The organism is Paenibacillus methanolicus (genome assembly GCF_008124765.1).
Taxonomy (GTDB): domain Bacteria; phylum Bacillota; class Bacilli; order Paenibacillales; family Paenibacillaceae; genus Paenibacillus_Z; species Paenibacillus_Z methanolicus.
The window spans coordinates 1-57,671 of sequence record NZ_VNHS01000018.1; the positions used below are offsets into that span (position 1 = coordinate 1).

The window sequence follows — 57,671 nt, forward strand, 5'->3', positions numbered from 1 at the left end:
CCGGTATTAGCATTCGTTTCCGAATGTTATCCCGGTCTTACAGGCAGGTTACCTACGTGTTACTCACCCGTCCGCCGCTAACCTTACCCCGAAGGATAAGATCCGCTCGACTTGCATGTATTAGGCACGCCGCCAGCGTTCGTCCTGAGCCAGGATCAAACTCTCCATAAAAGAAGTGCTTGTATAGCTCATTTCTTACGTTGACATATATCGCTCATTGTTCAGTTTTCAAGGAACAAGTTTGTTTGTTTTTCGTACCGCATCTCTCAGCGGCGACTTTTATAATATATCACAGCCGCCCATCTCAACGCAAGCACTTTTTTATTTTCTTTTTTTGCCGTGTCGCTTCGAAGCAGATTTGCTCGAGGCGATAGTGAGTAATTTATCACACGCACATACCTGCGTCAAGTGAATTCGACAAAAAAAGAACGCATCTTCTGCGTTCTTCGTCGGATCATATCACATTGCGGTAACATAGCTCTATGGCATCCGCATCTCCGGAAACCGGTATTACGGCAACTTCGTCTATATATCCGCGCTTGACGAGCTTCTGAATGAGGAGCGATAAATCAAGTTGAAGCCCCTCTAAGCTTGGGTGCAGCTGTAGCTCCATCATGCTCCACGGTTCCTCCCGCTCGGCCATGACGTCGAAGAGCATTTTGCAGCAAGACTTCATGAGACTCATAATCGAGAATTCGCACGCAAGCAGCACCAACTGAATACGTTGTTCCATCGTCTCGTTGCTGCTGGTTAATTGCTCGTAAAGTTTATAAATACCCGGGTTAAACCTCCGGGTCTGCTTCCACACCGTCAGCTCGGGATGAATCCCCGCTTCGATCAAGACGATATGCGCCCAATGATGGAGCGCGGCCAGCACGTTGCTGTACGAATCCATCAGATTGTCGTCCTGCAGCTCCTGCTTGGCTTGATAGTACTTGCGCATAAAGCAGCCGAACTCGACGATTTGCTTGCTTTCCCTCATCTCTACCGGAAACGCGAGCACCCGCTGCCTAATATGAAGCAAATAGTTGTCTCGGTCCATCAGGATTTCCCCCCGAACGAGCCATTGTATCATGCTGCGGGTTTCCCCGCCGGCGATCCATTGCTCTAGTGTTGACGGACTAATGCGCCGAATTAGAATATGCTTGTCATCCATGCGCACATGTTCCGTTTGGCGATGAAGGTCGCATTGTGACGAAACAACGAGCATCATGACATCCAATCCGTCGATTAACGGACTGTATGGATAAGGATTTTCAACGACAGCGACGGCCACTACGCCTTCTTCTTCTTCGAACTTCTGTTGAAAATACGCTCTCAGGTCCACAACAACAATCCCCCGTATAGCTTCAGAGTGCAGTTTAAGCTATAATGATTTCGCAGTGTACTAAATGTTCGACAATGTCCGCCCGGTTTCCTGCCTAGAATCGCAAGAAATCGATTCGGGACCGTCAGAAAGGACACCTTTATGTTTTTTAAATCCAGTAAAATCAACGAGTTCCGGCTTTGGGGATTGCTGTTCACGCTATTCGGCATGGGTCTTATGATTCTCGGTACTTCCGGCATCGTATTCTGGGGACAAGCCGGCAAATGGTTCGCCGGCGTCTTCATGGTCATCGGCATGATCGCCATGCTGCTCAGCGTCGGAGTCTACTTCTGGGCAGGCATGCTCTCGACGAGCGCCGTAATCCTGATTTGCCCGGAATGCAACCGCCACACGAAAATTCTAGGAAAAACCGACCGTTGTATGTACTGCAAAACAAAGCTGACGCTTGATCCGAACGAAGCTACCGACCTGGACGAAGGGATTACGGAGAAAGCCTAACTACATAGCTATACCAGGTGAAACGGCCTCGCGGTCATTGATGGCGGGGCGCGTTTCATTCCGGATAAGCGGATTGGTTTGCGTTCAGCAATCGAGAAATCCAAGTTGTTTTATTAAGCGTGAAACTGATAAATTCTTGTATTTTGAATAAAACGCCTCTCCAACGGGTATTACCCGCGGAGAGGCGTTTTGAATTAGGTATTAGGGCTTTTGTTGCAATGCTTGATCGATAACTCCCCAAATCTGCTCATTCTGGAACGAACGCTGCCAGGTGGCCACGCCAGCCAAACCGTATTTGCGCACAAGCGCGACTCGCGATTGTATGGATACTTCGTCTTCGATCCAAATCCGTTTCTTAGCACCGTCTTCGGTATATTCGACATAATTCTGCCCAGCCCGCGCATCGAACACCGGTGTAAGCTTGCGTTCGGCGATCAGCTTGTCGATCGCCTGCATTCCGAGCGCTTTCGAGCTTACCTTTGTCTTGCCGCCCGCCTGATTGGCTTCCGTCCATACTCGGGCATAAAGCGGCATACCGAGAATTAGTTTACTCGGCGGAACCCGGTCCTCTTCCAACAAGCGTAAAACCGACTTCTCCGTCCACGGGAGCGATGCGACCGATCCGGCTTTGGGACTCGAAGCCCAATGCTCATCGTACGCCATCAGCATCATGAAATCCACGCTTTCGGCCAGAGCCGGGCGATCCAGGAACGCGGACCACATTTCGCTGTTCGACTTCGGCGTCACGTCGATGGACACCACAAGCCCCTGCTCATGAAGAATCGGCGTCAGCTCGCGCACAAATTGAACGAGGTTCGCTTTATCCGCCGTCTCGACATTCTCGAAATCGATATTGATTCCCTGCAGACGATAAATTTGCGCATAAGCGACCAGTTGCCGGATCATATTAAATCTGGTCTGCGCGGTAGCCAGCGCCTGGGTAGTCCTTTTCGGCTCGAAACCGTTGCTGAACAGCGCCCAAACCTGGGTTTTCCGTTTGGCCGCCCAATCGACGTAGGCTTTGTCCGCTTTGCTGCGAATTTTGCCGGTTCCGTCAATAAGCTCGAACCAGGTGGGACTGACGACGTTCACGCCATTCAACGAGCCGATCGCCGACACATCGGTCTTCTTCGCGTAAACGCCTTCCCAGGTCATGTTGATTTTGCTGCCCATCACCTTCCATGCGATAAAAGGCGATTCCACGGCCGGCTGCTTCACTTGCTCGATCTCGGTCAAGCTTAGCTTGTCCTTGGGCAAATAGCCGATCGTCCCGCTCTGCGCCTGAACCGTATACCATTCGGGATTCGTCGCTTCCTCCCAAATCCGCACTTCGGCGTCGGACGGCAGCTTCTCGTAAATCGTAGCCCGGATCGTCGGCGACGACCGAAGGGCCGTATCCGCCGTCGTCTTCGCGCGCTGAACAGACTCCCCGGTAGGAATGATCGTCACGATCCCCGTACCATTCCCCGTCTCGACGTGGATGCCGTACAATTCCGCAAGCGGCGTCGAAGGCAAATACACCTCTCCATCTATGACTTCCGCGGCTTCTCTTAATTCATAGGGCTTGCTGTTCAACGTAGCCGTCAATAAATCCGTCTTCAGCCGAAGCACTTGATGCGCGCTCGTGAGGACGATGGAACCGGTCGCTTCTTCGTACCAAATTTCGTTCTCGAGCCCCGCCGATTCCTTCAATACCGCCAAGGGAAGTTTGATCGTCTCTCCTTCGATGACGGCGCCTCCGCTTGCTATTGTGCCAGCCACCATAATTGGATGCGTCGCTCCATATTGCGGCTTCTCCATCTTCGTATTCGGGATAAATAACCAATAGAGGCCAAACAAAACGACCCCGAGCAAGAAAAAGAAGACCAACCGCAACAGCGTTCGAACTAAACCGCCGGGCTTCCTTCGCCTCGGCCTGACTTGAACCGTCTGCATATCCAAACCTTTCCGCTCCTCTTATCCGTATGCTTGTCCCGCTCGCAACAAAATAAAAAACGCGCAGAAGTTAAGGCGCTTGCCTTGTACCCCCTGCACGCTTCCATCGCGAGCCTATTCTCTTGCCGTTCCTTACGAATGCGGCTTCGCGCAGTCTCCGCAAAGACCGTAAATCTCCATACGATGTCCTTCCACCTTAAATCCGGTTTCCTTGGATGCCGTCTTCTCGACATCCGTCAGCGATGGATAATCAAAATCGACGATCGTGCCGCACTGGCGGCAAATCGCATGATAATGGTCGGACAAATCAGCGTCAAAACGGCTTGAATCGTCGCCATACGTGAGCTCTCGGACAAGACCTGCTTCGACGAACAGCCTTAAATTGTTATAAATAGTCGCCACGCTCATGCTTGGGAAAGCCGGGGACAACGCTTTGTAAATTTCATCTGCTGTCGGATGTATCATCGAATCCATCAAGAAGCTCAGAATAGCATGACGCTGAGGAGTCATTCGTACGCCGGTGCTTTTCAATTGTTCAAGTGCTTGTTCTACGGTCGCACCCATGCCCTTCACGCCTTTCTGCTTCGATAGAACCATTGTACGTGCAGACTTTTCGTTTTGTCAATGAACGGACGCGTCAATTCGATGGAAGATAACGGTTGATGGCGATGCTGCTGTTCGCGTCGATATCAATGCGGTATAGGTCGTCGCCGACGGAACCTCGGACCGTCTTCTTCCCGATCTCCAGCGGCAGATCGGTCGTAATCGTCCCGAACGTCACTGATCCGTTGACGGAGAATCCGCCGGTCTCCGGAACGTAGAGACGGATGTCGCCGATCGAGCTGTCGATGTTCCAGTCCCCGCCCACCACGCTGCTGCGAATGTCGATCTCGCCGTTCAACGTGTCGACCCTAAGGCCGGAAGCGGCTTCGGCGACCGTGATTTGACCGTTCTTGGTCTCCACTTCCGCCTCGCCCCGGATATCCTCCAGCCTGATGCTTCCGCTCGACGTCGTCACATCCGCTTTGCCTTCCATTTGTCTCGCCGAGATATCGCCGTTCGCGACCTCCAGGTTCGCGTCTCCCGCAATCTGATCGACCGTGATGGCGCCGTTCTTCGTCTTAATGTCGACGCTCCCCACGATTCGGGAAACCTGGATTTCGCCGTTGGTTCCCTGGATGGCGAGGCCGCCCGGGAGGAAAAGTCCTTCTGCCCGTATCGCTCCGTTGCCTGCCGTAATGGTCAATTTGGCTTGAGGCTGTTCGGGTGCTTCGTCCTTCGCGTCATTCGCATCGGTAAGCGTGGCCGGGCTGTCGGCAGGGGAACCGTTCGCCTCGTCGTCGCTCCGTGCGTCTTCATTCGCGCCTATTGCTTCTGACGAATCGGCCGGAGGTAAAGTTTCACTTTCTTCCGCCCCGGCAATCTCGTTGTCGACGACCGGGATTTTGGAAAAGTGCGAATCCGCCGGGACGGTGACGGTCACGTTCATCCGCGGCAAACGGCTGCCGTCCGCGCCGTACGCTTTCCCCTTCGCTTCGATGGCGATCTTCTTCTCGCCGCCGATCTCCACGACGGATGCTGCCGCCGCCTCATCGGCTTCTTGTTTATTCGCGGCATCGATCCATACGATCGTTTCGATCGTCATATTCGCCGCCTCTCCCTTAAGGACGGTGACGGAACCGTTCGGGTTATTGATCGAAATCGACTCCATGTCGGCACCTAGCGGAATCTCCAGCTTCTCCTTGTCGTATTTGAAGCCGTTCTCCTCCGACAGGCTCGCGGCCCCCGGCATGTTGACGTTCCATTGATCGAGCCACTTGAACGGCATGGCCGCATATTGCGTGACCGAAAAAGCGGTAACCGCGATGACGGCCGCCATGAAGCTCCCTCCGAGATCAAAGGGCAACCGTTCCTCCTTCTTGCGATATGCGAGACTATACACGATCACCTCGACTCCAAGCAGCACAAAGGCGGCCGGCCACCAACGGCCAAGCAGCGCAATGTCGTTGCGCCCCGCCATTTGATCCGATAAAAGCAGTCCGCCGACCGTCAGAATAAGCAGCGCAGCCGTGATTCGTCCCGTCCGCAGCATCGTCCCCCTCCTCCTAAACGCATAGTTGAGCGCGATAATGATCAACCCGATTCCCGTCAGATCATTGCCGTTATCCTCCAGCAACTCGGCAAGCCATTTCGGCGGCGCCAGAAATACGAGCATGACCGCGCCGAGCAGCGCGATCGCGGCCCCCTGAAGCACCAAGGCCAAGGTTCCGGACCGAACGGACGAAACATCGGCGGCGTGGTTCTGCCTGGACGCCTCCTGAAGGGTACCGAAAACGCTATAAAACCAAAATGCGGGCACCGCCAATCCCAAGTAGACGAGCAGCAGCGCGAAGCGTCCGCCCGCCAAGTCGGCGAAATGAATCATGGCCAGGATATCGGCCAACGTTCCGGCCAGCAGGAGCAAGCCATTCATATGCAGCCCGAGCAGCAGATGACCGGCTCCCGGGCAAACAAACGCCGCGAGCACGGCCAGCGCCGCCTTGCGTCTCGAGATCCGTTCCATCTGCGTTCCCCCTCCGACAACGTGCGCTCATCGCCATGATGAATTGACTCCAAAGTTGCTTACGCCCAAGGCGAACCGGCTATCGCCGTCTTTCGCGGCGAGACGCGTTGCGTACCGGATAAGCGGATTGGTTTGCGTTCGCAATCCGAGGATTGTGAATGCAGCATTCGGCGATCGAGAAATACAAGATCAGTTATAGGCGTGAAATATATAAACGCTTGTATTAACAAAGTTGTCCTTATTGTACCACACCAAAATCGAAATCGCGGCAGGTAGAAGCGCTCGGTATACGAGACTTCCTTACCACCCGGGCAATGCCTTCAATCGACGGCATGCCGCCGATTCCAAGTAACGCGAGCAGTTCATAAGCGGCTTGGCCGCGGTGTACGACTTGGTCGTTGCTAATGCGGCTGATCTTAAAAACGAAGGAGGCTCATGCCGGTGCTCTGGGAAAGGTAAAGGGCAATCGGCTTTAGACATCCAGGTTTGTAGGAAATTGAACGTCTCGCGCTTGGGTTCCGGCCTGCAGGCTAGAGTGGATTGGAGTCTTTGATCGGCTGCTCGGTTTCGGTACTCTATACGACAAAAAGGAATCTCCCGTTCCGCCCGATGGCGGTGAACGGAAGATTCCTTATCTGGTCGTACTCGGCCGGTTATTGGCTCAGACGTTCCAGCAGCAGTTTGTTCGCCAGCGCGGGATTCGCCTTGCCCTTGGACGCCTTCATGACTTGGCCGACCAGGAAGCCGATCGCCTTGTCTTTACCCGCCTTGAAGTCGGCGACCGATTGCGGATTCGCTCCTACGATCTCGTCGACGATCGCCTTGACCGCGCCCTCGTCGCTGATTTGGACAAGTCCTTGCTCTTCGACGATCTGCTGCGGCAGCTTGCCGGACTCGAGCATCGACTTGAACACCGTCTTGGCGATCTTGCCGTTGATCGTCCCCTTCTCCAGCAGCCCGATCATCTCGCCGAGCCCTTGACCGGTGATTTTGACATCATCCAGCTCCAGGTTGTTCGCGTTCAGGTAACCGAGCAGCTCGCCCATGATCCAGTTCGATACCTGCTTGGCATCCTTCGTGTACTGAAGGCTCTCTTCGAAGAAATCGGCCAGCTTCTTGGACGTCGTAATGACTTCCGCATCGTAGGCCGGCAAGCCGTAATCGCTCGTATACCGGGCTTTGCGCGCACCCGGCAGCTCGGGAATCGACGCGCGTACGCGCTCTTTCCACTCGGCGTCGATGTGCATGACGACCAGATCCGGGTCCGGGAAATAACGGTAATCGTGCGCTTCTTCTTTGCCGCGCATCGAGAACGTCTTGCCTTGGGTATCGTCAAAGCGGCGCGTCTCCTGCACGACTACGCCGCCGCCGTCCAAAATGTCGGCTTGGCGCATCTGCTCGTACTCTAGGCCGCGCACGACGCCGCGGAACGAGTTCATGTTCTTCAGCTCGGCGCGGATGCCGAATTTCTCCTGCCCGTACGGACGCAATGAAATGTTGGCGTCGCAGCGCATGGACCCTTCTTCCATCTTCACGTCGGACACGTCGCAATACAGCATGATCGCGCGCAGCTTCTCGAGGTAAGCTTTCGCTTCCTCCGGCGTGCGGATGTCCGGCTCGGATACGATCTCGACGAGCGGCGTGCCGACGCGGTTAAAGTCTACGAGGGAGGCGTAACCGCCGTCGACATGCGACAGCTTGCCCGCGTCTTCCTCCAGATGCAGCCGCGTAATGCCGATGCGCTTCGTCTGGCCGTTGACTTCGATATCGATGTAGCCGTTCTCGCCAATCGGCTGGTCATATTGGGAGATCTGGTACGCCTTCGGCGAATCCGGATAAAAATAGTTCTTGCGATCGAATTTGCTGACGTCGGCAACGGTACAGTTGAGCGCCATTGCCGCTTTCATCGCGTATTCGACGGCCTGTTTGTTCAGCACGGGCAGGACGCCCGGATGGCCCAAACAAATCGGACATGTATGGGTATTCGGCGGGGCGCCGAAGGACGTGGAACAGCCGCAGAAGATTTTGCTCTTCGTATGGAGTTCAACGTGGACTTCAAGCCCGACTACCGTTTCGTATTTGTTCGCTTCAAACATGCTAATAGCCCTCCGCTTCCTTCAAGCTCGGCTTCGAAAAACCCGAATTCCGTTCGCGGCACGCTCGGCCGGTCGGCACGCATGAGCTGCGCGGGCGAACGGGTTCGTCGAAGCTGACAGGTCATCCCGCGCCTACAGCTGCGGGCGTTGTTGATGGTGATCGGTATACTGCTCGTAGGCGTGGGCCGCGCGGAGCACGGTCCGCTCGTCGAACGCCTTGCCGATGATTTGCAGACCGATCGGCAGACCGTCCGCGAAACCGCATGGCACGCTGATCGCCGGCACGCCCGCCAGGCTGACCGGAATCGTCACGATATCGTTCAAATACATCGTGAGCGGGTCGCCGACTTGTTCGCCGATCCGGAAGGCCGGCGTCGGCGCGGTCGGGCCGATGATGAGGTCGAACTTCTCGAACACCTGGTCGAAGTCTTGCTTGATGAGCGTCCGAACCTTCTGCGCCTTCAAATAATAGGCGTCGTAATAACCGGAGCTGAGCGCGTACGTCCCAAGCATGATCCGACGCTTCACTTCCGCGCCGAAGCCCTGGCTGCGGGATTTGCGGTACATATCGATCAGATTGTCCGGATTGTCCGCGCGCACGCCGTAACGCACGCCGTCAAAACGGGCCAGGTTCGAGGAAGCTTCGGAGGACGCCAGGATGTAGTAAGCGGCCACCGCGTACTCCGTATGCGGCAGCGACACTTCTTCCCAAGTCGCGCCAAGGCTCTCGTATACTTTTAGCGCGGCGAGTACCGCTTCTTTCACTTTCGGATCGACGCCTTGGCCGATGTATTCCTTCGGCACGCCGATGCGAAGTCCTTTCACGTCTCCTGTAAGGGCCGACGTGTAATCGGGAATCTCCACGTTCGCCGAGGTCGAGTCCATATGATCATATCCGGCAATCGCTTGCAGTACGTAGGCGGAATCTTCGACGTTCTTCGTGATCGGACCGATCTGGTCGAGCGACGACGCGAACGCCACGAGACCGAAGCGCGATACGAGGCCGTACGTCGGCTTGAGACCGACAACGCCACAGTACGCGGCAGGCTGGCGAATCGAACCGCCGGTGTCGGAACCGAGCGAGAAATAAACTTGTCCCGCCGCTACCGCCGCGGCCGAACCGCCGCTGGAGCCGCCAGGCACATAGTCGGTATTCCACGGGTTACGCGTCGGATAATAGCTGGAGTTCTCGTTCGAGCCGCCCATCGCGAACTCGTCCATGTTCAATTTGCCAATAAGGACGGACTGCGCGGCCTTGAGTTTCTTGACCGCCGTTCCGTCGTAAATCGGGTCATAGTTGCGCAAGAATTGGCTCGCGCACGTCGTCAGGAGCCCTTCCGTCACCATGTTGTCCTTCAAGCCCGCGGGCAAGCCGAACAACAAGCCGCGCTCGCCGCCGGCTGCCAGTTGCTTGTCCAACTCGACCGCGGAAGCGCGCGCTCCTTCTTCATTTAAAGTGAGAAATGCCCGGACCGCCTCGTCCGTCTGCCCGATCCGGTTGAACGAAGCGTCCACCAAATCCGCTACGGTCAGCTCTTTGCCGACCAGCTTGTTATGTACTTCCTGCAGGCGCATATCGAATAAAGCCAACAGTCGTTCCTCCCTTCAGCAATCGCCGCATGCCGCACTAGCCGCACGCCGCGTCTTCTTCCGCATCTTGATGCCGTGCTATTCCAATACGGCCGGTACTTTGAACTGCCCGTCCTCTTCGTCCGGCGCGTTCTTCAGCGCGGTCTCGTTCGACACGGATTCGCGATTCTCGTCTTCGCGCATGACGTTCGTCACCGGAAGCACGTGGCTCGTCGGTTCGATGCCTTCCGTATCCAGCTGGTTCAGCTTCTCCGCATATTTCAAAATCGCGTTCAACTGACCGGTGAACTGCTCTTTCTCCTGCTCCGTCAGCTCCAGCCGCGCTAATTTGGCAACATGCTCAACGTCTTTCAGCGTAATGCTCATGGGCTAATGCCCCTCCCTTTCCAGCCTTTATGCTCGCATTCTTCATATTATAGCGTAATGGTCCGTGCAAACTCAACGAATTTAGGGTCGTTAAAGCGTCATCAAGCCCGAGATTAACGTCCACATTCCGGAGCAGGTCAAGAATAGGAGGACAAGCCGTTTGAACGCGGATTCCGCAACTTTGCCCGCTAGCGATATGCCGATTACGACGCCCGCGAGCATCCCCGGTATGCCGGCGAGGCAGCCGCGAAGCACTTCGACCGTCAGCAGGCCTTGGCCGAAGTAAACCGCCACCGTGACGATGTTGAGGGCTAGCGCGAAGAACGTCAGATTCGCCCGGAAACGCATTTTGTCCATGCCGCTGGCGGATAGAAACAGCGCGACCGGCGGGCCGCTGAGCGAAATGCTCCCGTTCAGCACGCCGCTGAGCGCGCCCGTCAGCGGATAGGACAGCCTGGTGCCGCGGATCGGAAATGAAGCGCCGCGCAGCTGAATGATCGCGAAGGCGCAGACGAGCAAGCCCGCGGCCAGCTTCAAAACGGCGGCAGGCGCGACGGCAAGCAACCAAGCGCCGAGCGGCACGGCGGCAAAGCTCGAGCCGATGAGCAGCCACATGCCGCCTAATTGCACATGCCGGCGGACCGGCGCTAAAATCGCAATATTCGTGAGCAAGCTTAAAATCACGACGACGACGACCGCGGACTTCATGCCGAGCGAAGCGCCCAGCAGGGGCATCGCTATGAGCGCAAACCCGAAGCCCGTCAACCCTTGCGCGATGCCAGCCGCGGCCGTAATCAGAAACGTGATCAATAGCCAGTACAACGAAGCTTCCATGATGAACGATTCTCCTTTAGATTGACGAGGTCATACAATAATATAAAAATCTTAAACCGGTTAACTAGTCTCTTCAATCTTGAATTCAAGCATGCCGGGTATAAAAATAAGGTTGTTCTTCCGAGGATGACGAATAAATAAAGGAGCCTGGCTTGAAAGCCAAACTCCTATCTACGCTCCTATGCGATTCCATACAGAAAACGTTACAGATGGGTACCTCCGCTCGCATCGATGCATTGGCCGGTAATCCATCTGCTGTCCGGCGAAGCCAAAAATGCCGCGATGTCCGCGATATCAGCCGGTTCGCCCCATCTGCCGAAAATCGAATAATTCGCCCCTGCCGCTCTGCCATCCGGGTCATTCAGCATCGACGCGTTCATGTCGGTCGCGACGAAGCCGGGCTGAATCGCGTTAATCGTAATGCCGCGCGCCGCAAGCTGGGTCGCGAGCGAGAGCGTCAGCGCGTTGATCGCGCCTTTCGTCATGCTGTACGCCGGAATAACCGGTAGCGAGATTCGCGTGACGGCAGAGGACAGGTTAATGATTCGGCCGTTATTCCGGAGTCTGGGCAGCGCTTGCTGAACGAGAAAGAACGGCGCTTTCACATTCAAGCCGACCACCTCGTCGAATTGACGCTCCGTCGTGTCCTCGATGTTCGCTACTAATCCCACGCCGGCGTTATTAACGAGGATATCCAACTTCGCGTCCCCCGTTCCGGCGCGCAACGCGTCATCCAACTGCTCGTATAGCCGCCCGACGCCATCCAATGCGCCGAGCTCGGCCCCCACCGCGAAAGCCGTCCCGCCTTCCCGGGTTATTTCGCGAACGACCTCCTCGGCCGCATCGCTTCCCCGTCCGTAATGAACCGCTACGAGCGCGCCTTCCTTCGCCAGCCGTATCGCGATGGCACGCCCGATTCCCCGGCTTGCGCCCGTCACGAGCGCCGTCTTCCCTTGCAAATTTTTCATCCGCCTTCATCTCCTCTTCTTGTTCTCATCTCCAGTTGTACCATGAGACGGATTTCGAAAAGTTGCTCTCCCATTCGGGGAGCACGGCGGTGCTCATGAGCAAAAAGAAGCGCGGTTATGATTGTACGTGAAGGCAGCCAAGGCAAGGGGTCGAAGCGGGCCATCCCTTAGATGAGGGAAAAGACGCGGCTTTTGGGGGACAAGCATGGATGATTCGGCCGGTAAACGAGTCTATCGCTATTCAGCAAACGCTCAGCTAACATTCACCTTTCCCTTAGGTTGCGTTCACTTTGACTTAAGGTTAGGCGGCCATAATGAGTCTTGTAAGGACGAGCAACACGAACAACGCCGACGATGACGATAACAAAAACCAGACTGCCTAGGAGGAATTCAATATGAACAAGTACATGAAAACCGTAGGTATGACCGCCGCTCTCGCCGTGATGATCCCGCTCAGCGCCTATGCCGCTACAAGCACGACAACGACGACGTCGACCGACGCGAAAACGAGCGTATCCGGCACGACGGCTGCCACGGCCGCGAAGCCTGGCCATGAAGGACGCGGCGGCAAAGGCGGTTTCGGCGGGGCGAAATTCGTCTCCGACGAGGTGCTCGCGCTGCTTAAGCTTGACCGCGCGGCGCTGCAGGAAAAGCTCGCCGCAGGCAGCACGCTTGCCGAAATCGCGACTGCTCAGGGCGTCACCGAAGAACAGCTGAAAGCGGCGCTTACTTCCGCATTCGAAGCGCGTCAAGCGGAAGAGAAGTCGAACTTCACGTCGAACCTCGATACGTACATCTCGAGCAAGCAGACGATGCCAGAAGGCGGTAAAGCGTTCGGCCACGGCTTCGGCGGCAACCAGCTCGCCACGGTGGCAACGGCGCTCGGCCTGACCGAGGATGCGCTGAAAGAACAGCTCGCAGCCGGCAAAACGATCGCGGCGCTCGCGACCGAGAAAGGCGTCGACGCTGCGACGATCATTACGAAAGTCCAGGCGGCCATCGACGCGCAAATCGACCAAGCCGTGACGGACGGCAAGTTGACGAGCGAGCAAGCGACTGGGCAAAAGGCCAAATCCGCCGAAATGGCGACAAGCATCGTGAACGGCGAATTCGCGGGCAAAGGCTTCGGCGGCGGACGCGGCCACGGCGGGCCTCGCGGAGACAAAGGCCAAGCGCCATCGGGAACGACCAGCGGCCAAAGCGGCACGACGACTTCGACGACCGGCACATCGGCTTAAGCGCTTTTGGCCTAAACACGACAGCATAAACAAACAAGAAGCCCTGCCAAATTGGCGGGGCTCTACGCGGTTGTTCCGGCACGCTCAAAAATAAAAAAGACGCCCGAAATCTATCGGACGCCCTCCCTATCACTCGTCTAAATCCACGCCTTCAAATGAATCTGACGAATAAAATCTTCCTTCGTCTGCACTTCGTTGTCGCCAACGGCCGCTTCTTCCGGCTGCTCTCCGCCGTTCATGATCCGCCGGAACAGCTCCTCGTTATGGGTCGCCAGCGCAAAGTCGATCAACGCTTCGCGCTCGATCCGCTCGGCCTCCAGCGTCAGCAGCACTTCCTCGAGCTCCACGTCCTCGGCCGGCACGTAGAAATTGCGGTTCAACTTCGGCACCCGGACGACGTAATCGAAAGCATTGTCCGCGTTGCGGTCGAAAGCGATAATATATCCATACTCCCCGATCGGGAGGTTCTGTTCAAACGTATCGGAAACAACGACGATCTTCTGCCCCAATTTGAGCATATCCGCACCCCTGCCTCTACTAGCTCGTTTCTATTCTTCTATCCTACTAGAAAATAGCAGGGAAGTCCAACTCCGATGGGAATTTGCAGAAATGCGCGGCGAGAGGCGGAAGGCGGTATCGCCATCAGGTAAAACGACCGAATTTGACAGCTGCCGCCAGCGAGACGAATAGGAGCGAAATGGCAGCGATGAGCGGCGCCCAGCCATAGGCGGGCCAGCCTTCTCCGGCTAATACGCGCGATGCCAAACCCGGGAGCGCGCCTGGACTCCAATGCAGCTCGTCCGGAAAGGCGCCCGTCAATAATACGACGACCACGGCAGCCGCCAGCGAGACGAATGCAGCCGCCGCGCCGCTGCCCAGAAACGCGCTCAAAGCCAACGTCATCGTAATCAAGACGCACGTCCAAATCATGAATATAATCAGCGCGAGCAGCGCATCCTTCCATGACACGGAGCCGAAAAGCGCGGACGTATAATACAACGCCGCCCCATATCCGGCTGCGACCGCGATGGAGGTCAACGAAAGCAGCGCCGCCCATTTGCTGGTCACGTACGCTGTAGGCGAGACGGGTTTGACCAGCGTCATGATCGCGGTCCCGGCAATCCGCTCCCCGGAGACGGCGCCCATTCCGGCCAGGGCGAGCACGAGGAGACCGAGAAGACCGAATTGCTGCAGCGTCTGCGCCAGCACTTCAAAGGCTTGCGGAGTCGGTATCTCGATGAGCGCGCCAGCCGGCATACCGCCCGAGCGCGCGATGATCTCCGGCATGAAGTACATCGCCACCGGCTGCGAACCGCCTAATAGGAGGAACACGGCCGGCACCCATAACAGTTTGTAACTCCGCAGCAGCTCTCGCCATTCCTTCCGTACCAGCACCCACCAAACCGTCATTCCGCCACCGCCTTCATAAAGATATCTTCCAGCGACATTTGCCCTATATCCAGCCGCGTGATTCGCACGCCCGCTCGGGCGATGTCCAGCAGAAGCGCCTCCCGCGCCGCTTCCAAGTCCCGCACGACCAGACGCATGCCGCGTTCGACCCGATCGGCGTTCAAGACGTCCGCCTTCGTCCCTTGCAGCCAACGTTCCATCCAACCGCGGGACGCTTCATCGTTCTCCGTCTCCACGACAATAACCGGTTGTCTGTTCCGATCGCGCACTTCGGATAACGGCCCGGATTCGACCAGTTCGCCTTGACGTAAAATGAGGATGTCGTCGCACAGCGCCTCGGCATCGTGCAACACATGCGTGGAATAAAGCACGGTCGTCTCGCGTTTGATATCCCGGAGCAGCGCCATGACTTCACGCCTGCCAATCGGGTCCAGCGCGGACATCGGCTCGTCCAGAATGAGCAGCTTGGGACGATGAATGAGCGCCTGCGCAATCCCTAGCCGCTGCTTCATGCCGCCGGAATAGCCCCCGATCCGCTCCCGGGCGGCATCGGCCAACCCGACGCGAGCAAGCAATTCCTCCGCCGCTCCGGACGCGGCTTTGCGCGTCAGCCCGCAAAGGCGGCCGGCATAGATCATATATTCGCGACCGCTCATCCACGCATAGAAGGCCGGATGCTGCGGCAAATAACCGATCGAGCGCCGCGGATCCGAATCGCTCGCATCGCCAAGCAGACGAATCTGTCCGGATGAAGGCCGAAGCAAGCCCGCGAGCATTTGAATCGTCGTTGTTTTGCCCGCGCCGTTCGGACCGAGCAGCGCCGTGCACCTCATTTTACTGAGCGTAAAATTTACGGATTCAACCACCGTTTTAGCGTCATAACGCTTCGTCAGCGCCGTTACGTTCAACACATCCCCGCCTCTCATCATCGGCTTGAACGCCTTCCTGCCGCGAAAAACAAGACAGGTCCGAGCACGTTCCCGAATACGATGATCAGCATCCATACCCACTTCGGCCCGCGCGTCTCCACAGCTCTCGCGCAACCGATTAACGCCGTTACGATGAGAATTAGCTGCAGCCCCAACAAGGGGGCAATGATCGCCCACAATCGCGAATCCAACATCTCGTTCATAGCCACACGCTCCTTCGCTTATTTGTGATTTAAGGTGATTAGCGTACTGCATCGTCTCTTATTCGCGATGGCGCCTAGGTCTCGGCCAGCCTTTACGCACGACGATCCAATAAATAATAAACGGCATCGGGATTTGGATCAGTCCCCACAATCCCCAAAACCACGGAAACCGGCTCCGCCGCTTCGCGTCGATGAACAGCCACGTCGATTGACACAGCGCCGCGGCGCCGATCAGCACCAGCAGCCAGACCGGAACGCCCCCGAGTTTCTCTAAGTCCTCCATTCGCCCGCCTCCTCCTTCGACCGCACGCCGGTCGCGACGAACGCGATAGCCGCCACGAATACCGTCGCTTGCAAGATGACGAACCCGATTATGCTGCTCTCGACCACCAGGACCATCAACGAGAGAATGAGCGCCGCCACGGCCCAGAAGGCAAACAAATCGCGCCATAAACGATTGCGGCTGCGCGCGCGTTGCTCCCCGACGAGCTGCTCGAATGCGGCCATCGGCGGAAGCGGCGGCTCGATGCGGGCATCCCACCGCTCCAGCGCGGCGGTTAGTTCTTGTTCCATCCCTTCCCATTGCGCCTCGGCCGGGGTCGTCGTTTCGACTAACCGACTATTGTCATCGTGTACGGATCCATTCGAGCCGGTCTTACGCGGCTTCTCGGCCTGAACGTCCTTATCCTTGCGCTCCTTCGTCATCGTCCCAGCTCCTTTCGCAATTGTTTCAGGCCGTTATGCAGCCTCGATTTGACCGTGCCGAGCGGAATGTCGAGCAGCGTCGCGATCTCGTCGTATGCATAACCGTAATAGTATTTCAGCAAGACCGGTACCCGAATATCGTAACTGAGCGTGCCGAGCGCCTCGAGCATCTCCGGCCATTCCTCCTGCCGCAGCGCCGTCTCGAAGCGAATCGCCTGCAGCGCCTGCTCGCCGGTCTGCCACTTGCGCTCCCGCTGCTTCTTGCGCATTTCGTCCATATAGAGCCGAGTGCCGATCGTGATCAGCCACGTGGAAAATTTGGATTTGCGCTGGAACGTGCCGATCCGCTCGATCGCCTTCACCATCGTCTCCTGTACCAAATCCTCCGTCATCGCCTTGTGCATCGTCACTTTGAGGAGATAGCGGTAGAGCAGCGCGTAGTTGTCCCGCAGCAGCCTGGCCAGCGCCTGTTCGTCGCCGCGGACCGCAAGTTTCACCGCCGTCTCTTCGTCCATCGTCCCCGCGATTGCATCCATGCGCGCCTCCCCTTTCTCTCTGTCTGGCCATGTGACGCTTAGGTGTTCGAAAATGTTCACGACCCCGGCGAAATTATTTTCGAGTTTCTTTCGTCGTCCTTCAGTATAACGGATGATACCTACTTTGCCTTGCCTGCGTTCGTCCGCTGTTCATTAGTCTTGCCCTCCAACAGAAAAAGAGCGGCCCCGGGGCCGCTCGCGCGTCGCTGCTTTCCTATCAATTGTCGAATAACGCTTCCGCCTTCTCGCGGTGATGATCTTTGACGTTCGATCCGAGCGCCTTCACCGCTGCCGCGATGATGGCCAGGTCATCCGTCAACCCGAGGCCCACCAGGACGTCGGGAATGGAATCGACCGGCAAAATGAAATACGCCAGCGCCGAGAAGGCAATCCCTTTGGCGTACAAGGGCGTCTTGCTGTCGATCGCCGTATAATACATCGCCACGGCGTCTTTGGCGAACGGGACTTTGCCGGCGAAGCGTTTCATTTTCCGAAAGAAGCCCTTCCGGACGTACTGTTCCTGCTTCGGATCGTAAGGCGACGGAATGTCCGGCACTCCCGTTCCTTCCGTCGCCCGAGATTCGGCCTGCGCGGCCGGCTCGATTGCGTGCTGCGTACTCATCGGCTTCCCCTCCCGTGCTATTGATGCGAATCGTATATGAGCTATAACGTTACTTACCTCATATACGAAGCGGCTCAATCGCAGGTTCCCTGGAAGGTGGAGGGAAGATGGGCGTGCCCGCTAAATCGTCATCGCGCCGAACCCGCCGTCCACGCGAATCAGCGAGCCTGTGACGAAGCTGGACGCCGCTTCGGCGGCAAGCCAGACGACGGCCCCCTGCAGCTCCTTCGGGTCGCCAAACCGGTTCATCGGCGTATGGCGCATGATGCTCTCGACGCGCTCGGGCGAGAGAATCGCGCGATTCTGTTCGGCCGGGAAAAAGCCCGGTATGATCGCGTTGACGCGAATGCCGTGCGGCGCGAACTCCCGGGCGAGAAATTGCGTCATCCCGTTAACGGCATGCTTGGAGGCGGAATACGTAAAGACGCGGGAGAGCGGCGGCGCCGACGACACCGAGCTGACCGTGATGATGCTCCCTCCGCGCCCGGCTTCGATCATGACCTGACCGAACGCTTGGCAGGCTAGCATGACGCTCTTGGCGTTCACGTCCATGATACGATCCCATTCGTCTTCGCCGATCTCGAAAAACGGCGTCGCGCTATTCGCCCCGGCCACGTGCAGCACGATGTCCGGCGTCCCTCGCCACGCCTTGATTTCGTCCACGGCCCGCAGCAGGTCCGCCTTGCTCGTGACGTCCGCCTGAAACAGCCGGCCGCGTTCTTCCAACAAGTGTCGGATGAATGGTTCCGCCTTCGCCGGATCGCGGGCGACGAGCGCCAAGTCCGCGCCGTGATCGCTCAGCGCCTCCGCCATGACGCGGCCGAGCGTGCTGCCCGCGCCCAGTATTACGGCCGTGCGGCCGGTCAAATCGAATAGCTGGCTTGCCGCCATGCTTCGTGCCTCCTTAAGTATCGGTCCAAGGGCGAAAGAAAAACCGGTGCCGCGCTAACAATCGGCAGCGGCGATGCGGATGCGTTACGCCTCCCGGCTTGCGGAGAGACCGCCGCGCATCGCCATGCCTTTGCGGTATTGCTCCGGCGACTGGCCTTCCGCCGCTTTGAACAGCCTGCTGAAATGCGCCAAATGCCGAAACCCCACCGTGCGGCAGACGTCCGAGACGCTCCGGTGCGGCTCGAGCCGGAACAGCATTTTGGCCTGGTTCAGCCGACGGTTATAAAGATATTTGAAGACGGTCGTGCCCGTCACTTCCTTGAACAGGTGAGATAAATACGGCTTCGTCAGATGCAGCGCGCCCGCGATCATATCCAGCGTAAGCTCCCTGGCGTAGTTCTCTTCAATATAAGAAACGACCGACTGTACATGGCGTTCTTTGAGCGAGTCGTGCTCATGCTGGCCTGTCGGACCGTCGCACCATTCCCGAATGAGCGCCAGCACGTCGAGAAAACGGAAGGTGAACCGGTCGGCTCCCGCTCCCGCGCCTTCCGTCTTGCGCGCCCGATACAGGACGTGAAGCTGAGCGAGCAGCGCTTCGTACTCGTCCTGTTGCGCCGCGCTGAGCGATAACCGGATATTGCGCAGCTCCTCGAAAGGCTGCAGCATATGCGCCGCCGCTTCGGGACGCAGCAGCTTACCGATCATCGCCGGCTCGAAGTGGAGGATCGACCGGACGTACGGCTGGTGCGGCGACGGGTTGGAGCAGTGCAGCGTCATGCCGTGCATGAGAATCAAGTCGCCGGGCTTGAGCGCGATCAGCTTGTCGCCGATCAAATAATTACACTCGCCGCCTTGAAAATAGTAGATCTCGTAGTACGGATGCGAATGAAACTGCGCACCCGCCATCGGGGCGTCGTTCCGGTATAGCATCTCGACGGGCGACAGCCATTGGGATTGATGGACCGGTGCCGGCACGCAGGCTTCCTCCAGTTCGGACGGCGCTTGCACGTTGAATGCCGCCGCCTCGTTTTCTCCCATTTTACCATGATCGCCAAAGGGGGGAACAGCATGGAATTGGGCCGGAACGGAAGCCAGAGCCGGTTCGGGCGCTGCGGCGCTAACGGACTTGGAGCGCCTGCTGCTGCGCCCGCACGCACAATTCGCCCGCCTTGAACGCGTGCGCCTGCGTCATCGCCTGCTCGGTGCGGTTCAGGCAATCGAGAATCAACTCGCCGAAGAACGGATAGCCGACTTGACCGCCCACCTGAAAATGATGCTCGCCCTCATGATTAACGAGGTAGACGTGATCCCCCCGTTTGTCGCGGGCAATGTCGATGTATTTGCGCAGCTCGATGTACCCGTCCGTGCCGAGAATGACGGTTCTTCCGTCTCCCCAGGTGCCCAGACCATCCGGCGTCAGCCAGTCGACGCGGAAATAGTTCGTCGCCCCGTTGTCGCCGACCAGCGTCGCATCGCCGAAATCCTCGAGCTCCGGGAAATCCGGGTTGCGGTAATTGCCCACCTTGCTGTGCAGCACCTTCGCGTCTTGGCAGCCGGCATAGTAGAGGAATTGCTCGATTTGGTGACTGCCGATATCGCATAGGATCCCGCCGTATTGCGCCTTGCGGAAAAACCAGTCCGGCCGCGAAGAGGCGTTCAGCCGATGCGGACCCGTCCCGAGCACTTGCACCACTTGGCCGATCGCGCCCTCCCGCACAAGCTTACCCGCGTAGACGGCGCTCTCCACGTGAAGACGTTCGCTGTAATAGACCATATATTTGCGTCCCGTCGCGCTCGCTTGCGCTCTAGAGGCCTCGACCTGCTCCAGCGTCGTGAACGGCGTCTTATCGGTAAAATAATCCTTCTCGTGCGCCATGACTTTCATGCCGAGCGCCGCCCGCTCGGACGGCACTGCCGCCGCGGCGACCATGCGGACGGACGGATCTTCCAATATCGCCTCCGGCGACGATGCGGCCTGCACGTTCGGGTAGGTCTTCAGAAAAGCGGCCACTTTGGCCGGATCGGGGTCATACACCCACTTCAACGTACCGCCAGCCTCCAGCAGGCCGTTGCACTGGCCGTAAATATGCCCGTGGTCGAGCGCCATCGCGGCGAACGTGAATTCGCCCGGACCGCATACCGACTCCGGCTTCTTCACCGATACGGGAGCGTAATTCATACCGTCTCCGCGTTCAAAGGATGCAGCCATTCGCCCTCGCTCCTCTCGTCGGGATCGCCGGGCTCGCGCCCGGCTTCCGCTTATGCGCCAAGATCGACGCGTCTCATCTCGTGGGAATCGTTGTAACCGGTTGCTTAATACGTGCCCGTCAAATCCGCCGGCTTCCCGGCCGTCTCCGCTTTGCGGACCGAGGACGCCTCGATGCGCTTATTCAGCTCCGCCTCATGGAGCGCTTCGTCGAACGGCAGGTCGACCCAGCCGTCGGTCCATGTGGACAGATGCATCGCGTTCGAGATCGATAGTCCGTGAATGCCTTCCTCGCCCGGCGCGATCAGCGGCGTGCCATGCAGGATGGCATCGGCGAAATTTTGAATAATACCCGGGTGGCCGGAAGAGGTGCCGTGAATCGGAATGTCCACTTTCCAGCATTCCGGCGTCGCGAACGATTCCGTATTGCGCGCATTGAAGTCCGGCTCCGGCTCGCGCAGCCGCCAGAACGTCATCTCGTCGTTCTCGATGACGATTTTGCCCCGCGTGCCCGCGACCTCGAACCGGTTCGTGCCCGGCGCTTCGCCCGTCGTCGTAATGAACACGCCCGTCGCGCCGTTCTCGTACTCGGCATAAGCCGTCACGTCGTCCTCCACCTCGATGCTGCGGTGCTTGCCGAAATGACAAAACGCGCGAATGCGCGTCGGCATCATGCCGATCGTCCACTGCCACAGGTCGAGCTGATGCGGGCATTGATTGATGAGCACGCCGCCGCCCTCGCCGCTCCACGTCGCGCGCCACGAGCCCGAATCGTAATAAGCTTGCGAACGGTACCAGTTCGTAATGATCCAGTTGGTGCGGCGGATCTCGCCGAGCTCGCCGGCGGCGATGAGATCGCGCAGCTTCCGGTATAGCGGATTCGTCCGCTGATTGTACACGATGCCGAATTTCAAGCCTTCCTTCGCGGCGACCGATGCCGCCTCGTTCATCTCCCGCACCTGCTTCGCGTACACGCCGGCCGGCTTCTCGATCAGCACGTGCACGCCTTTGGCGAAAGCCCGAATCGCTTCCTGCGGATGGTCGTAATGCGGAGTTGCCACGATAACCGCATCCACCAGACCCGATTCGAGCATCTGCTCCGCGTTCTCGTAGACCGCGACGCCCGCCAATTGCTCGCGCGCCCAATCCCGCTTCGCGGGCATGCCGTCGCACACCGCCGTCAGTTTCGCGCCTTTGATTTTGCCCTCGATCAGACTGCGGGCATGCCCCGCCCCCATATTGCCGATGCCGATAATGCCGTAACGAACCTCCGTCATGCTTGCAGCTCCTCCGTCCATGCGCGCATTTGCTTGGCGTAGACGCCCAGCATCGTCCTCGTATCGTATGCTTGGCTGAAATCCTCCACGCCGAACCAGCCTTGGTATCCGACTGCCTTCAGATCGGCCAGCACTTGCTTCCACGGCACGATGCCGCTGGCAAGCGGTCGCCAGGAACATGCGAACGGCAGCGTGTTCAGCGGTTCGGCCTCCGGCACGCCGCTCTTGGCCGCGCTCGGCGCGTTCGGGTGATCGGCCGCGGGCAGCCAGACCGCGTTCTTGACGTGAACGTGCGCCAAATAAGGGCCGAGCAGCTCCATCCCCATCCGGTAATTCTCGAACCCTTCATGCACCATATTGCCCGGGTCATAAAGCACGCCAACGTGATCCGGGTTGAACCGGCTAACAAGCCGGTAGGCCAAGGACGCGCTCGGGGCGATCGTGGCGTGATGCGTCTCGACGACGGCCTTGACGCCGTAATCCTTGGCAAGCGGCTCCACCTCGGTTAAATAGCGAATCTCCTGCTCGAACAAATCGTTGTAGTTCGCCGTCCGGTTATAACCCGGCACGCCGACGCGCACCATCGATGCGCCAAGCCGCTTCGCAAGACGGAATACCTGCTCGGTCGCCTCCAAGTCGCCGGCCGAGATATACGGCGTCAGCGCGATCGCTTGCCGGCCATGACGACGCGCCGCCTCATCGAACGGTTTGATATCGTCCTCGCCCGCGCTCGGGGCGATCGTGCACAAGTTGTTGCCCCAGAACGACGCCTGCTGCGCGCGGACCGCCTCGTCCGTCTCCTTGCAGCGCCACTCGATGCCTTCGATGCCGCTGGCGGCAGCCGCTTCGCACAGCTGATCCGGCGTCAAGTCCGGCGCGGCTACCGTGAATATCGACAGTTTGATTCCATCGCTCACGCCCGTCATCCTCTCGTTCTCGTTTTGTCCAGCGTCTCCCAAATGCCGTTCAAATAGGTCGCCCCGAGCGCGCGGTCATACAGCCCGTAGCCCGGACGGCCCTGCTCGCCCCAAATCATGCGCCCGTGATCCGGCCGAAGCGGACCGTCGAAACCAGTCTCCCACAGCGCTTCCAGCACACGCACCATGTCGACCGAGCCGTCGCTGGACCGGTGCGACGATTCTTGGAACGAGCGCGGTCCGGTGCGCAGGATATTGCGGGTATGGGCGAAATGGATTTTGCCTTGGCCGCCGAATTCGCGGATGATCGCCAGCAGATCGTTGTCCGCATCCGCCCCAAGCGAGCCGGAGCAGAAGGTCAGCCCGTTCGCCGGACTGTCGACGTGATGGAGCAGCCGCTCGATCTGCTCCCGGTTGCTCACGATGCGCGGCAAGCCGAAAATCGGCCACGGCGGATCGTCCGGATGGATCGCCATGCGGACGCCCGCTTCTTCCGCGACCGGGATGATCCGTTCCAGGAAATACGCGAGGTTCTGCCATAGATCCTCCGCGGTAACGCCGTTGTAGCTGTCGATCAGCTGCTGCATTTGATCTTTCGTATAGCTCTCGTCCCAGCCGGGCAGCGACAGATCGCCCTTCACCGGATCCATCAGGGCGATCGTCTCGTCCTCGAAAGTCAGCGTCGTCGAGCCGTCCGGCAGCCGGTACGCAAGCTGGGAACGCGTCCAGTCGAAGACGGGCATGAAGTTATAGCAGACGACCGGCACGCCTTCCGCGCCGAGTCTGCGGATCGTTTGACTGTAATTATCGATGAGACGGTCTCGGGACGGACGCCCGAGCTTGATGTCTTCGTGGACGGGAACGCTTTCAATGACGGCGAGCGCAAAGCCGTGCGACTCGACCGTGATCTTCAGGTTGCGGATCGCGTCGAGCGGCCAGGCTTCGCCGACGGGCACGTCGTACAGCGCGGTCACGATGCCGTGCATGCCCGGAATTTGGCGGATGGCGCCGAGCGTTACGGGGTCGGATTCGCCGAACCACCGGAAAGTCATTTTCATCGGGTTCTCTCCTTACAATAGGCGATATGGACGCTTGCATGGTGCAGGTCGTCACGTTCTATCCCGATTGTAGCACCCGTTGCCCGCTAGCGGACGGCCGAGGAGTAAGATGATTAACCACAGTCAAATGAATGGCTGGATTGGATGCTGAGAGTTAAGCTGGTTGAGGGGGCTCCGTCTTTCGTGAGAAGCGTTCGATCGAAGAAGGAGAAAAATTCGTGAAGTCGATGATTATAGATCGCGGATTGGGTCAAGTGGATTGAGCTCGCTACTGCAGCTCAAATCCGCTTGCGCGACGCTGGCCCTATTGGATTAAATTCGACAACAGTAGACAAAGAATAACAAAATGTCCCCAACACCGATTTACGAGCTTCTAGACTCGTGTTATGATCTATTTAATTAAGACTATGTACTCAGCCAATGTGCTGAAAAAAGGCAAACCCGTACGAAAGTCGGGGACGCAAAGCCACGGGTCTACTCCTGTTGAACAGGAATGACAGCCGGGCTGCTCGACGCCGTTGGCTTTTCTTATCCAATGCGTCGCGCTCCTCACACTCAATCATGACCAAGGGAGAATTAGCGCGATGAAAACGAAATTCATGCTTACCGTCTTCGCATGTTGCTTACTGTTTCAGACCTTATTCGTTCAAACGGCCGCCCACGCTTCCGCCGATCGCGCATCCAACTGGGCCGCGCTCAATTACGCGCCCTATACCAAGGGGCTCGAAGTTAACCCGCTTAAAGGTTTTGTCCCCTACGACGCCGCAAATTCTTCCTTCCCGCACAGCATGGAGTGGTTCAGCCTTCCGCTGAGCAGCCTTCAAACCGGCATGCAGACCTTCAACTGGACTCCGCTTGAGAAAAAGCTCGACGAAGCCGCAAGCCGTGGCCATCAAGCCGTCTTCCGTATTTATCTCGACTATCCCGGCGAGGCTATCGGCGTTCCCCGGTTTCTGATCGACGCCGGCGTTCCCATGCGCAGCTATAGCGCATTCGATAATGAGACAAGCATGGCGCCGGACTGGAATAACGAATTGCTGCTGACCGCCATGACCAATTTTATCGGAGCCTTCGGCAAGAAATACGACCGCGACCCTCGCATCGGTTATATTACGGCCGGCTTGTACGGCTTTTGGGGCGAATGGCATGTCTATCCTTACGATAGCGGTACCGGAACTGCGAATTGGTCCATGAGCTCCGCTAATCAAGTCCGCCTGCTTGAAGCTTACCGCGATGCATTCTCGCATACGCAGATCCTTCTGCGCAACACAACCGAAGGAGCCGCGTCGACTTCGCTGCTCCAGCAATTCGGCTTTCATGACGATTCCTTCGCCTATAGTACAATCGGTCCCGAAACTTGGCAGTTCGCTCCTTCCTTGCAGCTTGCGGGGCTCTCTAATCAATGGAGAACCCATGCCGTGGGCGGCGAGCTTAGGCCCGAGTTGCAGTCCAGCATCTTCGCCGGCGGCGATCAAGGTCAAGGATTCCAAGCTTCCGTCGATGCTACCCATATTTCATGGATGATCAACAACCACGTGTTTGATCACGAGGTCGCCGGTTCGGAACTAACGCAATCGCTTAACGCCCATAATTCGTTAGGGTATCAACTGCATATCCCCGCCGTTAATATTCCGCGAACTATCGCTAACGGCGCGGTTCAGGTCGGCGTACAAATTCAAAACAAAGGCAACGCGCCGTTCTATTATCCTTGGCAAACCGAAATCGGACTGCTGGGTTCGAACGGCTCGATCGTTCGCGCTGCGGGCGGCATAAATCTGAATCTGCCGGAGATTCAACCAGGGGCTGAAGCCGTGACGCGCTTCTTGGACATCGACATGAGCGGCCTTCCTCAAGGCACCTACAAAATCGCGCTCCGCGTTGTCAATCCGCTCCCCAACGGGTCGCCGGTACGGTTTGCCACCGAGGGACAAGATCAAGATGCGGAAGGCTGGATGACGCTAGGCTCAACCGCGATCGTACCCGAAGCGCCGTCCGCTCCGTCTACCGGCCTGCCGACGACTGCGCCATCTGCTCCGGTTGATCCGGCGGCCAGCATGATGCTGGATAACTTCAACGAAGCGGATCAATGGTCGCGAACCAATGATTTGGGATTGTGGACCGGCGCCAACTCCTTTGACAACGGCGGAGGCAGTATCGATAACGGAGCGCTAATGCTGAACTACCGGGGCGATGGATATTTCGGCAGCGATTTGAAGAACATCAATCTGAGCGGCTACAAGAAGATGATCATTCGCGTTAAGGGCAGCGCCGGCGGCGAAGAAAACCATGTTAAACTGCAGCTTGGCGGCGTAAACAAGTTCCTCTCCAAATGGTCCTCCTCGGTCATCGCCACCGAGTATGCCGACATCGTGATCGACTTGAAAGCAAGCGGCGTTAATCTGGCTTCCCCAAAAGCGCTGAAGATGACGTTTTGGCACGGGTATACAGGCACGATCTGGATTGACGAGATCCGATTTGAAGCCTAATCGCAAAAACGAAAAACGAAACGGCCTTCTCCCTCGTAACCGGGAGCAAGGCCGTTTTAGCGTGCGTATTCATCTAACCCTCAAGCTACACTTATTGGATGACCTCCAGCTCTCCGATCTTATATCTGCCGTCCGTCGTTCTGCCTTCATTCGCGAAATCGATCCCGGGCTGACCCGTGACGGGATCTACGATTGCAGCGGATAGCTCATACGTTCCCGGAGCAAGCCCTCGCGCTATGGGCAAATGAACGATCGCCTCATTCGTGCCCGGCAGCCACTTTCGGATATCGGCCCCGCTTCGAATGGAGCTCACGACCTTCCCGGATGCATCCGCCAACGTAAGTTCCAACGGCCACCGGAAGTAGAACGGGGCAATGCCCTTATTCTTCGCCAGCAGGCGGATATGCAGCGTATCCCCGGGCTTTCGTATTTCTTCATAGACCGTTTTGTACAGAACGAAACGATAGCCGATCGTCTTCAAGAACCGGTCGATATTCGCCTGCAGCGGTCCGCCCGCTTCTGCTCTGACCGGCGAATTCGGCCCCATCCACGAAACATGCGTTAATTGGGCTTGATAAAGCGTCTCCTTGATTTGCGCATCGCTGAAGTAATTCAGCACGTTAGCGCTAAATTCCCCGCCGCTTGGAGCATTCTTCCAAAAGTCGGGCATCGCCGGCTCCTTCTTTTGGGTTAACCAGGAGACGTAGCCATTCTTATACCAATCGTAAAATCCGTCGACCGTCGCATCTCTTTTGCCGAACGCATCATTATAAAGCCCCATTTTATGGTTGAGCGCGATCTCGTGCGGCCTGCGCATCAGCAGCGGTTTATTCGTAAAATACCGAACGTAATGACCTGCGTATTGGTCGGTTACCCGCTGCCCGGGAAAGTCGATCGGATTTTCGCCTTCATCCATCGTATGCCATTCTCCCCAGTGCCCGATGCTGCCAAGCTGTACAAAGGCAATTAGAGGATCCGCGTTGTAACGTCGCGCAACTTCGGCAATAAGCCGTTCGTGATAGCGGATTAAAATCGTATTCGCGTAATCGGGGCTAAACCCTTGACCGTATTCGTCGTCATACCAAACGCCGGCTTCGTCTATTTCCTCGTACAGCCAATCCGGTATATCCATATGGGATACATCGGACGGGTAATCCAGCACGATTCTAAGATTGATTTTAACCCCTTGCGCCCGCCATTCCTCAAAATGGAACGTCTGCTCGATTTCTTCGAAGGCGAATCGTCCCTTTTCAGGTTCCAAGTCTCGCCACGTCAAATTGGCATGAACCAATTGGACAGGTTGAACTACATCCAAAGTCCTGCTATCCCCGACAAAACCCATGTAAGGATTGTGCAGCACCTCGCTCGTTTCAACGGGGAAAGAGACGGTTTTCCCATCAGTTCCCGCGTTCATGGGGGTCGCCACAAATAGTATACTTACAATACCTAGGAATATCAAAATACCTTTTTCGACATTTTTCGGCACTTTTCTCCCTGCTTTTCTCCTGGATTTGCCCGAACGTTTCTTTCGTGTCAGTCATGCAAATCTTTGCACGATCATACCAAGGTTCTATAACCATTTGTTAGCAAGCAACCGATAACATTACTTTAGCATCCTTTAATTATGCCCCTAAAACATAGATTGGAGCTGTTCCTACCTCATGAAAGTATTAATAACGGGCGGATACGGATTTATTGGATCGTTTGTTGCCGAGCGGTTTCACAAAGAAGGCTACGACGTTTATATTATCGACAACCTATCGACAGGAAGCAAGAACAATGTCGAATTTAAACACAAATCTTATCTCCTCGCCGTAGAAGACCGAAAATGCGAGGAAATTTTTCGCAGCAACGGCTTCGATATCGTCGTCCACCTGGCGGCCCAAGTGGATGTGGTCACTTCGATGGAAAACCCGAGGCTGGACACCAAGTCCAACATACTCGGCTTATCGAATATGCTTAACCTTTCTGCCAAATACGGCGTCAAAAAGTTTATTTTCGCTTCCTCCGCCGCCGTGTACGGCTTGAACGATTCGCTGCCTATTCCCGAACATGCGGCCTTGAATCCGATTTCCCCATACGGGATGAACAAAATGCTCGGCGAAACTTATTGCGCCAAATGGAAGGAAATTTACGGTCTCGATACGTTATGCTTCCGCTTCTCCAACGTCTACGGACCTCGTCAAGGCCGCGGGGGCGAAGGCGGCGTCGTTTCGATTTTCATGGAGCACGCGATAACCGGCAAATCGTTGACCGTCTTCGGCGATGGCGGGCAAACCCGCGATTTCATTTATGTCGAGGATGTGGCCGATGCCATCTATCGCTCCTCTTATTCCATGCTCGGCGGCGTATACAACCTTTCGACGAATCAAGAAAGCAGCGTTAATCGCCTGATCGAGACGCTGCGCGACTTGCACGGCGACATTCAAGTGCTGCGCAAAGAGTCCCGCCCTGGCGATATCTACCGCTCCACGCTAGATAACAGCGCCATCGCGCGATCCCTGGACTGGTCGCCTAAATACGATATCGGCGAAGGTCTTGCGCGCACCTATGCCTGGTTCGCCCAAGCAGCGACCGAGGAACAAGCCAGCCAACGTTCCGCCGATGCCAAGAGCGCTTCGCCTCGCATGGAAAAGTTTGCGCTTGTTAAATCCTACCTGGAGAACATATTGGCTTTCTCCGTGCTCGTATGGGCAACCGTCACGCTGGAAGACACATCCTTTTATACGATCGATCTAAAGCTCATGTACATCATTATCATTGGCATCCTCTACGGCAGCCGTCAATCCGTAATCGCCGTCATGTTGTCCGTCGGGCTTTACGTCTATCAACAATTGGACAATGGCCGGGATATGATCGCCTTGCTTTATGATACGAACTTCTTCTTCCAGACCGCGCTTTACTTGTTTATCGGACTGATTGTGGGCTATTCCGTGGAACGCCGCAATAACCAGTTGAAAGGTAAGGAGCACCAGCTTGAGATTCTCGAGGAGAAACATGCCTTTCTGAGCGAGGTGTACGATGAAACCCGCACGGTGAAAGAAGAACTGCAGCAGCAAATTCTCAACAACGGCGACAGCTTCGGCAAGCTCTATTCGATTACGAAAGAGCTCGAGAGCCTGGAACCGGAACATATTTTCAATTCTACCGTGTCGGTCGTGGAAGAAATCATGAAGACCAAGAGCGTCACCATTCATACGGTGAACAAATCGGGCACCTTCCTCCGGTTGGCTGCTCATTCGAATCGCATACCCGGCCTGAAAAAATCGTTGCAAGTTCGCGACTACGCCTATTTGTCGGAGTTATTGCGCCGAAAGCAAATTTTCGTCAACCGGGAACTGCAAAGCGACCTCCCGCTGATCGCCGCGCCCGTCGTGATCCAAGGGGAGGTTATCGCCGTCATCGCGCTGCATCATTTGGACTTCGAGCGCTTCTCGCTTTATTACGAAAACTTGTTTAAAACCATTACCGAGCTCGTCTCTTCCGCCCTCTTCCGCGCGCATGCCTATATTGAAGCCAACGGCAGCATGCGCTATGTAGAGGGGACCGCCAAGCGGGTACTGCGGCCGGAAACATTCGCCGATATACGGACGAGCAAAAAGCTGGCCGCCCAAAAGAACGGCGTCGACTATGTCCTGCTCGCGGCTGGCGAATTTCTCGATACGAGTCCTCAAGATATTCAAACCATCAGCGAATCGCTGCGGGAATCGGACTACTTGGGCGTTGACGAACAAGGCCAATTGCTCATCCTGCTGAGCAACTCCAGCAAAGAGGAAGCGGCGATCGTGATGAACCGTCTGCAGCCAAAGCAGATCCGTCTGCGTCTCGTGCAGGAGGATTTACTCTATGCTTGATTGGTTATTCCTGTTCTACGTAATCAGCGTAGGCGTTTGGTTCGGTCTCCGTTACAAGCGCGAGAAATCCGAATTCGCCGTTCGCTTTGCGTTTGCCGTCGCCTTCCCTCTTGCAGGACTGATGCTCCCGATCTTCTGGCGAAAACGGTGGCATGAACGCAATCGGCAGCACGTCGAGCAGCGTATCGCCGAAATCGACGAAGCGACCTCTAACGAGGGGCGTTTCCCCGCGCCGACCGTCATCCGGAAGCTTGAAGTCGAGAACGAAGTGAACATCGTTCCATTCGAGGAGGCCTTGATTCTCAATGAAGTCGGAACGAGGCGCCGGGCCATGATCGATTTGCTCAAGAAGGATACGATGGAATATCTCGACGTATTGCGGCTCGCCGTTAGCAACGAGGACACCGAAACGTCGCATTACGCGGTAAGCGCCGTCGTGGAAATCAAGCGTAAGCTAAACCTGGCCATGCAGGACCTGGCGGTTAAATACGAAGAAAACAAATCGGACCTTCATCTTCTTCGCGCTTATGCCGACATTCTTCGTATGTACATGCGCAGCGGTTTCCTTGACCATCGGACGATGCTGAAACTTCAAACCACGTATATCGATGTTCTCGAGCATTGGATTGTCTCGGATCCCAAGGAAGCTCACGCGTTTAAGGAAGCGATCGATACCCAGATCGACATCGGCCTATTCGAAGCGGCCGAGCGTAATGCCCGGTTATATTTAGAACAGCTGCCGCTGGACGAGGATGCTTATCTGGCGCTTATGAAAGTGCACTTCTCCAACCGTCAATACGAACGGCTTCAACAGACGCTCGAACGGCTCAAGCAATCGCCAATCCGGTTATCCAATCACGCGTTGACGTTAGTTAGGTTCTGGTCGGAAGGAGTTTCGCCGAAATCATGAACGATTCGCCAATTAAAATAAAAAGCAACATGGTCGTCATCCTTATTCTTATCGTGGCTTTCGCGCTCGTGGTTCAAATCACCCGTTCGCAATACGTACTACGGTTTAATTCCAATCAGGAACAGGTAAAGAGCGTTCAGAGCTGGAAACAGGATGCCGAGGCCCCCAATCCGCCGATTGCTTCAGCATCTTTGCCGTTCTGCCTAATGTACGACGGAACGGACGAAGCGAGCACGAAGATGATGGATCAAGCCGCTCACGTCCTCTCGTACATGAAACGGCCTTCCGCTGCATTCGATATTCGCCAGGCTCCGCTGCAGCCGGAGGGATGCACGGCTATCTTGATTTCCTTCCAGCAGATGAATCTGCTCGGCGATCCTGATAAGATTGCCGAATATGTCCGGAACGGCGGTTATGTGTTCCAGCTCATCCAGCCGGAAGAAGATGCCGCATTCTACCGACTATACCGCAAAATGGGCATTCTCAATTCGGGACAGATCAGTCCCAGCAAAGGCGTAAAACTCGAGCAAAACGTGCTGATCGGCGAAAAAGATCTCCTGATCGCGGACGAATTCATCATCAACACCGTGATGGACGTCGAGCTTGATCCGAACAGCCGCTTGCTGATGTCCACCGCCGAAGGCGTCCCGTTAATGTGGGATCATGTTTACGGAAAAGGAAAATTCATGGTGTTTAACGGCACCATGCTGCAGGAGAAAATCAATCGAGGCCTGATTGCCGGCGGAATTTCGTTGCTTCTGCCCGATTTCATCTACCCGATTTTCGATGCCAAGGTCATGTATATCGACGACTTCCCTGCCCCGATCGGCCAAACGGTCGACGCCGCCATTTATAAGGAATTCCGGCTCGATCGTCCGGCTTTCTTCAAACAAATCTGGTGGCCCGATATGTTGAAGACGGCCAAACGGCATACTATCAAATACACCGCCGTACTAATCGAGTCCTATAATGACAAGGTTACCCCGCCATTCGAGGCTCCGAACGACGCCGACGAAGAAGGACTGATTTCCTTTGGCAGGGAAGTGATCAAGAGCGGCGGCGAAATCGGCTTGCATGGTTATAATCACCAATCTCTCGTCTTGGATCAAGCCGTCTCGGACGAGTTTGGCTATCAAGCTTGGGCGAATACGAACGACATGCAAAATTCCATACAAGAAGCCATCCAATTTACGAAAAGATCGTTTCCTAGCTATACCATGCTCGGCTATGTGCCGCCTTCCAACGTTCTCAGCAGCGAAGGGCGCCAAACGATTAAACAGGCGTGGCCGGAACTAGCCGTTATTTCCTCGCTTTATGCCGAGGACATCACCGGCTTGTCTTATGTACAGGAGTTCGAATTAGCGAAGGACGGCGTCCTGGAGATGCCGCGCATCACCTCCGGCTACTTCGAACAAGCTTTCGAGCGCTGGGCCGAAGCCAGTACGATGACGACGCTCGGCTTCTATTCCCACTTCATCCATCCGGACGATCTGCTCAGCCCGGAGCGCAGCAACAATATGAATTGGGAACAACTGCTCGAGGAATATGACCATCTGCTGGCGCGCGTGGAGAAAACTTACCCGTGGCTGACGCCCAAAACTTCTACCGAAGCCGCAATCGGCGTGAAGCGGACGCTGCAAGCCCAGGTCGAATGGGAACAGGATTCCGGCAAAATTACGGGACGCGTGCACGACTTCGAGAACGAGCTGTCATTCGTATTGCGAAGCGACAAAAAAATCGGCTCGCTATCCGGATGCACGGTCAAGAAAATCGATGCCGGCACCTATTTAGTCGTGGCTTCCAAGGCAAACTTTACTATTGAATTAAGCGAGGCATAACCGATGCGGATTTGTTTAATTGCGGAAGGCTCCTATCCCTATATTACAGGCGGCGTGTCAAGCTGGATTCATTCCCTCATCACCAACATGCCGGAGCACGAGTTTGTAATTATCGCCATTGCGGCCGAAACGAGTCAAAAAAGCCGGTTTAAATACACGCTCCCCGACAATCTGGTGGAAGTGAAGGAGATTTTTCTCGACAGTTACTTGAATGAATCGGGCGAATGGGGCCATCAGTTCCGGCTGTCGGACGAGCAGCGTTCAGCCGTCCGCTCGCTGCTGGGCGGCGATGGCCACGTGCAGTGGAGCGGGATCTTCGAGCTGCTCCGGTCGCCGCAAATGAAAGCGGCCGCGGATTTTCTGATGAGCCGGGATTACTTCGATATTCTGAGCGAGCTTTGCGCGGAAAAATATGTCCATGTCCCGTTTACCGAAATTTTCTGGACTGTTCGATCCATGGTGCTGCCGCTTTTTCTCACGATCCGAAGCGATATACCTGAAGCCGATCTGTATCATAGCGTCTCTACCGGCTATGCGGGGGTCATCGGCGCGTTGGCCAAATTTCTGTATCGCAAACCGTTCTTTCTCACCGAGCACGGCATCTACTCCCGGGAACGGGAAGAAGAAATCATTAAAGCAGACTGGGTGAAGGGTTACTTCAAAGATCTATGGATCGATTATTTCTACCGGCTATCGGAAGCGGCGTACGGCATGAGCGACGAAGTCATCACCCTATTCAACCGTAACCGCGAAATCGAGATTGAAATCGGGTGCGAGGCCGAAAAGATTCGGCTCATTCCAAACGGCGTCAACGTTACCGACTACGCAAGCGTGGCAGGGATGCCCGTCCAAACGGACGGCAAGCTTCGAATCGGAGCCATCGTTCGCATCGTTCCGATCAAAGATATCAAAACGATGATTCAGGCCTTTGCGCTCGTGAAGCGGGAGCTCCCCGAAGCGGAATTGTACATTATGGGCCCCGCCGAAGAAGATCCGGAGTATTTGCTTGAATGCCGGCAGCTTGTCGAATCCTTGCAGGTCGACGATATTATTTTCACCGGCGAAGTGAATATCCGCGAATATTTGGCCCGTATGGAAATCATTCTGCTATCCAGCGTGAGCGAAGGCATGCCGCTGGCTCTTCTGGAAGCGATGGCCGCCGCGAAGCCTTGCGTCGCCACGGACGTAGGCAGCTGTCGCGAGCTGATCTGGGGCCATGACGACGGCATCGGCCAATCCGGCTTCGTCGTGCCGGTCATGCATTATGATCAAATGGCGGCATCCGTGATCCAACTGGGAAAGAGCCGTTCCCTTCGGGAGCAAATGGGACGCAACGGTCTAGCGCGAGCGGAGAAACATTACGGCCGCGAGGCTTTTATCGCGAAGTACCGGGCGCTTTATCAAGCCTATGAGGAGGTAACCTAATGGCCGGCATCGGTTTTGAGCTCCGAAAACTGTTCCACGGCCGCGGCCTCATCAACCAGACCCAGGCCTATGCGTATTCCTCTCTGACCACGATCGGCCCCATGGTCGTCTGCATGGCCATGGTAGTTGCCATGCAGGTCATGATGTCGCGCTGGGACACGCCCTACTTGGAGCGGGAACTTTTTTTGACGACGCTCGTCTATGCGTTTATTTTCTCGGTGCTCATTACCGGCGGGCTTTCGATGGTGCTGACCCGATTTATTGCGGACATGCTCTTCGAGAAGCGCCATGAGCATTTGCTCTCCTCTTTCTACGGCGCGTGCGCCATCTGCCTGCCGATCGGCACCGTGACCGCCTGGTTGTTCTTGCGGGATGTGGACGCCGGCTTCGGCTATAAGACTGCGGCCTATTTCTTGTTCATGGAACTTATTCTGCTGCTGCTGCAAACCGTGCATTTATCGGCGCTCAAGAACTATAAGCGGATTGTCCGCAGTTTCGTCATCGGCACCGCAATTGCGGCAGCCGGCGCCTGGCTTCTCCTGCGATTTACGCCGTACGGCGGCGCCACAGGATTGCTGGTGATGATGGATATCGGTTTTTTCGTGAGCGTGCTGCTGGTTAACCGGCATTTCGAACAATACTTTCCGCCGAAGAACAACCAGATCTATTTCAGTTTTCTGTCTTACTTCAGCAAATATCCATCGCTCTTTTTTATCGGGACCTTTTTTTACGCGGGCGTTTACGTGCATACCTTCGTGTATTGGCTTGGTCCGGGTCATACCGTCATCGCGGACAAATATTTCATTGCGCCGTTTTACGATATGCCGGTCTTCTACGCCTATTTATCCGTCGTGCCGACGTTGGTGACATTCGTCGTCTCCGTGGAAACCACGTTCTACGAGAAGTTTCGAAGCTACTATGACAAAATTTTGCATGGCGGCACTTGGGCCGAAATTCGAGCCGCCCGCAAGCAAATGCAGCAAACGCTCATGCAAGAAATCGGCTTTATCATGGAAGTACAGTTGATTTTCACCGTCATTTCCATCGCGCTCGGCATTAAGCTGCTTCCGCTAATCGGCTTTACTATGGAGCAGCTCGATACGTTCAATATGCTGCTGGTTGGGTACTACCTCTTTATGATGTCCTTCGTCATTATGCTGCTGCTGCTCTATTTCGACGACCGCAAAGGCGTTCTTTATTTAAGCTCGCTCTTCGTGCTGCTGAACACCGGCCTATCGATCTGGACCATGCTGTCCGGACGGCACGGGCTCGGCATGTTTCTGGCGGCGCTCGTTACTTTGATTCTCACGCTATATCGGATGGTGACCTACGTGAATAACATCGATTATTATACCTTCTGCGCGCAGCCGATCGCGGCGAAGCCCCATACGAACGTATTTCGTCGATTGATGGGCAAGAAGACGGTCCTGCCGCTTTCGCTTGTCCTCGTCCTGCTCCTCTCCGCTTGTTCGAGCAAAACGCCCGTCGATACGGCACCGGAATCGACAACGGAGAACGCCGCGGCGAGCACCGCTTCAAGCGGCTTGAACGAAGACAAGAGGCTTTATGAACGGGACGAGGATACGTCGGTGATGGCGTTGTATATTACCGTACTCCCGGAAGACGACGATGTGCAGAACCCGCTCAGCTGGTATGCGCTCAACCGTATTTCCGGCATCATGGATACGGGCGAGTTGAAGGTCATCGTGCAGGAGGGATCCGCTGACGGGAGCGGACCAACGCCGGGCCGATTCGGCTATAACGCGGCGGAGGCCAACGGCAAAATTACGCTCCGGGGCAATACGGCCCGTTATGCATCCCAAAAGTCGTATAAGATCAAGCTAAACGATCAAGCGGGTCTATGGCAGGATCAACGTACGCTCAATTTGAATAAACACATTCTGGATTCCACGCGGATTCGCAATAAATTGAGCTTTGATATTTTCGAGACGCTGCCCAATATGACAAGCCTTCGAACCCAATTCGTCCATTTATACGTGAAAGACCGGTCGGAAGCGACCGCGAGTCAAAACGTGGGGTTCGAAGACTACGGTCTGTATACTCAAATCGAACAGCCGAACGAAAAGTTCCTGAAAAATCACTGGCTAGACCCCTATGGCCAATTATACAAAGTCAACATGTTCGAGTTTCTGCGTTATCCCGAAGCGCTGAAGTCCCAGTCCGATCCGGACTATGACAAGGCGATATTCGAGACGCACCTCCAAATTAACGGGCGGGAGGAACACGACAAGCTTCTTGCCATGCTTGACGACGTGAATGACGTATCGATCCCGATCAACGACGTGATCGAGGAGCATTTCGACCTAGATAACTACCTGACATGGCTCGCGTCCAACATCTTGATGGACAATATGGACACGGATGCGCAAAACTACTTTCTTTACTCTCCGCTTAATTCCAACACGTGGTATTTTTTGCCATGGGACTATGATGGAGGCTGGGAGCAGCAGCGCAAGGAAGGCGCGATCAGCGACTATGCCAATGGTCTCAGCAACTATTGGGGCGTTAAGCTGCATAACCGCTTCTTCCGCATACCCGCCAATGTCAAAAAGCTCGAGCAGAAGATGGACGAGCTGTACAAGTCCGTGCTAAGCGAAAACGCGATCGCCGCGAGAGTGGAAAGCTATCGCGCCGCGACGGAAGGTTATCTCGCCCGTAATCCGGACAAACAGTTCCTGCCGGTTCCGATTTCCCAGTTGGATCAGGACTACGCGAACTTATCGCGCGTGCCGGAGCGTTCGATTGCACGGTTCAAGGAAGATTTGCAGAAGCCAAAACCGTTCTTCCTAGGCGACTTGGAAACCGTCAACGGCAAACCGAGCTTCGTGTGGGACCCATCTTTCGACTTCCAAGGCGATGACATCACGTACGAGTGGACGCTCGCCAAAGATCCGGCGTTCATGCAAATTGTAGCTCAGCATCAAACCAAGGACACGACCTACGCGCCCGCTGCCCGCTTGGCACCCGGCACTTACTATTGGAGAGTCCTTGCAAAGGATCCGCAAGGCAACCAGCAAATCGCGTTCGATATCTTCTTCGATGACGAAGGCGACCACTATTACGGCGTCAGGGAAGTGCAGGTGAATTAGATGGAATTCATGGGCAAGAAGCTGCGCCACGAGCAAAAGTACTATCTTCACCCGCATGAATATCTCGCGATCCGGCAGCGCGTCTCGGCGATGCTGCCGATGGACTCGCACTCCCTAGGGCCGAATGGCTACGGAATTCGCAGTCTGTATTTCGACAATCCGCATGACAGCGCCTTATTCGATAAGGTGGACGGCATCTTCGGCCGGCATAAATACCGCATTCGGGTCTATAACGGCGAAGATCGCGTCATTAAGCTGGAACGAAAAAACAAATACGGCGAGTACGTAAATAAAGAGTCGGCCAGCTTAACGCGCGAGGCATACGACCGGATTTTGCTCGGGGACGCTTCCTTGCTCCAGGATCGACCGGAGAAGCTCGTCCAGGATTTCTACAGAGCGATCTGCCATCATGGTTATCGCCCGACGGCTATTGTCGATTACGAGCGCGAGGCATACGTCTATGAGACGGGCGACGTTCGCATCACGTTTGATAAGAAATTGGCCTCCGGCATCAACACGTACGATATGTTCGATCCGGCGCTTACGATGCTCGAAGCGCTTGAATCGACGAGGACGATTCTCGAAGTGAAATTCAACGAGTTTCTGCCCGAACCGATACGCCTTCTCGCCCAGCCGCATAACAGCATCCGTTCCGCCATTTCCAAGTACGTGATTTGCCGGGAAGTCGCCAAACGCCATTTCAAACGATAAAAGGGGAATCACCGTGGGAGAAACGACCAACTTTCAGGATTTATTCAAAAAAAGCATGCTTCATCTGGATGCGTTCCGCAGTATATCGTATATTGATATTCTGCTCGGACTCCTCTCGGCTTTCGGGATTGGCGTTTTCATCTTTTACATCTACAAGAAAACGTTTCGCGGCGTCGTCTATAGCTATAACTACAACGTGACGTTCGTGCTCATGACGATGATCACCGCGCTTATCATCATGACAATCAGCACCAATATCGTCTTGTCCCTCGGCATGGTCGGCGCGCTCAGCATTGTGCGTTTCCGGACAGCCGTGAAGGATCCGCTCGATATCGTATACATGTTCTGGGCCATCTCCGCCGGTATCGCTTCCGGCGCCAAACTGTATCCGGTCGCGATTATCGGCTCGATTGCCGTCGGCTTGGCGCTCGTATGGCTGTCCCGCAAAAAAATCCGCGAGATGCCGTACCTGCTTATCATTCGCCATACGGAAGACGCAACCGGCAGCGTACGATCGCAGCTTAACAAAATCAATCATACGCTCAAATCCAAAACGATCCGCAAAGACGTTGTCGAGATGACGGTAGAGATGCGGCTGCGCGACGACAATACCGCATTCGTTCACGATTTGTCGAGCACGGATGGCGTGCTTGATGTATCGCTTATTAATTACACGGGCGATTACGCACAGTAAGTTCGCCAAAAGATAGTAGACCCTTTGCTGATCCGAATCTTCGGTCATGCAAAGGGTCTTTGTTATGTATGTAGAATGCAGATTCAAAACCCAACCAACTCCGCGGTCCCCTTCACAACCCATCCCACCGGCGGCATGGCCGCGAAGACGCGCGGGTACTTCAGCTTTATCATGAGCACGACTCCTGGACGATCCAGCGTCACCTCGTAGTCGTAGGCCGCATTGCGATAGGTGTACGGAAAAGCGACATCGTCGTTAATCACCCGGAAGACGAGCACCTCGACCTTCTCCCGCCAATAACTGTCCGGCAGCGGATTCCCTTCCTCATCCAGCTCCAAATTCGCCTGAAGATAGAAGGCGGCTTCCCGGAGCGCCGCGTCCGGGTCGATGCGCAAGCGCCCTGCCGCGAGCGCCTCGGCGTCGACTTGCTGCGCGGCGGCATGCGCGGCGCGGTTGACGGCGTGCTTGCCGTGATACAGCGCCTTCATCGACGATTCTTCGTCCACCTGCAGCGCATGCGCATACATCCAGGAGGCGAGCATCAAGAGGATCCACAGCAGCTTGTACAAGGCGGAACCCCTCCTCCCTCATGCAAGCCGATTCCCGCCGCGTCCCTCATGGCACGTACTCGCTCATTTTCATGCCGCTTGCGCGGATGCGCGCGTCCCGCGAAGGCGGGGTCAGCCCGATCAATCGGTCAATCTCGAGCAGCCCTTCGACCGGGTAGGTCGCCGTCAGCGAAAGTCCGACGCCGCGCGGAAGCGGCGATGCCGGATTCGTGCCGGCCGCCCCGTTCGTCGCGGTGATCTCGAATTCAACCTCGCCCGGCGTTAGCCCGAACCCGGCCAGCCTGATCCGCGACGCATCCAGCATCGCTTCGTCGATGTAGCCGTATGTACCGCTCGCGCCCACCTCCAGCAGATAATCCACCTCTTGCTGGAGCACGGCCTGTCGGACGATGAGCACATGCCGGTAGATGGGCGAGAACATGCTCCAGCACATCGTCGCCGCGAACAAGACGAATACTAATATGGACTTCACGGACTAATCCTCGCAATTGAATCGCTCATCCTGCGCCCGGATTCCGCCAAACGTTCGTTCGTCCCTTCTTCTCCGCCGGTCGTGCTCATGTACATCGTGACGACGACGATGATGAGCAGCATCGACATCAGCATGGCGCGCATGGCGACTCCTCCTCTCTAGACAGCTATCGTTACGGGTTAATGGCGCCGATTCGCGCGTTCGCACCGTTGCCTTGCGTCTCGATCCGCGCCTGCGTGCCCGTCGAGTCGCTGGCGACGATGCCGTTAAAGAGCAGCACCACCACGACCAGCATCATGACGGTAATCAAAATGTTCCTCATGCTTTCCACCTCCAGAATAGAATAGGACTAACATTAATTCATCGAATCGAACAACTTCTGCCCCTCGCGCACCCATGGGTAAATAAACACCTGGAACGTATACATGATCGGAATGCCGGCAAGCACGAACAGCACGTAGGAGGACGATTCCTTCCGGCTTTCCTTCGCCAGCTCCAGCTTCTCCTTGTAATCCTTGATCCGCTCGCGCAGCAGATCGTAATACTGCTCGCTCTCGTGCAGCCGCAGCGAATCGATCGTCTCGGCGAAGCTTAAGCCTTCCTCCGTGCCCAGACGGAGCTTGAACCGCCGCAGAGCCCCTTCGGCGTCGTGATACCATTCGCCGAGCAGCTGCTGCAGCTCCCCACGCATCGTCTTCGTATAAGGCACGCAGCGCATCAGCTTGGCATGAATGTGAAGCGAGGAACCCGCTAAATAGAGCAGCTGATTGCTGACGACATAAATTTCGCTGGTCATCCTCTCCGCCCGAAGCCGCCGGAACATGTCCAGCAGCGGCAAATCCCACAGCAGCGCCAGAACGGAAGCGGCAAGCAGGGCCGGCAGCACGGCAGGCGGAATCGCCATGCGGACCAGCGGGATCCGAGCCGCGAGGCAAATCAACAAACCAAATATCGGAACGAACGCAAAATACCCTCTCCGCAGCAAAACGTACCACCCGGCGTCCCACGTCATCCCGCAGCCGGCGAGCAATCGTTCTCGCTCCTTGAACACGGCGTCCTCGCGCGTCAGTCTGGCGATCCGCAGCCAAGCATCCGGTACTTGACGGCTGTTCAGCCGCGCCGCGAGCAAATGAACGAAGCGCGGCGGCCGTGCAAGCGCGGCCCGCAACAAGGCGTACGCAAACGCGAAGCCAAGAACGTATTGTCCCGCGAGCGCCAGCCACATGACGACTCGCGCCATTCCGTCCGTCACCGTTCTCCACCTGCCTTCGTCATAATTTCTTCCTCGAGAGCCATAACCCCATCAAGAACGAGACGAACATGAGGACGACCGCGTTCAAGATTAAATCCCGGCCCTTCGGATCGCTCACGTAATACAAGTAGGCATTATCCGGGTTATAGCGAAAGTTGATGTACATGAACAGCGCCAAGAACAGCACGGGCGTGAAGTTCGCCATCCGAATCTCCAGCAGCTTGTTGCGCTCCTGTTGATTGGCGCGTCTGGCCTTGCGCATATCGCCGATCAAGTCCTTCAAACTGTCCGTGATCGGATATCCTTCCGCAAGACCCGCCCGCACGATTTGGATGAAATAATCCGCCCAAATGTGGCCGAGCGAAGACGCGAATATGCGCAGGCTGGCCTCGTCATCGCCGCGCACGGACAAATTCCGGTACAGCTGCTCGAACACCAGCTGCATCGGGCCGAGCAGGCGCTTCTCTTCCACGGTTCGATGAAGCGCGGCGCGGATATGCCGGCCGCCGTTCATGAGGCAGCATTGGTAGAACAGCTCGACGGCCGGCAGAAAATCGGCGCGCGTCTGCATTCGCCTGTGCATAAGCATCGTCCAGAGTAAAGTGTACGGCAGCGCGGCAAGCATGACCGTCAGCAGCAGCGTGCCTTTCACGCCGTGAAACAACGTGACGCCGAATACGAGACCGGCCGCGAACAGCAGCGCCGTCACGCCGAACACCGCTTCGGGCGTAACGCCGAGCGACAATGCCTCCAGCATTTCGTCCACGTGGCGATACGGCCGCTCGGCTCGCCGGAGCTGCCGGACGAAACGGGCGCCCAGCTTGTTCTCGCGCCGGTGAGCAAGCCGGTTGTGAATAACCGAGCGGGTGGACAACGCATGAAGGACGATGCCGAACGATAGCCCTAGGAGAAGAAACAAGACCGTCCAAAGCAAGATTAGCTTGATGCTCATCGACGCCCCTCCCCCGCCGTATCGGGAAAACTCGCCGCGTATTCATCCAAACGACGCAACGCCCGGTCGGAAAGTCCCTCGGGATATCGCCAATCCCCCATGCCCTCGTCGAACGCGGCCAAATCCCTTACGCAAACCGTCCCTCCTTCATAGCCGATCTCCGCCAGTCGACCTACTCTCCGCTTGCCTCCGGATAGCCGCATCTCGATCCCGATCTGCGTGACGTATTCGGCGATCCGCTTCGTCAGCCGCTCCGGGTTCATCGCCCGTCCATCCAGCATGCACATATCCGTAATCGCTTCGGGCACGTCCTCCAGCGCGTTGGCATGCACCGTCGTCATGCTCCCTTGATGTCCGCGCGTGCAAGCTCGTACATAGATATTGGCATCTTCGTCCCTAATTTCGGCATGAATAATGCGTTCGGGAGACTGCCGCAGCGCGAGCTTGAATGCCTGGGGCGCGCGGTGCAACGCGTCCTCTTCGTCCGTCTCGTATTCGACCGCGTTCTTGCTCGGGAAATCGCGCCGCAGCATCAACTCATGTCGGCTCTCGATCGTAATGAGCCGTTCCTCGTCCGGAAGCTCGCCGATGAGCGCCTTCATCAGATGCGTCTTGCCCGAGTTCGTCGGACCGATCAGAACGAGATTGAATCTCGCCTTCAGAATCGCCGCCAGCATCTGCCGAACCGTCTCGTTCATCGTGCCGTATGCGGGCTCGCACAACGACGTCAGGTTGTATTCCCGAGCCGTGTAGAATCGCAGCGTCAGCGTCGGCTGAGAGGTGAAGCCAAAGCCGGTCATCGTCACCCGCGTACCGTCGCGCAGCATGACCTCCGCCCATCGTTTGCGCGGGTTGATGCGGTCATTATTGTATAACACCAGATTTTGCTGGATGCGTTCCACGTCGCGCTCGGCGTCGAACCCATACGCGGACAATCGGCTTATGCCGCCGCGAACCTCGAAGATCCGCGTACCGACGACCTGAATTTCCTCTAGTCCATCGCGCTGCCGCAGTACCAGCTCTAGCACGCTCAGCCCGATGACTTCCGCGAATAGGGCCTCGGCCAGCGAACCGTAAGGATGATCGTAGCCGGCGATTTCATGGGCGCGCTGGCGCAGCAGCCGGTCGGCGATGACGGCCAGAATCTGCTCCCGCTCTTCGGCGTATCCGAGCACGGCCCGGTTCAATCGCTCGTTGTACGCGCGCTTCTCCTCTTCCGTCTCGCCCCGAGGCATCGCCAAGTAAGTCCTCACGTCCTCGGCCAGACGCTGAAAATCCCGCTGCCCCTTCGCTTCCAGTTCCATGCCGCCCTGCTCCTGCGCGTCTTCCATCCGAAGTTGCGCGGAGAACGCGGCCGGCGAGAATCGCGCCTGCCCCGTCATGACAGACTCTTCCCGCTACGGTGCGCGACAAGCCGTTTGTACCAAGGCTGAACCGCCATCATCGGCCGCCGCTTGAGGCCGTGCCTAGCCGCGAGCACTCCCGCTTCGGCCGCCATCGCCGTCCGCCCATGCTCGTCGTGGGCCAGCCATTCGTCGATCTTCCCGCTGTCAAGCGCCCCCAGCAGCGACGGATTCACTTTGAATTCTCCCATTAGAGACACTCCCATCTCTTTGCATATATCCTTGGTCTGGTAACCGGCGCCCATGCCGGGCTGCCGAACAACGAGCGCCTCGTATGCATCGCCTGGTATGCCGAACAACGCCGATAGCTGCTTCGCCCAACGCTGGCCATCCTCTTGAAAGTGGGACAGCGCCGGCGTCGTGGTCAACACCCGCGTATGCGCGCGCCTCAGCGTACACACCGTAGCCGCGTTGTCCCAGTAGGCACCCACATCCGCGATGACGATGTCGAACGCCGCATGCGCGTTCTCCAGCAGATGATCGATCTCCTCGGGCCGATAAAACTCCGCCTGATCCCGCATCGTATTGCCGAACAGCACATGGAGCGCGGCTCCCCGAACTTGAAGCATCGATTGCGCCAGCTTGCCGGGCGTCAGCGACAGGCTTCGAAGCTCCGGCCGCAGATCGTCCAGCGCCACGACCGGCCCGTCGATGCCGAGATACCGGTGAATCTTGGCGCTCTTCAGATTGAGGCATAAGTACCCGACGCGCCCTTGATACGACTCCGCCAACCGATACGCCGCCGAGAAGGCCGCGAGCGTCGTCCCGATATTCGGCGTCGTCCCGACGAAAGCCGCAAGCGTGGATTGCGTGCTCATGGCCTCTCCCCCTGCTCCTCCACCGCCAGCGAATCGGACGAGAACGCGATGACCAACTTGCGTTCTCCCGCGCGGCAGAGCGCATCGAGCTCCAGCCACTGCGCTTCGGTCAAGTTCAAGTTAACCGCGTCGATCGCGCCGTTGGCGCTGCGCCTGGAAGCGTACATATTCTCGAGATCCCCCTCCGCCATGGCGAATAAATGCGGGTTATCCGGATCATCGATCTCGACGTTCGCCGACGTGCGGACCGAAGCCACGGTGACCGCCTCCGCGAACAGCCTCCGCGTATCCGCGTCCTTACCGGTGGCGTAAAGGAACACCTTGTCACCCGCGCGGATGCCGCTTGCGACCGAGAGAACGTACTCCTTCGGAATTTGAAACGTCGATTCCGTCTTCCCGGGCAGCAGACGGTAGCGATCGAACTTCCAAGCCAGCATCGGCTCTTGCTGGCCGAGCGGGACGACAGACTCCATGCCGATCACTTCGCCTACGTCGCGAATCATGTCCGCCCGATAGGAAGCTTTCGCGATGGGGATCGACTCCACCATTTCCGCCGTTACTTGTTCGCCAGCCGGAATGAAACGTTTCGGCACGACGACCGCGATCGTCTCCTGGAAGCGGATTTGCCGCAGCTGCAGCATATAAATGCCGTAGACGAGCAGGGCGGACAGCGCCGCGGCCGTCACCGCAATGGTCGCGTTGCGTTTTCTGTTCATGGGTCGCACCTCTTTCGCGCGGACGGTTATATGCGGCAACAAAAAAAGAACGCAGCCGGGCACATCGCCCTGCATGCGTTCTTCGCATAACCGTTCGCTATTTATTTCGTTGAAATTTGAATTCATCATAGCAGACAACGCAAGTGCTGTCTATATATGGAACTCAAAATTTGTCATTATTTGTTCTTTCATGCAGCATTGCTCATCTAGTCGCCGCTATACTCAAGCCCGCGCAGCACATAGGCAATCGTGTCCTCGATATCCGCCATGGGGTCGCAGGGCTCGCCGCTTAGGATCGGGGTGAAATAGTTCCGCTGCTTGTGGAATAAAATATTGCCGAGCACCGTCATCAGCGTATGATCCAGCGAGCGGAACCGGTAGACGCCCTTCTCCCGGCCCTCGCGCAGCATCTCTTTCAGTTGGAGCCAGACCGGGTTCGCGTTGCGCCGGATAACCTCAATCCTGGGCGAGTTGAGCGCGATCTCCTGATTTAACAGGATGATCATCTCCGGTTCCTCCCGTTGGAAGAGCATCACTTCCCGGATAATCGTACGCATCCCCTCGACCGGATCATGCTGCGTTCGGGCGAATTCGGCGATTCGCGCATGCGGGAAGAATGTCTCGAACAGCGCCTGAAACATATTTTCCTTCCCGCCGAAATGGTAGGATACGAGCGCGACGTTCGCGCCCGCTTCCTCGCAAATTTGGCGCACGCTCGTGCCCTCGTAGCCCTGCTCCGCAAACAATCGCTTGGCCGCCTTCAGCAGCCGCATCTTCACATCGGGTTCTTCCGCTCGCATTCCGCTCTCCTCCTGTTGCTAATATTATGAACGGGCGGAGGTCAGATTGGCAAGCACGTCCCGTAGGGGCGAATCAAGCCGCTTTCGCGGGAGCCAGCTGAGGAGCGGGGCCTTTGCGAAGCGCCACTGCACCCGCCCCGAGCAGCAGCGACGCCGCCGCGATGACGATCAAGCCGAGCACAGCGCCGCCCGCGCCCGGTCCGCCGAACAGCAAATCCATCAGCCCTTCCACCGCATAGGTCGCCGGGAAAACGACGCTGATCGCGTGGTAGAAGTCCGGCAGCAGCTCGCGCGGCATCATCGCGCCGGAGGAGACGAGCTGAATCGACAACATGATGATATTGAACAGCATGCCGCCCATGCCGAACAGCAGCAGGAACAGCTGGGCGAGGAACATGAACGTCAGCACGAACAGCGCCTGGAATCCCCACATGGCCAAGAAGCCGTGGCTGGATTGTCCGCCGAGCGCGAGCACGAGCGACGACCCGACCAGCGACACGATGACCGCCGCGCCCACGTTGATGATACAGCGGGCGGCAAAACGCTGCCAACGTCCGAAGGAACCGGCCAGCATCATGGACGACTGCTGCATGTTCATCCCGAGCAGCATCGAACCGACGTACGAGGCCAGCACAAGCATCATCGGCACCATCTGGTTGTTCATCCCGTCGACGACGTTCGAGTATTGAATATCCGAGGTTACCCGCTCCGACAGCGCGCTGGCCGCGCCTGCCGCCTGCTCGGCAGGGAATTTGGCTCCTGTCAGCACCGCCTGCACGCCTTGCGTCACGGCGAATTTGTTCACCGTCGACGTAATTTGGGCGGCCATGGAATTCATGACGCTCTTGATCATCTGCGGATTCGATTCGTTAATATAATATTGAATGGCCGCTTTGCCCTCCTGCGACGACGCGGAAGTGCTGAAATCCGCCGGAATCGTCACGACCATCTGCAGCTCGCGGTCGTTCAGCATGCGCGCAGCTTCTTCTTCCGCCGCGACCGTGAGCGTCGTCACCGGCAGCGACTGCTTGAGCTGCTCCGCGATTTGCGGTCCCATCTTCGTATCGAGCGCCACGATCCCTACGTTCAACTGCTTCAACCGCTCGGGATCGGACACCCCGCTATAGCCCGTCATCCAAATCACCGCGAAAATGACCTGGAACATAAGCGCCGTGATGATGCCCACCTTAGTCGTCGGCTTGCTTAAAAACGCCTTCAGTACGTTTCCCATTCGTGCTCCCACTCCTCTTTTACAATCGCTTAAACATTTGTTTTAAACAACCGTTTTAAATGTCTGTTTTGCTACTATAGCGCCGGGCGGCTTGTCTTGTCAACCTGCGGTCCCGACCCCCTTGCTGCTACTACTAGGAACAACGCAATCATAGTTATTAGGGGATATCTACTCCTATTCCCAGTTAGAACGCAACTTTATGCTTCTCGATCCCGTACAACAACAGGATTAGACAGAATGGAGGGATGAAAGTTGCAGCTGGTGATCGACCAGATTGTGAAGAAGTTTGACGACAAGAAGGTGCTCGACGGTGCGGCATTCTCCTTTGACAAGGGCAATATTTACGGTCTGCTGGGACGTAACGGGGCAGGCAAAACGACGTTATTCAATTGCTTGAGCGGAGAGATGAAGATGGATGGGGGCGGAGCCTTCCTGGAGGAGAACGGGACCCGACGCTCACTTGGCGAGAACGACGTGGGCTACGTCCATTCCCTTCCGATCCTGCCTGAATTTTTAACCGGCTACGAGTTTATCCGCTTCTTCATGGATATTAACCGGAATAAGCTGGCGGGCGGCCCGAGCATCGACGAGTACTTCGACCTTATGCGCATGACCAAGGATGACCGGCACCGTTTGATCAAGAGCTATTCGCACGGTATGAAGAACAAGGTGCAGATGCTGCTGTTCTTCATTACCAAGCCGCCTGTTATCCTGCTCGATGAACCGCTGACGTCGTTCGATGTCATCGTGGCCCTGGAGATGAAGCAGTTGCTGCGGGAGATGAAGCAGGATCATATTCTGATCTTCTCCACCCACATCCTGCAGCTCGCCTCCGACCTGTGCGACCGGCTGGTCGTGTTGAACAACGGCCAATTATCGGATGTTCCGGCCGAGCTGCTGGGCAGTCCCGCGTTCGAACAAAGCATTGTCGAGCTGCTGAAGGATGATGATCATGTTCCAAATCATTAATACGATACGGGCCATTCGTACGTCTTCCGGTGCGAACCGCCTCATCTATTACGCGCAAAAGCTTCCTTTGGTCGGGAGCCGTATTCGAGACACCGCTTACTCCAGCTTGAGGGTCAAGCGCTCGGCCGCTGTCGTTCTGCTCATCCTCAGTATACTCTGGGGCTTCTCTACGAGATTGGCCTATGTGGGCCTGCTGTTGTATTGGCCGGTAATCACCTTCGGCGGGCATCTTACCACAGACGAGCAATACGGGTTGTTTCTACATAGCTTCTGGATGATCAGCTTTATCGTGGCGGGCATATCCAGCGCCAAAGTCCTGGAGCCTAAGCGCGATAAATATATCGCGGTTAAGCTCATGCGCATGCCGGCCGCCAATTATATGCGAAGCCTGCTTACCTATCATTACGCGACATTCTTTATCTACTCGCTGCCTGCGATGCTGATCTTCGCGCCACTGCTTGGCGCCTCCTACCTCGAATCGATTCTACTGACGCTATTGCTGACGTTATGGAGAATCTTTGCCGAATATGGGCATCTGAAGCTGTTCGACCGCACCGGCCTCGTGCTTATCCGCCGCACCGGCCTCGTATGGATCGTCATCATCCTTGGCTATCTGGCCGCTTATATGCCGCTGTTCTTCAACGAGGCGCTGGTCGTCGGACCGCTGCTGCTTAAGCTTCCCGTCGTTCTTGCCATCTTGCTACTCGGCCTCTTGGGGACGGTGCAGCTTGCCCGTCACCGGGATTACCGCAGCGCCGTAGACGCCGCGGCCAAGAGAGACGATCCGCTGCTCGATATCGGGCGCATGATGAGCGAAGCCCAGAAGAGCAGCGTCCAGACCGCAGACGGCGACTACTCGCTGACCGTCGTGCATCGGCAAGAACAGCCTCGGCGCAGAGAAGGCTATCATGATCTCAACCATATCTTCTTTGAGCGACATCGCAGCTTGATCCGCAAGCCTGTCTATCTGCGGGCCGCCTTAATCGGCGGAATCGGAGCGGTCGCTGCCATCGTGTTGGCGCTGTTCGGAGAGCAGTTCCAGTTCCCGACGCCCGAACTTGGCACAATTATTCCGATTCTCGCCTTGGCGATGAACCTTCTTCTCCTTGGCGAGCGGCTGTGCAAGGCGATGTTCTATCATTGCGATCTTAGTCTGCTGCGCTACAGCTTCTATCGAAGAGAGGCCAGCTTGCATTTTCGCATACGTTTGTTTCGGCTAACGCTTCTCAATCTATGGATCGCCGGGGTGCTAGGGGCTGCGCTCACTTTGATTTTTGGGGTTTACGGCGCATCCTTCGCCTGGCCGGACATGCTCCTGCTCTGGGGAAGCATCCTATCGCTGACGGTATTCTTCTCGGTGCATCATCTGTTCATGTACTATATCTTCCAGCCGTTCTCGACTGAATTAAACATGAAGAATCCGTTCTATTTCATCCTCGGCGCAGCCGTTTCGGGAATGATCGGAGCCGCGATCGTCACCCGTCCCCCTGCGGGAGCATTCACGCTGACGGCAGCGATCGCTGCCGCCGCGTATCTCGTCCTCGCCCTGATTCTCGTCCCAAAAATAGGCCATCGAACGTTCCGCGTCAAATAACGTCGGATGCGTCCGCCAAGAAAGCCTCGCTGCATGGTAGCGAGGCTTTCTATCCTTTTGTTCGGATTACTCCTGCGGATTCTATGATTGGGAAAACAAAACGGACTGCAGGTCATGCCTGCAGTCCGTTTTGGGTATGAGGGCCTTCATATCCCGATCGGTTCGCTTATGCCTGCGTCTTGTGCAGCAGGTTATACAGCACCTGAGCCGCTTCCGCGCGTGAAGCTTTATTCAGCGGCGCGAAACGCCCGTCCTTGCTTCCGTTCATGAGGCCGGACTTCACCGCGGCATCGACGTCCTCGAGCGCCCACTTGCTGATGGACGTCGCATCCGCAAAGCCGGACGCCTGCGCTTGGCCGCCGGTTGCCTGGCCGCCTTGCTTCTCATGGACACGGGCGATCAGGACCGCCATCTCTTCGCGCGTAATCGTCTTGTTCGGCTCGAACTTGCCCGTTCCGGTGCCTTCGACCATGCCGTTCGCGTATGCGGCCGAGACGGCATCGGCATACCAGCTGCCCGTTTGGATGTCGCTGAACGGCGATGGGCCGCTTGCTTCGAGGCCGAATTGTCTAACGACCATCGTCAGAAACTCCGCGCGCGTTACCGCCGCGTTCGGGCCGAATTTGTCGGCCGCTACGCCTTCCACGACATGCTTGGCCGTCAGCTCTTGCACGGCGCGCGATGCCCAGTGGGCGGCCGGAAGGTCGGCGTAGTTCTTCGCGTACGAGAAGACGCCGTATTGGCTAAAGTGCGAAACTTCCGCCGTAATCGTCGTTCCCTGCACAGTGCCGCCGATATATTCGACCGTGCCGTTGTCCGCGATGTAGTAAATGCCCGAGAGGCCAACATCCGCGCCGGCCGCCAGCTGAAGCTGGAGAGTGATCGGCTTGGCGAACGCGCTGAGCGGCTTCGTCTTGCCGTCGGCCAGCATAACCCCGAGCGTCAGCTCCAACACTTGGCCCTGCGGCGCCATCTGAGCGCCGGGATCCTTCGCCTTCGCGATCGCGGCAGCCGCTTCGCTGTCGGACAGTTGGCTGACGCCGAGCGTGATGGAAGCCTTCGCGTCCGAACCCGCCAGCGTCGACAGCGCGCTCAATACCTCGGACGGAATCGTCACCGTGCCGGAGGACAGCTTGATCGCGAGGGCGTTGCTGCCCACGGTTTGCGTCGCGCCAATCGGAAGCACGATCTGCGCGTCGGCGATAGAAGCTTTGCTCGCGTCGAGCGCGGCAATGCCGTTAACCGGAGCCGCGATGTCGGTCAGCTTGAACTCCACCTTGCCAGCTCCCGCATTCGTCGGGGTCGACGGCGCCGGGGCCGATGGGACGTATGGGGTCGACGGAGTCGGCGTCGTTTTGGCGATATTCGTGATACGGCCTTTCAGGCTGGCCGTAATCGTGCCTTTCTTAAAGATCTTCAGCACGTAGTTATAAAGCGCATCAATATCCGTACTGCCGGCGGCCGGATTTTTGCCCTCAAGCAATACTTTGTAGTTATCGCCGCCCGCTGCCATGAAATTGTTCACGACAACCGTATACTCGGCCGTATCCGTAATCGGCGTGCCGTCCTCTTTCGCGAGCGACACGACCCGATCCGCGATCGGCTTGTTGAAGTCCGCGGTATATTTCAGACCCGAGATTTGAAGCGTCTTCGTGTCGGAATCGGCCGCGCCCCACTGCTGCTGAAGCAGCTTTTTGACCTGCGCACCCGTCAGCGTCATCTTCACCAATTGGTTGCCAAACGGCTGTATGCGGAACAGATCGGAATATTTCACGTCGCCCTTCGGCAGGTCCGCGCGGATGCCGCCCGGGTTCATGAACGCGAAATCCGTGCTCATGGAATCGCGCATCGCGTCGGCGATCAGGTTGCCGAGCTCGGTTTCTTGCGTATAGGCATTTGCCTTCGCGTACGCTTTATCCGCGCTTCCGACCGGCTGCGAAAGCTCCGGATGACGCTCCAGCGAAGCTTGAATAATCGCATTCGACGCCGCATCCGGGGTTACGCCCTCTTGTTTGACGTCGACGATCGTCGCTTCCTTCTTCACGATGTCGTGCGTCTTCGGATCGATCTCCAGATTGACGTCCGCGAACGCCGTGCCGTACGAATAAGCCTGGAATACGAGCTTGTTATCGACGGAGCCGTTCACTTTGGCATGATTGTCGCCCGCGAAAATCACGTCGACTTCGTCATCCACCGCGTTGGCCAGATCGGCCGCTTCGCCCGTGATCGCCCCCGTCGTGCTGTTCTGGGAAGCCGGGTCATGCGCAAGGACGACGATCGCCTTCACGCCCTGCTCCTTCAGTTCCGCTACCGCCTTGTTCACGACCGGCGCCTGCGCCACGATATTTACCGGCTCGAGCGCGGCCGGGGACACTTTGCTTGGCGTCAGCATCGTCACGACGCCGATGAAGCCGATTTTCTCGCCGCCGATTTCCTTGACCACATAAGGCGCGATCAACGGTTTGCCCGTCTCCTTGACGATAACGTTGGCGCTGACATACTCAATGTCCGTTTTTTCATGCGTGATTTTGGTATTCACCGGATCGACGCCGCCGTTGAGCTGCGCCAGCAGCGCCGGCACGCCTTGGTCGAATTCATGATTGCCGAGCGACGCGACGTCGAAATCGAGCAGCTTCAAGAAATCGAGCGTCGGCTTGTCCCGGTCAAGCGCGGATACCGGCGAGCTTGCGCCGACGGCATCGCCGTTGTGGACGAGCAGCGTGTTCGGATTCGTTTGCTCCAACTTCTTCAGGTACGTCGCCAGGTAAGCGGCGCCGCCTACCATGCTTTCGCCCACTTTAGTAGAGTAGTCCAGCTGACCGTGGAAATCGTTGATCCCCAAGAGCTTCACTTTCACATTCTGCGCTTTCATGTCAAGCTTGTAGACTTGGAAGCCCTTTGCATCCGTCTGTTCCGTCGCTGTAATATTCGGGTTGGCCGCCAAATATTCTTTCGCGGACGGCGAGGACGTAAAGGTCACGTTCACGTCAGCTGCAATCGGCGCGATCGACCAGTTTTTGTCCGCGGACGGGTTGATCGTCTTCTGCTCCGTAATATAGTCCATCAGCACTTGACGGTTCTCGTCTGCGGAATCCACCACGAGCGTCGAGCCTTTCACGCCCGGGAAGTTGCCGCCGCCGCTGACGCGGTAGTTGTTGCTGACGACGATGAACTCTTGGTTCGGGTCAATCGCTTTGCCGTCAAACTGCAAGTTGACGATCCGGCTGGAAGTCGCGTCGTTGACCGTGCCGTCCGTTTTGTATTTCGCCGGCTTCGTCACATCAACTTGGTAGGTCACACCGTCGATGACGTCGAAATTGTAGACCGGAAAGGACGAGTTGAGCAGCGCTTGATCGCTCGTCTTGGACGTGTCGATCTGATTGAACATGCCAGCGGACATCTCCAGCCACTCTTTCACGACGGAGCCTTTCACCTTGACCGCCTTCAGCGTGTTGTCGTACAAATACAAGTCACTGGCGCTCTTGATGGCCAGACCGCCCTGTTTAATGTCGGTGTACTCCGCCGGGCCGTTGCGTCCGGCCTTGAACGGCGCGCCGACGGACAGAATCGGCAGATTTTTATCCGGCGAGTTCTTCTCGTTCAGCACCTTCTGCACGTACCACTTCTGTGCCGCGGTCACGATTTGCACGGACGGGTCGTCCTGGACGAGCGCAAAGTAGCTGTAGATTGGCGCCGTCGTCGTGCCGATCGCCTGGTTCGCGTACACCTTCGTGGCCGCATGCTCGTCCTTGATCGCTTCAACGATCGCCGGATCCGCGTCGACCAGCGGCTTCTTATTGACGCTATCGTAGATTGCTTTGGTCGAAGACTGTGAGTTCTTGACGACCCACTTGCCGTCCTGCTTCGTCAGCGTCAGGTCGATGATGCCCAGGTTGGCGCCGCCGAAGCCGGCTTGCACGGCCGCTACGCCGTTGATCGTGCCTTTGGCGTTATCTACGCCGGGAAGCGGATTGCCGCTTGCATCTTTGAAGAGCGCATCTAAAGCAGTTACGCTGGCAGCCGGAAACACTTTGTGCGTGTGCGAGAACGTAATCGCGTCGATGCCGTCCACTTCGCTAAGCGGGTAAATGGCATCCTCGGCGCCCGATCCGGCCGTGGCCGCTTTGTTAAAGCCGGAGTGCGTCAGCGCGACGATAATGTCAGCGCCTTCGGCTTTCATTTGCGGCACGAACTTCTGGGCGGTCGCAACGATATCCTTCGCAATAACTTTGCCCTCGAGATGCGCTTTATCCCAGTCCATGATTTGCGGGGTTACAAGGCCAAGGAAGCCGATCTTTACCGTTTGGCTTTGTCCGTTCTCGTCGGTAAAGGTCTTCTCCAGGATTTTGTAAGGCTGATATTGATTCTGGTCGTTATCCGGATTGTTGTCGTGGTCATCGACGTAGACATTCGCATTCACGTACGGGAAAGCGGCGTCATCGATCGCCTCATCCAGATAAGTTAGACCATAGTTAAACTCGTGGTTACCGAAGGTGGCGATATCGTAGCCCATTATGTTCATCGCCTTGTAGGCCGGGTGAACCTGCCCGTCTACAAGCGGCTTCACCTTCGCCATATAGGTGCCGAGCGGCGTGCCTTGCAGCAGGTCGCCGTTATCGACCAACAGCGCGTTCTTCACTTCGGCGCGCGCTTGCTTGACGAGCTCGGCCGTTTTGACGATACCGACGGTCTCCACCGCCGCGTCCTTATAATAGTCGTAGTTCATAAAGTTGGTATGAACGTCCGTTGTTTCCATGATGCGAACTACGAGATCGGCACCGTTCTCCGCCGCGGCAGTCGCTTCGCCCGTCGAGGCCCCAGCTGCAGGCTCCGCCGCCCCAAGCTCCAGCGCCGTCTGCGCGCGTACCGGCGTCGTCACGTATGGCGATGCCAAAAAGCCGGCGAGAAGGGAAGCTGCCACCGCGGACCGCGTCATTCTCTTCTGTATCAATCTCATTTCCTAGTAATCCACCTTTCGTATGATCTACAGGAAATATAACAGAAATATTGTAAAGCCCAATTTAAGAATTCGTGCAGATGAAGTAAAGGCGCTCGTCCCCTATTTCGGCGCACTGCGAACAGCAAGATCAGAGAACAAAAGGTGCATTTGGAATTAGAAGGAATTGAACATTGGTTCAAAAATAGGTGGTTTTCTAACAAATTCAGGTTGATTTAGGCCATCAACGTTTAAAGTCATGAATATTTATGCGTCCGATTCATTAATGCTTTTGTTGATTCTAAACATTTCGTAAAGGCCCGCCACGCGATCAAAAGCCGTACATACAAGCGCCGAATGTTCGAAACCATCCGTCCGAAGTCGTACGCCCGACGGCCCGCCTCAATATTAGCTCTCCGCAGCTCGCCTGAAGCATCGTAGGCATACTCCATAAATGACAAGAATAATGACAATGTCATCTCAAATAACCCCTTGCCGAACTAGGAACGATATGGCAAAATAGGTTCCGTACGGAAGCTCTACGCCTCGGCTTATCGCTCTGCATAGTACTTCGCAATCTGTGAACTCCGGCTTTATGCCTACGGCACGACATTCACCCAACGTGTTTTTCCTTTCGGGAATTCCTTCGATCGACGATACCGCGCTTCAATTTAAGCTGCATGGACCGCGTATTTCCGCGCCAATTTGCTGACTGCCCCATTACTGCATCAATAGCATGCCTTCGATCCCATCGCTCGAATCCTCTCATCCCCATCATTCAAGCCAAACAAGGTTGCGATTAGGATTCCCCTGAACTTGCGAAACCACTGTCAAATCCTTCATAACAATCCCGAACCCAGAAAAGTCACGGCCTCTCTCTTTATTGCGAATCTATCGGTTTCACGGCCCGCGCACGGCCCCATCCGGTGTCTTTCGCATGCAGATCGTTCCCGATGTGTATCCGAAAGGATCAAAGGATCCCCCTCCTCCAGGCAATCAATGGCGTCCATGTCCTCCGCGACGGCGGTGCCGTCCTCGCGAAGGCTATCCGGCATGCGGCGTACCAGTGATTCATAAATTACAATCGAAAAGGAATGATCCCCCATGAAAAAAGGTACCACGATGTTGACCGCGCTTCTCCTTGCTTCCGCCATCGCCCTTCCCGCCGCTTCCGCCGCAACCGAACCGGCCCCGGCCGCCGCGCCAGCCAAAACGGTTGCAACCAAGCTGCTGACCGATGGCGCCTTCGCCGCGCTTCAAGTCGGCAATAAGGTGTCCGTCCACGACGAGAAAGGCCAGCTGTTCCAAACGAACGGCAAGTTCCATAACGGCACGCTGAAGGATTTGATCGTGGTCGAATACGGCCCGATGCCGGTGCCGATGGTCGTCGTCCAGAACAAAGGCGAGCTGCTCGTGTTCAGCGACCTGTGGCCGGAATTCGCGAAAGGCAAAGAAAACAACAATTTCGAAGAATATTTCTGCGGCCGCATTCTGACCAAAGCGGCGAATAAATACGTCACGCGCACGGGTCATCACTTCGCCCAGCAAGTCGGGGGCAAAGTCGAGGTGTACACGGCCAACGATTTCGGCGATTTGAAGAAGGGCCACCACAAATCGTTCGAAGTGACGGGCAAGCTGAGAGGTCTGCTCCTGTTCGACTGCTGCCCGTATGCGGTGATCGAGAACGCGGACGGCACGGTCGGCATCTACCACGCCGCGGAGAATGGACCGGCGCAGATTACGACGGTGAATCTGTCTTAGTTCCTCGTCGCTCATCCGCGCATCGGTTGGACAATAACGCAATAGAGGACCGGAAGGCGCGCTTCCGGTCCTCTATTGCGTTCTGATCCGCCGCTCCCCCGCGAAAGCGCATTAAGACCTAACCCGAACCTCGCTCCCCACAAACGCACCCCGGCTCTTCTCCAGCGTCCGCGCGTACTCCACCCGTCCGATGACGCAGCCCGGACCGATCGTGACGCGATTGCCCCGCACGACAGAGGCTTCGGTATAGGACAGCCGAATCTCGTCGCCTTCGATGAGGCCGGCCTTCAGCACGGATGGTCCCATCGAGGTAAAGCGGCGTTTCAGATCCATGATTCGGCTGCGCTTCACCTCAATGCGGCCGCAGCCGATCTCCTTCGCTTCGCAAGGTCCGTACAGGTTAACGTCCAGTCGATCCGCGCTGAGCAGACCGCCGATTCGGAAGCCGCCGCTGAGCTCCGCCTCCTCGACCTCGCAGAATGCGCCGGTCTCCAGATGCCCCTGCATCTTCAGTCTTCCTGCCGAGACGCCGCCTCGAACCGTTAGCTGCCCAAGTCCCTTGAAGGTGCCTGCGCGCAACGAACCCTCTACCGTCAGATCGCCTTGCACGCGTCCTTCCCGTAGGTCGGCCGATCCGTCTACCCGGCAGGTTCCCATCGCTTTGAAGACGTCAGCTTGCAGATCGCCGTGCACGATACCTTCGCCCATGATCCCGACCGTCTCGAACTCGCCGCCAAGCGACTCGCCCGCCCCCATGATTTTCAGCCTTCTCCCGCGGGCTGCGGGGGAATAAACGAAGCCCGTGCCTTCTTTCAACGGTTTCATGCTCATACGCGTACCCGCTCCTTTACGCTCGCGTTGGGATGGACGATCAATTCGGTCTTATATTCGACGCGGCCAATCGAACAACCCGCACCGATGACGACCCGATCGCCGCGCACGACCGCGGCCGCCGTCGCTTCCAGACGCACCTCGTCGCCTTCAATCATCCGCGCTTC

General features: G+C 56.7%; 51 protein-coding genes, 1 rRNA gene and 1 riboswitch (1 of these 53 running past the window's edge). Of the genes, 13 read left to right on the forward strand and 39 right to left on the reverse strand.

The annotated features are described in order from the left end of the window. Positions 1 to 171 (reverse strand): 16S ribosomal RNA (locus BCM02_RS32640); the annotation flags it as partial. A gap of 283 nt (positions 172 to 454) precedes the next feature. Continuing rightward, complete coding sequence (locus BCM02_RS32645; protein WP_246183660.1) at positions 455 to 1,327, reverse strand: nucleotidyltransferase-like protein; 873 nt, start codon at positions 1,325 to 1,327, stop codon at positions 455 to 457. Between the two features lie 141 nt (positions 1,328 to 1,468). Between BCM02_RS32645 and BCM02_RS32650 the strand changes: the two genes are divergently transcribed. Then, on the forward strand, positions 1,469 to 1,825 hold the full coding sequence (locus BCM02_RS32650; protein WP_148933323.1) for a YgzB family protein: 357 nt from the start codon (positions 1,469 to 1,471) through the stop codon (positions 1,823 to 1,825). Positions 1,826 to 2,026: 201 nt separating this feature from the next. On the opposite strand, the gene BCM02_RS32655 is transcribed toward BCM02_RS32650, so the two are convergent. The 8 genes from BCM02_RS32655 to BCM02_RS32690 form a co-directional block, all read right to left on the reverse strand. Next, positions 2,027 to 3,760 (reverse strand): glycosyl hydrolase family 18 protein, encoded by a 1,734-nt coding sequence (locus BCM02_RS32655; RefSeq protein ID WP_148933389.1) that lies wholly within the window; start codon positions 3,758 to 3,760, stop codon positions 2,027 to 2,029. A gap of 132 nt (positions 3,761 to 3,892) precedes the next feature. Further along, positions 3,893 to 4,324, reverse strand: coding sequence for a peroxide-responsive transcriptional repressor PerR (gene perR / locus BCM02_RS32660; protein ID WP_148933324.1), 432 nt, complete (start codon positions 4,322 to 4,324; stop codon positions 3,893 to 3,895). Between the two features lie 73 nt (positions 4,325 to 4,397). After that, entirely contained in the window at positions 4,398 to 6,323 is a 1,926-nt protein-coding gene (locus BCM02_RS32665) for a DUF4097 family beta strand repeat-containing protein (RefSeq protein WP_148933325.1), read from the reverse strand. A gap of 653 nt (positions 6,324 to 6,976) precedes the next feature. After that, positions 6,977 to 8,419, reverse strand: a complete 1,443-nt coding sequence (gene gatB / locus BCM02_RS32670; RefSeq protein WP_148933326.1) for an Asp-tRNA(Asn)/Glu-tRNA(Gln) amidotransferase subunit GatB — start codon at positions 8,417 to 8,419, stop codon at positions 6,977 to 6,979. 132 nt (positions 8,420 to 8,551) lie between these two features. Further along, on the reverse strand, positions 8,552 to 10,009 hold the full coding sequence (gene gatA / locus BCM02_RS32675) for an Asp-tRNA(Asn)/Glu-tRNA(Gln) amidotransferase subunit GatA (RefSeq protein WP_148933327.1): 1,458 nt from the start codon (positions 10,007 to 10,009) through the stop codon (positions 8,552 to 8,554). A 78-nt stretch (positions 10,010 to 10,087) separates the two neighbouring features. Further along, positions 10,088 to 10,375: an Asp-tRNA(Asn)/Glu-tRNA(Gln) amidotransferase subunit GatC gene (gene gatC, locus BCM02_RS32680; RefSeq protein WP_148933328.1), complete on the reverse strand. Its 288-nt coding sequence runs from the start codon at positions 10,373 to 10,375 to the stop codon at positions 10,088 to 10,090. A gap of 90 nt (positions 10,376 to 10,465) precedes the next feature. After that, the gene (locus tag BCM02_RS32685; protein WP_148933329.1) at positions 10,466 to 11,209 is read right to left on the reverse strand and encodes a sulfite exporter TauE/SafE family protein; all 744 of its coding nucleotides are present in this window, start codon (positions 11,207 to 11,209) and stop codon (positions 10,466 to 10,468) included. A 203-nt stretch (positions 11,210 to 11,412) separates the two neighbouring features. Then, positions 11,413 to 12,177, reverse strand: a complete 765-nt coding sequence (locus tag BCM02_RS32690; RefSeq protein WP_148933330.1) for an SDR family oxidoreductase — start codon at positions 12,175 to 12,177, stop codon at positions 11,413 to 11,415. Between the two features lie 395 nt (positions 12,178 to 12,572). Between BCM02_RS32690 and BCM02_RS32695 the strand changes: the two genes are divergently transcribed. Next, positions 12,573 to 13,415 carry a hypothetical protein gene (locus BCM02_RS32695; protein ID WP_148933331.1) on the forward strand — a complete coding sequence of 281 codons (843 nt, stop codon included), beginning with the start codon at positions 12,573 to 12,575 and terminating at the stop codon, positions 13,413 to 13,415. Between the two features lie 137 nt (positions 13,416 to 13,552). On the opposite strand, the gene BCM02_RS32700 is transcribed toward BCM02_RS32695, so the two are convergent. From BCM02_RS32700 to uxuA, 14 genes are all read right to left on the reverse strand, one after another. Next, the gene (locus BCM02_RS32700) at positions 13,553 to 13,933 is read right to left on the reverse strand and encodes an ATPase (protein ID WP_148933332.1); all 381 of its coding nucleotides are present in this window, start codon (positions 13,931 to 13,933) and stop codon (positions 13,553 to 13,555) included. Positions 13,934 to 14,057: 124 nt separating this feature from the next. Then, a complete protein-coding gene (locus BCM02_RS32705) occupies positions 14,058 to 14,825 on the reverse strand; it encodes an ABC transporter permease (RefSeq protein ID WP_148933333.1) in 768 nt (255 codons plus the stop codon). Further along, on the reverse strand, positions 14,822 to 15,754 hold the full coding sequence (locus BCM02_RS32710) for an ABC transporter ATP-binding protein (protein WP_148933334.1): 933 nt from the start codon (positions 15,752 to 15,754) through the stop codon (positions 14,822 to 14,824). Before BCM02_RS32710 ends, BCM02_RS32705 begins: the two co-directional genes overlap by 4 nt. Further along, entirely contained in the window at positions 15,751 to 15,957 is a 207-nt protein-coding gene (locus BCM02_RS32715) for a PLD nuclease N-terminal domain-containing protein (RefSeq protein ID WP_187434540.1), read from the reverse strand. The genes BCM02_RS32710 and BCM02_RS32715 overlap by 4 nt, the downstream gene beginning before the upstream one ends. Positions 15,958 to 16,015: 58 nt before the next feature. Then, complete coding sequence (locus BCM02_RS32720; protein ID WP_148933335.1) at positions 16,016 to 16,240, reverse strand: sigmaY antisigma factor component; 225 nt, start codon at positions 16,238 to 16,240, stop codon at positions 16,016 to 16,018. Further along, positions 16,228 to 16,662 carry a YxlC family protein gene (locus BCM02_RS32725; RefSeq protein ID WP_148933336.1) on the reverse strand — a complete coding sequence of 145 codons (435 nt, stop codon included), beginning with the start codon at positions 16,660 to 16,662 and terminating at the stop codon, positions 16,228 to 16,230. Before BCM02_RS32725 ends, BCM02_RS32720 begins: the two co-directional genes overlap by 13 nt. Further along, a complete protein-coding gene (gene sigY, locus BCM02_RS32730) occupies positions 16,659 to 17,198 on the reverse strand; it encodes an RNA polymerase sigma factor SigY (protein ID WP_246183661.1) in 540 nt (179 codons plus the stop codon). The genes BCM02_RS32725 and sigY overlap by 4 nt, the downstream gene beginning before the upstream one ends. Positions 17,199 to 17,415: 217 nt before the next feature. Further along, on the reverse strand, positions 17,416 to 17,820 hold the full coding sequence (locus BCM02_RS32735) for a YkvA family protein (protein WP_148933337.1): 405 nt from the start codon (positions 17,818 to 17,820) through the stop codon (positions 17,416 to 17,418). Between the two features lie 120 nt (positions 17,821 to 17,940). Next, complete coding sequence (locus BCM02_RS32740) at positions 17,941 to 18,711, reverse strand: SDR family oxidoreductase (protein WP_148933338.1); 771 nt, start codon at positions 18,709 to 18,711, stop codon at positions 17,941 to 17,943. A gap of 84 nt (positions 18,712 to 18,795) precedes the next feature. Further along, positions 18,796 to 19,752 (reverse strand): helix-turn-helix domain-containing protein, encoded by a 957-nt coding sequence (locus BCM02_RS32745; RefSeq protein ID WP_148933339.1) that lies wholly within the window; start codon positions 19,750 to 19,752, stop codon positions 18,796 to 18,798. Positions 19,753 to 19,831: 79 nt separating this feature from the next. Beyond that, positions 19,832 to 20,923, reverse strand: a complete 1,092-nt coding sequence (locus BCM02_RS32750) for a Gfo/Idh/MocA family protein (protein ID WP_148933340.1) — start codon at positions 20,921 to 20,923, stop codon at positions 19,832 to 19,834. 104 nt (positions 20,924 to 21,027) lie between these two features. Further along, positions 21,028 to 22,197: a Gfo/Idh/MocA family protein gene (locus BCM02_RS32755; protein WP_148933341.1), complete on the reverse strand. Its 1,170-nt coding sequence runs from the start codon at positions 22,195 to 22,197 to the stop codon at positions 21,028 to 21,030. Further along, the gene (locus BCM02_RS32760) at positions 22,194 to 23,102 is read right to left on the reverse strand and encodes a sugar phosphate isomerase/epimerase family protein (protein ID WP_148933392.1); all 909 of its coding nucleotides are present in this window, start codon (positions 23,100 to 23,102) and stop codon (positions 22,194 to 22,196) included. Before BCM02_RS32760 ends, BCM02_RS32755 begins: the two co-directional genes overlap by 4 nt. Before the next feature lie 17 nt (positions 23,103 to 23,119). Continuing rightward, complete coding sequence (uxuA, locus tag BCM02_RS32765) at positions 23,120 to 24,172, reverse strand: mannonate dehydratase (protein ID WP_148933342.1); 1,053 nt, start codon at positions 24,170 to 24,172, stop codon at positions 23,120 to 23,122. 424 nt (positions 24,173 to 24,596) lie between these two features. After that, positions 24,597 to 24,685: riboswitch (cyclic di-GMP riboswitch) on the forward strand. Positions 24,686 to 24,756: 71 nt separating this feature from the next. Here uxuA and BCM02_RS32770 point away from each other — a divergent pair. Further along, on the forward strand, positions 24,757 to 26,658 hold the full coding sequence (locus tag BCM02_RS32770; protein WP_148933343.1) for a DUF4832 domain-containing protein: 1,902 nt from the start codon (positions 24,757 to 24,759) through the stop codon (positions 26,656 to 26,658). A gap of 91 nt (positions 26,659 to 26,749) precedes the next feature. On the opposite strand, the gene BCM02_RS32775 is transcribed toward BCM02_RS32770, so the two are convergent. Further along, positions 26,750 to 27,919: a DUF4832 domain-containing protein gene (locus BCM02_RS32775; protein WP_187434541.1), complete on the reverse strand. Its 1,170-nt coding sequence runs from the start codon at positions 27,917 to 27,919 to the stop codon at positions 26,750 to 26,752. A 400-nt stretch (positions 27,920 to 28,319) separates the two neighbouring features. Here BCM02_RS32775 and BCM02_RS32780 point away from each other — a divergent pair, with 400 nt between their 5' ends. The 7 genes from BCM02_RS32780 to BCM02_RS32810 are packed head-to-tail and all read left to right on the forward strand — an operon-like array spanning position 28,320 to position 39,200. Then, a complete protein-coding gene (locus BCM02_RS32780; protein ID WP_148933345.1) occupies positions 28,320 to 30,512 on the forward strand; it encodes an NAD-dependent epimerase/dehydratase family protein in 2,193 nt (730 codons plus the stop codon). Beyond that, entirely contained in the window at positions 30,505 to 31,422 is a 918-nt protein-coding gene (locus BCM02_RS32785) for a tetratricopeptide repeat protein (protein ID WP_148933346.1), read from the forward strand. The genes BCM02_RS32780 and BCM02_RS32785 overlap by 8 nt, the downstream gene beginning before the upstream one ends. After that, positions 31,419 to 33,260, forward strand: a complete 1,842-nt coding sequence (locus tag BCM02_RS32790) for a DUF2194 domain-containing protein (protein WP_148933347.1) — start codon at positions 31,419 to 31,421, stop codon at positions 33,258 to 33,260. Before BCM02_RS32785 ends, BCM02_RS32790 begins: the two co-directional genes overlap by 4 nt. Positions 33,261 to 33,263: 3 nt before the next feature. Next, entirely contained in the window at positions 33,264 to 34,685 is a 1,422-nt protein-coding gene (pelF, locus tag BCM02_RS32795) for a GT4 family glycosyltransferase PelF (RefSeq protein ID WP_148933348.1), read from the forward strand. Beyond that, positions 34,685 to 37,795, forward strand: coding sequence for an exopolysaccharide Pel transporter PelG (gene pelG / locus BCM02_RS32800; RefSeq protein WP_148933349.1), 3,111 nt, complete (start codon positions 34,685 to 34,687; stop codon positions 37,793 to 37,795). The genes pelF and pelG overlap by 1 nt, the downstream gene beginning before the upstream one ends. Continuing rightward, positions 37,796 to 38,506, forward strand: coding sequence for a polyphosphate polymerase domain-containing protein (locus BCM02_RS32805; RefSeq protein ID WP_148933350.1), 711 nt, complete (start codon positions 37,796 to 37,798; stop codon positions 38,504 to 38,506). Between the two features lie 13 nt (positions 38,507 to 38,519). Next, complete coding sequence (locus BCM02_RS32810; RefSeq protein WP_246183662.1) at positions 38,520 to 39,200, forward strand: DUF4956 domain-containing protein; 681 nt, start codon at positions 38,520 to 38,522, stop codon at positions 39,198 to 39,200. Between the two features lie 83 nt (positions 39,201 to 39,283). Here the strand turns inward: BCM02_RS32810 and BCM02_RS32815 are convergent, their stop codons facing one another. The 11 genes from BCM02_RS32815 to BCM02_RS32855 form a co-directional block, all read right to left on the reverse strand. Next, positions 39,284 to 39,769: a hypothetical protein gene (locus tag BCM02_RS32815; protein WP_148933351.1), complete on the reverse strand. Its 486-nt coding sequence runs from the start codon at positions 39,767 to 39,769 to the stop codon at positions 39,284 to 39,286. 46 nt (positions 39,770 to 39,815) lie between these two features. Further along, entirely contained in the window at positions 39,816 to 40,241 is a 426-nt protein-coding gene (locus tag BCM02_RS32820; protein WP_148933352.1) for a hypothetical protein, read from the reverse strand. Next, positions 40,238 to 40,384, reverse strand: coding sequence for a hypothetical protein (locus tag BCM02_RS35575; protein ID WP_187434542.1), 147 nt, complete (start codon positions 40,382 to 40,384; stop codon positions 40,238 to 40,240). Before BCM02_RS35575 ends, BCM02_RS32820 begins: the two co-directional genes overlap by 4 nt. A 29-nt stretch (positions 40,385 to 40,413) precedes the next feature. Next, a complete protein-coding gene (locus tag BCM02_RS35580) occupies positions 40,414 to 40,563 on the reverse strand; it encodes a hypothetical protein (protein ID WP_187434543.1) in 150 nt (49 codons plus the stop codon). 33 nt (positions 40,564 to 40,596) lie between these two features. Beyond that, positions 40,597 to 41,493 (reverse strand): hypothetical protein, encoded by an 897-nt coding sequence (locus BCM02_RS32825; RefSeq protein WP_246183663.1) that lies wholly within the window; start codon positions 41,491 to 41,493, stop codon positions 40,597 to 40,599. A 19-nt stretch (positions 41,494 to 41,512) separates the two neighbouring features. Beyond that, complete coding sequence (locus BCM02_RS32830; protein ID WP_148933353.1) at positions 41,513 to 42,445, reverse strand: type II secretion system F family protein; 933 nt, start codon at positions 42,443 to 42,445, stop codon at positions 41,513 to 41,515. Further along, the gene (locus tag BCM02_RS32835; RefSeq protein ID WP_148933354.1) at positions 42,442 to 43,827 is read right to left on the reverse strand and encodes an ATPase, T2SS/T4P/T4SS family; all 1,386 of its coding nucleotides are present in this window, start codon (positions 43,825 to 43,827) and stop codon (positions 42,442 to 42,444) included. The genes BCM02_RS32830 and BCM02_RS32835 overlap by 4 nt, the downstream gene beginning before the upstream one ends. After that, positions 43,824 to 44,666, reverse strand: coding sequence for a CpaE/TadZ family protein (locus BCM02_RS32840; protein WP_148933355.1), 843 nt, complete (start codon positions 44,664 to 44,666; stop codon positions 43,824 to 43,826). Before BCM02_RS32840 ends, BCM02_RS32835 begins: the two co-directional genes overlap by 4 nt. Then, on the reverse strand, positions 44,663 to 45,382 hold the full coding sequence (locus BCM02_RS32845) for a CpaB family protein (RefSeq protein WP_148933356.1): 720 nt from the start codon (positions 45,380 to 45,382) through the stop codon (positions 44,663 to 44,665). The genes BCM02_RS32840 and BCM02_RS32845 overlap by 4 nt, the downstream gene beginning before the upstream one ends. A 206-nt stretch (positions 45,383 to 45,588) precedes the next feature. Continuing rightward, the gene (locus tag BCM02_RS32850) at positions 45,589 to 46,182 is read right to left on the reverse strand and encodes a TetR/AcrR family transcriptional regulator (RefSeq protein WP_148933357.1); all 594 of its coding nucleotides are present in this window, start codon (positions 46,180 to 46,182) and stop codon (positions 45,589 to 45,591) included. Positions 46,183 to 46,255: 73 nt separating this feature from the next. After that, a complete protein-coding gene (locus tag BCM02_RS32855) occupies positions 46,256 to 47,413 on the reverse strand; it encodes a YhgE/Pip domain-containing protein (protein ID WP_148933358.1) in 1,158 nt (385 codons plus the stop codon). 261 nt (positions 47,414 to 47,674) lie between these two features. Between BCM02_RS32855 and BCM02_RS32860 the strand changes: the two genes are divergently transcribed. Beyond that, on the forward strand, positions 47,675 to 48,382 hold the full coding sequence (locus tag BCM02_RS32860) for an ABC transporter ATP-binding protein (RefSeq protein ID WP_246183667.1): 708 nt from the start codon (positions 47,675 to 47,677) through the stop codon (positions 48,380 to 48,382). Further along, positions 48,366 to 49,976, forward strand: a complete 1,611-nt coding sequence (locus BCM02_RS32865; protein ID WP_148933360.1) for a hypothetical protein — start codon at positions 48,366 to 48,368, stop codon at positions 49,974 to 49,976. Before BCM02_RS32860 ends, BCM02_RS32865 begins: the two co-directional genes overlap by 17 nt. A gap of 166 nt (positions 49,977 to 50,142) precedes the next feature. On the opposite strand, the gene BCM02_RS32870 is transcribed toward BCM02_RS32865, so the two are convergent. After that, on the reverse strand, positions 50,143 to 54,933 hold the full coding sequence (locus BCM02_RS32870) for a bifunctional 2',3'-cyclic-nucleotide 2'-phosphodiesterase/3'-nucleotidase (protein WP_148933361.1): 4,791 nt from the start codon (positions 54,931 to 54,933) through the stop codon (positions 50,143 to 50,145). A gap of 1,083 nt (positions 54,934 to 56,016) precedes the next feature. Here BCM02_RS32870 and BCM02_RS32875 point away from each other — a divergent pair. Next, a complete protein-coding gene (locus BCM02_RS32875; RefSeq protein WP_148933362.1) occupies positions 56,017 to 56,673 on the forward strand; it encodes a hypothetical protein in 657 nt (218 codons plus the stop codon). A gap of 111 nt (positions 56,674 to 56,784) precedes the next feature. Here the strand turns inward: BCM02_RS32875 and BCM02_RS32880 are convergent, their stop codons facing one another. Both BCM02_RS32880 and BCM02_RS32885 read right to left on the reverse strand, forming a co-directional pair. Continuing rightward, positions 56,785 to 57,504, reverse strand: coding sequence for a hypothetical protein (locus BCM02_RS32880; protein WP_148933363.1), 720 nt, complete (start codon positions 57,502 to 57,504; stop codon positions 56,785 to 56,787). Beyond that, on the reverse strand, positions 57,501 to 57,671 hold the final stretch of the coding sequence (locus tag BCM02_RS32885) for a polymer-forming cytoskeletal protein (RefSeq protein ID WP_187434544.1). The gene runs 510 nt beyond the window's last position; the window shows 171 of its 681 coding nt (coding positions 511-681); the start codon falls outside the window, past its right edge; the stop codon is at positions 57,501 to 57,503. The genes BCM02_RS32880 and BCM02_RS32885 overlap by 4 nt, the downstream gene beginning before the upstream one ends.

What these genes read in the sequence shown, in the direction of transcription:
- BCM02_RS32650 (WP_148933323.1), top strand. Translation starts at nt 1,469, where the DNA reads ATGTTTTTTAAATCCAGTAAAATCAACGAGTTCCGGCTTTGGGGATTG.
- BCM02_RS32655 (WP_148933389.1), bottom strand. Translation starts at nt 3,760, where the DNA reads ATGCAGACGGTTCAAGTCAGGCCGAGGCGAAGGAAGCCCGGCGGTTTA.
- perR (WP_148933324.1), bottom strand. Translation starts at nt 4,324, where the DNA reads ATGGGTGCGACCGTAGAACAAGCACTTGAACAATTGAAAAGCACCGGC.
- BCM02_RS32665 (WP_148933325.1), bottom strand. Translation starts at nt 6,323, where the DNA reads ATGGAACGGATCTCGAGACGCAAGGCGGCGCTGGCCGTGCTCGCGGCG.
- gatB (WP_148933326.1), bottom strand. Translation starts at nt 8,419, where the DNA reads ATGTTTGAAGCGAACAAATACGAAACGGTAGTCGGGCTTGAAGTCCAC.
- gatC (WP_148933328.1), bottom strand. Translation starts at nt 10,375, where the DNA reads ATGAGCATTACGCTGAAAGACGTTGAGCATGTTGCCAAATTAGCGCGG.
- BCM02_RS32685 (WP_148933329.1), bottom strand. Translation starts at nt 11,209, where the DNA reads ATGGAAGCTTCGTTGTACTGGCTATTGATCACGTTTCTGATTACGGCC.
- BCM02_RS32690 (WP_148933330.1), bottom strand. Translation starts at nt 12,177, where the DNA reads ATGAAAAATTTGCAAGGGAAGACGGCGCTCGTGACGGGCGCAAGCCGG.
- BCM02_RS32695 (WP_148933331.1), top strand. Translation starts at nt 12,573, where the DNA reads ATGAACAAGTACATGAAAACCGTAGGTATGACCGCCGCTCTCGCCGTG.
- BCM02_RS32700 (WP_148933332.1), bottom strand. Translation starts at nt 13,933, where the DNA reads ATGCTCAAATTGGGGCAGAAGATCGTCGTTGTTTCCGATACGTTTGAA.
- BCM02_RS32705 (WP_148933333.1), bottom strand. Translation starts at nt 14,825, where the DNA reads ATGACGGTTTGGTGGGTGCTGGTACGGAAGGAATGGCGAGAGCTGCTG.
- BCM02_RS32710 (WP_148933334.1), bottom strand. Translation starts at nt 15,754, where the DNA reads ATGATGAGAGGCGGGGATGTGTTGAACGTAACGGCGCTGACGAAGCGT.
- BCM02_RS32715 (WP_187434540.1), bottom strand. Translation starts at nt 15,957, where the DNA reads ATGAACGAGATGTTGGATTCGCGATTGTGGGCGATCATTGCCCCCTTG.
- BCM02_RS32720 (WP_148933335.1), bottom strand. Translation starts at nt 16,240, where the DNA reads ATGGAGGACTTAGAGAAACTCGGGGGCGTTCCGGTCTGGCTGCTGGTG.
- BCM02_RS32725 (WP_148933336.1), bottom strand. Translation starts at nt 16,662, where the DNA reads ATGACGAAGGAGCGCAAGGATAAGGACGTTCAGGCCGAGAAGCCGCGT.
- sigY (WP_246183661.1), bottom strand. Translation starts at nt 17,198, where the DNA reads ATGGATGCAATCGCGGGGACGATGGACGAAGAGACGGCGGTGAAACTT.
- BCM02_RS32735 (WP_148933337.1), bottom strand. Translation starts at nt 17,820, where the DNA reads ATGAGTACGCAGCACGCAATCGAGCCGGCCGCGCAGGCCGAATCTCGG.
- BCM02_RS32740 (WP_148933338.1), bottom strand. Translation starts at nt 18,711, where the DNA reads ATGGCGGCAAGCCAGCTATTCGATTTGACCGGCCGCACGGCCGTAATA.
- BCM02_RS32745 (WP_148933339.1), bottom strand. Translation starts at nt 19,752, where the DNA reads ATGGGAGAAAACGAGGCGGCGGCATTCAACGTGCAAGCGCCGTCCGAA.
- BCM02_RS32750 (WP_148933340.1), bottom strand. Translation starts at nt 20,923, where the DNA reads ATGGCTGCATCCTTTGAACGCGGAGACGGTATGAATTACGCTCCCGTA.
- BCM02_RS32755 (WP_148933341.1), bottom strand. Translation starts at nt 22,197, where the DNA reads ATGACGGAGGTTCGTTACGGCATTATCGGCATCGGCAATATGGGGGCG.
- uxuA (WP_148933342.1), bottom strand. Translation starts at nt 24,172, where the DNA reads ATGAAAATGACTTTCCGGTGGTTCGGCGAATCCGACCCCGTAACGCTC.
- BCM02_RS32770 (WP_148933343.1), top strand. Translation starts at nt 24,757, where the DNA reads ATGAAAACGAAATTCATGCTTACCGTCTTCGCATGTTGCTTACTGTTT.
- BCM02_RS32780 (WP_148933345.1), top strand. Translation starts at nt 28,320, where the DNA reads ATGAAAGTATTAATAACGGGCGGATACGGATTTATTGGATCGTTTGTT.
- BCM02_RS32785 (WP_148933346.1), top strand. Translation starts at nt 30,505, where the DNA reads ATGCTTGATTGGTTATTCCTGTTCTACGTAATCAGCGTAGGCGTTTGG.
- BCM02_RS32790 (WP_148933347.1), top strand. Translation starts at nt 31,419, where the DNA reads ATGAACGATTCGCCAATTAAAATAAAAAGCAACATGGTCGTCATCCTT.
- pelF (WP_148933348.1), top strand. Translation starts at nt 33,264, where the DNA reads ATGCGGATTTGTTTAATTGCGGAAGGCTCCTATCCCTATATTACAGGC.
- pelG (WP_148933349.1), top strand. Translation starts at nt 34,685, where the DNA reads ATGGCCGGCATCGGTTTTGAGCTCCGAAAACTGTTCCACGGCCGCGGC.
- BCM02_RS32805 (WP_148933350.1), top strand. Translation starts at nt 37,796, where the DNA reads ATGGAATTCATGGGCAAGAAGCTGCGCCACGAGCAAAAGTACTATCTT.
- BCM02_RS35575 (WP_187434542.1), bottom strand. Translation starts at nt 40,384, where the DNA reads ATGCGCGCCATGCTGATGTCGATGCTGCTCATCATCGTCGTCGTCACG.
- BCM02_RS35580 (WP_187434543.1), bottom strand. Translation starts at nt 40,563, where the DNA reads ATGAGGAACATTTTGATTACCGTCATGATGCTGGTCGTGGTGGTGCTG.
- BCM02_RS32830 (WP_148933353.1), bottom strand. Translation starts at nt 42,445, where the DNA reads ATGAGCATCAAGCTAATCTTGCTTTGGACGGTCTTGTTTCTTCTCCTA.
- BCM02_RS32835 (WP_148933354.1), bottom strand. Translation starts at nt 43,827, where the DNA reads ATGACGGGGCAGGCGCGATTCTCGCCGGCCGCGTTCTCCGCGCAACTT.
- BCM02_RS32840 (WP_148933355.1), bottom strand. Translation starts at nt 44,666, where the DNA reads ATGAGCACGCAATCCACGCTTGCGGCTTTCGTCGGGACGACGCCGAAT.
- BCM02_RS32845 (WP_148933356.1), bottom strand. Translation starts at nt 45,382, where the DNA reads ATGAACAGAAAACGCAACGCGACCATTGCGGTGACGGCCGCGGCGCTG.
- BCM02_RS32850 (WP_148933357.1), bottom strand. Translation starts at nt 46,182, where the DNA reads ATGCGAGCGGAAGAACCCGATGTGAAGATGCGGCTGCTGAAGGCGGCC.
- BCM02_RS32855 (WP_148933358.1), bottom strand. Translation starts at nt 47,413, where the DNA reads ATGGGAAACGTACTGAAGGCGTTTTTAAGCAAGCCGACGACTAAGGTG.
- BCM02_RS32865 (WP_148933360.1), top strand. Translation starts at nt 48,366, where the DNA reads ATGTTCCAAATCATTAATACGATACGGGCCATTCGTACGTCTTCCGGT.
- BCM02_RS32870 (WP_148933361.1), bottom strand. Translation starts at nt 54,933, where the DNA reads ATGAGATTGATACAGAAGAGAATGACGCGGTCCGCGGTGGCAGCTTCC.
- BCM02_RS32875 (WP_148933362.1), top strand. Translation starts at nt 56,017, where the DNA reads ATGAAAAAAGGTACCACGATGTTGACCGCGCTTCTCCTTGCTTCCGCC.
- BCM02_RS32880 (WP_148933363.1), bottom strand. Translation starts at nt 57,504, where the DNA reads ATGAGCATGAAACCGTTGAAAGAAGGCACGGGCTTCGTTTATTCCCCC.